58 protein-coding genes and 1 other RNA gene (2 of these 59 cut by a window edge) are annotated in these 57,671 nt (G+C 39.7%); 17 read left to right on the top strand and 42 right to left on the bottom strand.

Going from position 1 to position 57,671, the window contains the following annotated elements; translation table 11 throughout:
• A protein-coding gene (locus IHV10_RS11955) for an ABC transporter permease (protein WP_197129517.1) crosses the window boundary here: on the top strand, positions 1–10 show its 3' portion. 794 nt of this gene lie to the left of the window's left edge; only the last 10 of its 804 coding nucleotides appear in the window; its start codon lies beyond the left edge, outside the window; its stop codon occupies positions 8–10.
• Between the two features lie 70 nt (positions 11–80).
• On the opposite strand, the gene IHV10_RS11950 is transcribed toward IHV10_RS11955, so the two are convergent.
• The 4 genes from IHV10_RS11950 to IHV10_RS11935 form a co-directional block, all read right to left on the bottom strand.
• On the bottom strand, positions 81–680 hold the full coding sequence (locus IHV10_RS11950) for a superoxide dismutase family protein (RefSeq protein ID WP_231619512.1): 600 nt from the start codon (positions 678–680) through the stop codon (positions 81–83).
• Between the two features lie 66 nt (positions 681–746).
• The gene (locus IHV10_RS11945; RefSeq protein ID WP_197129998.1) at positions 747–1,433 is read right to left on the bottom strand and encodes a peptidase E; all 687 of its coding nucleotides are present in this window, start codon (positions 1,431–1,433) and stop codon (positions 747–749) included.
• A gap of 122 nt (positions 1,434–1,555) precedes the next feature.
• A complete protein-coding gene (locus IHV10_RS11940) occupies positions 1,556–2,869 on the bottom strand; it encodes an ABC transporter permease (RefSeq protein ID WP_197129515.1) in 1,314 nt (437 codons plus the stop codon).
• Positions 2,853–3,557 carry an ABC transporter ATP-binding protein gene (locus IHV10_RS11935; RefSeq protein WP_197129512.1) on the bottom strand — a complete coding sequence of 235 codons (705 nt, stop codon included), beginning with the start codon at positions 3,555–3,557 and terminating at the stop codon, positions 2,853–2,855. Before IHV10_RS11935 ends, IHV10_RS11940 begins: the two co-directional genes overlap by 17 nt.
• A 157-nt stretch (positions 3,558–3,714) precedes the next feature.
• On the opposite strand from IHV10_RS11935, the gene IHV10_RS11930 reads away from it, so the two are divergent.
• Positions 3,715–5,352, top strand: coding sequence for a M20/M25/M40 family metallo-hydrolase (locus IHV10_RS11930; RefSeq protein ID WP_197129509.1), 1,638 nt, complete (start codon positions 3,715–3,717; stop codon positions 5,350–5,352).
• 16 nt (positions 5,353–5,368) lie between these two features.
• Here IHV10_RS11930 and IHV10_RS11925 read toward each other — a convergent pair whose 3' ends face one another.
• From IHV10_RS11925 to IHV10_RS11915, 3 genes are all read right to left on the bottom strand, one after another.
• Positions 5,369–6,133 (bottom strand): DUF4931 domain-containing protein, encoded by a 765-nt coding sequence (locus IHV10_RS11925; RefSeq protein WP_197129507.1) that lies wholly within the window; start codon positions 6,131–6,133, stop codon positions 5,369–5,371.
• A gap of 71 nt (positions 6,134–6,204) precedes the next feature.
• The gene (locus IHV10_RS11920) at positions 6,205–6,864 is read right to left on the bottom strand and encodes a hypothetical protein (RefSeq protein WP_197129505.1); all 660 of its coding nucleotides are present in this window, start codon (positions 6,862–6,864) and stop codon (positions 6,205–6,207) included.
• A gap of 4 nt (positions 6,865–6,868) precedes the next feature.
• On the bottom strand, positions 6,869–7,423 hold the full coding sequence (locus IHV10_RS11915; protein WP_197129503.1) for a sigma-70 family RNA polymerase sigma factor: 555 nt from the start codon (positions 7,421–7,423) through the stop codon (positions 6,869–6,871).
• Between the two features lie 373 nt (positions 7,424–7,796).
• Here IHV10_RS11915 and IHV10_RS11910 point away from each other — a divergent pair, with 373 nt between their 5' ends.
• A complete protein-coding gene (locus tag IHV10_RS11910; protein WP_231619511.1) occupies positions 7,797–9,116 on the top strand; it encodes a murein hydrolase activator EnvC family protein in 1,320 nt (439 codons plus the stop codon).
• Positions 9,117–9,179: 63 nt separating this feature from the next.
• Here the strand turns inward: IHV10_RS11910 and IHV10_RS11905 are convergent, their stop codons facing one another.
• The 4 genes from IHV10_RS11905 to IHV10_RS11890 form a co-directional block, all read right to left on the bottom strand.
• A complete protein-coding gene (locus IHV10_RS11905) occupies positions 9,180–9,956 on the bottom strand; it encodes a protein-glutamine gamma-glutamyltransferase (protein WP_197129502.1) in 777 nt (258 codons plus the stop codon).
• A 64-nt stretch (positions 9,957–10,020) separates the two neighbouring features.
• A complete protein-coding gene (locus IHV10_RS11900; protein ID WP_197129500.1) occupies positions 10,021–10,881 on the bottom strand; it encodes an ABC transporter permease subunit in 861 nt (286 codons plus the stop codon).
• A gap of 188 nt (positions 10,882–11,069) precedes the next feature.
• The gene (locus IHV10_RS11895) at positions 11,070–12,092 is read right to left on the bottom strand and encodes an ABC transporter permease (RefSeq protein ID WP_197129498.1); all 1,023 of its coding nucleotides are present in this window, start codon (positions 12,090–12,092) and stop codon (positions 11,070–11,072) included.
• Positions 12,089–12,946 (bottom strand): ABC transporter permease subunit, encoded by an 858-nt coding sequence (locus IHV10_RS11890; RefSeq protein WP_197129496.1) that lies wholly within the window; start codon positions 12,944–12,946, stop codon positions 12,089–12,091. Before IHV10_RS11890 ends, IHV10_RS11895 begins: the two co-directional genes overlap by 4 nt.
• A gap of 133 nt (positions 12,947–13,079) precedes the next feature.
• Between IHV10_RS11890 and IHV10_RS11885 the strand changes: the two genes are divergently transcribed.
• Positions 13,080–13,907, top strand: coding sequence for a hypothetical protein (locus IHV10_RS11885; RefSeq protein ID WP_197129493.1), 828 nt, complete (start codon positions 13,080–13,082; stop codon positions 13,905–13,907).
• A gap of 494 nt (positions 13,908–14,401) precedes the next feature.
• Positions 14,402–15,859: an NAD(P)/FAD-dependent oxidoreductase gene (locus IHV10_RS11880; RefSeq protein WP_197129489.1), complete on the top strand. Its 1,458-nt coding sequence runs from the start codon at positions 14,402–14,404 to the stop codon at positions 15,857–15,859.
• A gap of 50 nt (positions 15,860–15,909) precedes the next feature.
• Here IHV10_RS11880 and brnQ read toward each other — a convergent pair whose 3' ends face one another.
• The 6 genes from brnQ to IHV10_RS11850 form a co-directional block, all read right to left on the bottom strand.
• On the bottom strand, positions 15,910–17,223 hold the full coding sequence (brnQ, locus tag IHV10_RS11875) for a branched-chain amino acid transport system II carrier protein (protein ID WP_197129486.1): 1,314 nt from the start codon (positions 17,221–17,223) through the stop codon (positions 15,910–15,912).
• Between the two features lie 193 nt (positions 17,224–17,416).
• The gene (locus IHV10_RS11870; protein ID WP_197129483.1) at positions 17,417–17,959 is read right to left on the bottom strand and encodes a YhcN/YlaJ family sporulation lipoprotein; all 543 of its coding nucleotides are present in this window, start codon (positions 17,957–17,959) and stop codon (positions 17,417–17,419) included.
• Between the two features lie 128 nt (positions 17,960–18,087).
• On the bottom strand, positions 18,088–18,702 hold the full coding sequence (locus IHV10_RS11865; protein WP_197129480.1) for a DedA family protein: 615 nt from the start codon (positions 18,700–18,702) through the stop codon (positions 18,088–18,090).
• 111 nt (positions 18,703–18,813) lie between these two features.
• Positions 18,814–19,347 (bottom strand): GNAT family N-acetyltransferase, encoded by a 534-nt coding sequence (locus IHV10_RS11860; protein ID WP_197129477.1) that lies wholly within the window; start codon positions 19,345–19,347, stop codon positions 18,814–18,816.
• Between the two features lie 30 nt (positions 19,348–19,377).
• Positions 19,378–20,292, bottom strand: a complete 915-nt coding sequence (locus IHV10_RS11855) for a Nif3-like dinuclear metal center hexameric protein (RefSeq protein WP_197129474.1) — start codon at positions 20,290–20,292, stop codon at positions 19,378–19,380.
• 52 nt (positions 20,293–20,344) lie between these two features.
• Positions 20,345–20,764 carry a GNAT family N-acetyltransferase gene (locus tag IHV10_RS11850; RefSeq protein ID WP_197129471.1) on the bottom strand — a complete coding sequence of 140 codons (420 nt, stop codon included), beginning with the start codon at positions 20,762–20,764 and terminating at the stop codon, positions 20,345–20,347.
• Positions 20,765–20,836: 72 nt separating this feature from the next.
• Between IHV10_RS11850 and IHV10_RS11845 the strand changes: the two genes are divergently transcribed.
• Positions 20,837–21,148 (top strand): MTH1187 family thiamine-binding protein, encoded by a 312-nt coding sequence (locus tag IHV10_RS11845; protein ID WP_197129468.1) that lies wholly within the window; start codon positions 20,837–20,839, stop codon positions 21,146–21,148.
• 138 nt (positions 21,149–21,286) lie between these two features.
• Here IHV10_RS11845 and IHV10_RS11840 read toward each other — a convergent pair whose 3' ends face one another.
• Entirely contained in the window at positions 21,287–22,852 is a 1,566-nt protein-coding gene (locus IHV10_RS11840; RefSeq protein ID WP_197129465.1) for a flotillin family protein, read from the bottom strand.
• Between the two features lie 15 nt (positions 22,853–22,867).
• Positions 22,868–23,401, bottom strand: coding sequence for an NfeD family protein (locus IHV10_RS11835; RefSeq protein ID WP_197129462.1), 534 nt, complete (start codon positions 23,399–23,401; stop codon positions 22,868–22,870).
• A 231-nt stretch (positions 23,402–23,632) separates the two neighbouring features.
• Here IHV10_RS11835 and IHV10_RS11830 point away from each other — a divergent pair, with 231 nt between their 5' ends.
• On the top strand, positions 23,633–24,313 hold the full coding sequence (locus tag IHV10_RS11830; protein WP_197129459.1) for a DNA alkylation repair protein: 681 nt from the start codon (positions 23,633–23,635) through the stop codon (positions 24,311–24,313).
• Between the two features lie 12 nt (positions 24,314–24,325).
• Here IHV10_RS11830 and IHV10_RS11825 read toward each other — a convergent pair whose 3' ends face one another.
• Complete coding sequence (locus IHV10_RS11825; RefSeq protein ID WP_197129456.1) at positions 24,326–25,081, bottom strand: STAS domain-containing protein; 756 nt, start codon at positions 25,079–25,081, stop codon at positions 24,326–24,328.
• A gap of 208 nt (positions 25,082–25,289) precedes the next feature.
• Here IHV10_RS11825 and IHV10_RS11820 point away from each other — a divergent pair, with 208 nt between their 5' ends.
• The 3 genes from IHV10_RS11820 to thrB are packed head-to-tail and all read left to right on the top strand — an operon-like array spanning position 25,290 to position 28,557.
• Positions 25,290–26,582 carry a homoserine dehydrogenase gene (locus IHV10_RS11820; RefSeq protein ID WP_197129453.1) on the top strand — a complete coding sequence of 431 codons (1,293 nt, stop codon included), beginning with the start codon at positions 25,290–25,292 and terminating at the stop codon, positions 26,580–26,582.
• 1 nt (position 26,583) lies between these two features.
• Positions 26,584–27,642 (top strand): threonine synthase, encoded by a 1,059-nt coding sequence (thrC, locus tag IHV10_RS11815; RefSeq protein ID WP_197129450.1) that lies wholly within the window; start codon positions 26,584–26,586, stop codon positions 27,640–27,642.
• Complete coding sequence (thrB, locus tag IHV10_RS11810; protein WP_197129447.1) at positions 27,643–28,557, top strand: homoserine kinase; 915 nt, start codon at positions 27,643–27,645, stop codon at positions 28,555–28,557.
• Between the two features lie 56 nt (positions 28,558–28,613).
• On the opposite strand, the gene IHV10_RS11805 is transcribed toward thrB, so the two are convergent.
• The 3 genes from IHV10_RS11805 to IHV10_RS11795 form a co-directional block, all read right to left on the bottom strand.
• Entirely contained in the window at positions 28,614–29,789 is a 1,176-nt protein-coding gene (locus IHV10_RS11805; protein ID WP_197129444.1) for a glycosyl hydrolase family 18 protein, read from the bottom strand.
• A gap of 408 nt (positions 29,790–30,197) precedes the next feature.
• Positions 30,198–31,433 (bottom strand): aminopeptidase, encoded by a 1,236-nt coding sequence (locus tag IHV10_RS11800; RefSeq protein ID WP_197129441.1) that lies wholly within the window; start codon positions 31,431–31,433, stop codon positions 30,198–30,200.
• Between the two features lie 233 nt (positions 31,434–31,666).
• The gene (locus IHV10_RS11795; protein ID WP_197129438.1) at positions 31,667–32,578 is read right to left on the bottom strand and encodes a GAF domain-containing protein; all 912 of its coding nucleotides are present in this window, start codon (positions 32,576–32,578) and stop codon (positions 31,667–31,669) included.
• A 179-nt stretch (positions 32,579–32,757) separates the two neighbouring features.
• Between IHV10_RS11795 and IHV10_RS11790 the strand changes: the two genes are divergently transcribed.
• From IHV10_RS11790 to IHV10_RS11775, 4 genes are all read left to right on the top strand, one after another.
• Positions 32,758–33,219, top strand: a complete 462-nt coding sequence (locus IHV10_RS11790) for a LytTR family DNA-binding domain-containing protein (RefSeq protein ID WP_197129435.1) — start codon at positions 32,758–32,760, stop codon at positions 33,217–33,219.
• Positions 33,216–33,620, top strand: a complete 405-nt coding sequence (locus IHV10_RS11785) for a DUF3021 domain-containing protein (protein ID WP_197129432.1) — start codon at positions 33,216–33,218, stop codon at positions 33,618–33,620. The genes IHV10_RS11790 and IHV10_RS11785 overlap by 4 nt, the downstream gene beginning before the upstream one ends.
• A gap of 290 nt (positions 33,621–33,910) precedes the next feature.
• On the top strand, positions 33,911–36,298 hold the full coding sequence (locus IHV10_RS11780; RefSeq protein WP_197129415.1) for an immune inhibitor A domain-containing protein: 2,388 nt from the start codon (positions 33,911–33,913) through the stop codon (positions 36,296–36,298).
• Positions 36,299–36,379: 81 nt separating this feature from the next.
• Positions 36,380–36,769: a hypothetical protein gene (locus IHV10_RS11775; RefSeq protein WP_197129411.1), complete on the top strand. Its 390-nt coding sequence runs from the start codon at positions 36,380–36,382 to the stop codon at positions 36,767–36,769.
• Between the two features lie 192 nt (positions 36,770–36,961).
• Here the strand turns inward: IHV10_RS11775 and IHV10_RS11770 are convergent, their stop codons facing one another.
• From IHV10_RS11770 to IHV10_RS11745, 6 genes are all read right to left on the bottom strand, one after another.
• Complete coding sequence (locus tag IHV10_RS11770; protein ID WP_197129408.1) at positions 36,962–40,084, bottom strand: MMPL family transporter; 3,123 nt, start codon at positions 40,082–40,084, stop codon at positions 36,962–36,964.
• A gap of 18 nt (positions 40,085–40,102) precedes the next feature.
• A complete protein-coding gene (locus tag IHV10_RS11765; RefSeq protein WP_197129405.1) occupies positions 40,103–40,552 on the bottom strand; it encodes a MarR family winged helix-turn-helix transcriptional regulator in 450 nt (149 codons plus the stop codon).
• Positions 40,553–40,728: 176 nt separating this feature from the next.
• The gene (locus tag IHV10_RS11760) at positions 40,729–41,250 is read right to left on the bottom strand and encodes a DinB family protein (protein ID WP_197129403.1); all 522 of its coding nucleotides are present in this window, start codon (positions 41,248–41,250) and stop codon (positions 40,729–40,731) included.
• Positions 41,251–41,627: 377 nt separating this feature from the next.
• Positions 41,628–42,641 (bottom strand): LLM class flavin-dependent oxidoreductase, encoded by a 1,014-nt coding sequence (locus IHV10_RS11755; RefSeq protein WP_197129400.1) that lies wholly within the window; start codon positions 42,639–42,641, stop codon positions 41,628–41,630.
• A gap of 108 nt (positions 42,642–42,749) precedes the next feature.
• Complete coding sequence (locus tag IHV10_RS11750; RefSeq protein WP_197129396.1) at positions 42,750–43,748, bottom strand: LLM class flavin-dependent oxidoreductase; 999 nt, start codon at positions 43,746–43,748, stop codon at positions 42,750–42,752.
• 107 nt (positions 43,749–43,855) lie between these two features.
• Positions 43,856–45,079, bottom strand: a complete 1,224-nt coding sequence (locus IHV10_RS11745) for an EAL and HDOD domain-containing protein (protein ID WP_197129393.1) — start codon at positions 45,077–45,079, stop codon at positions 43,856–43,858.
• Between the two features lie 220 nt (positions 45,080–45,299).
• On the opposite strand from IHV10_RS11745, the gene IHV10_RS11740 reads away from it, so the two are divergent.
• Both IHV10_RS11740 and IHV10_RS11735 read left to right on the top strand, forming a co-directional pair.
• The gene (locus IHV10_RS11740) at positions 45,300–45,830 is read left to right on the top strand and encodes a general stress protein (RefSeq protein WP_197129390.1); all 531 of its coding nucleotides are present in this window, start codon (positions 45,300–45,302) and stop codon (positions 45,828–45,830) included.
• 17 nt (positions 45,831–45,847) lie between these two features.
• Positions 45,848–46,054 carry a CsbD family protein gene (locus IHV10_RS11735; protein WP_066397538.1) on the top strand — a complete coding sequence of 69 codons (207 nt, stop codon included), beginning with the start codon at positions 45,848–45,850 and terminating at the stop codon, positions 46,052–46,054.
• Between the two features lie 48 nt (positions 46,055–46,102).
• Here IHV10_RS11735 and IHV10_RS11730 read toward each other — a convergent pair whose 3' ends face one another.
• The 12 genes from IHV10_RS11730 to IHV10_RS11675 all read right to left on the bottom strand — a co-directional run bounded on the left by IHV10_RS11730 (position 46,103) and on the right by IHV10_RS11675 (position 56,877).
• On the bottom strand, positions 46,103–46,939 hold the full coding sequence (locus tag IHV10_RS11730) for an undecaprenyl-diphosphate phosphatase (RefSeq protein WP_144698131.1): 837 nt from the start codon (positions 46,937–46,939) through the stop codon (positions 46,103–46,105).
• 168 nt (positions 46,940–47,107) lie between these two features.
• Positions 47,108–48,169 carry a M42 family metallopeptidase gene (locus tag IHV10_RS11725; protein WP_197129994.1) on the bottom strand — a complete coding sequence of 354 codons (1,062 nt, stop codon included), beginning with the start codon at positions 48,167–48,169 and terminating at the stop codon, positions 47,108–47,110.
• A 77-nt stretch (positions 48,170–48,246) separates the two neighbouring features.
• Positions 48,247–49,227: a nuclease-related domain-containing protein gene (locus IHV10_RS11720; RefSeq protein ID WP_197129387.1), complete on the bottom strand. Its 981-nt coding sequence runs from the start codon at positions 49,225–49,227 to the stop codon at positions 48,247–48,249.
• Positions 49,228–49,766: 539 nt separating this feature from the next.
• Positions 49,767–50,104, bottom strand: a transfer-messenger RNA (tmRNA) gene (gene ssrA / locus IHV10_RS11715).
• Positions 50,105–50,252: 148 nt separating this feature from the next.
• Positions 50,253–50,720 carry an SsrA-binding protein SmpB gene (gene smpB / locus IHV10_RS11710; protein ID WP_197129384.1) on the bottom strand — a complete coding sequence of 156 codons (468 nt, stop codon included), beginning with the start codon at positions 50,718–50,720 and terminating at the stop codon, positions 50,253–50,255.
• 104 nt (positions 50,721–50,824) lie between these two features.
• Positions 50,825–53,116 carry a ribonuclease R gene (gene rnr, locus IHV10_RS11705; RefSeq protein ID WP_197129991.1) on the bottom strand — a complete coding sequence of 764 codons (2,292 nt, stop codon included), beginning with the start codon at positions 53,114–53,116 and terminating at the stop codon, positions 50,825–50,827.
• Between the two features lie 56 nt (positions 53,117–53,172).
• A complete protein-coding gene (locus IHV10_RS11700; RefSeq protein WP_197129381.1) occupies positions 53,173–53,919 on the bottom strand; it encodes an alpha/beta hydrolase in 747 nt (248 codons plus the stop codon).
• A 12-nt stretch (positions 53,920–53,931) separates the two neighbouring features.
• Positions 53,932–54,621, bottom strand: coding sequence for an alpha/beta hydrolase (locus tag IHV10_RS11695; RefSeq protein ID WP_197129378.1), 690 nt, complete (start codon positions 54,619–54,621; stop codon positions 53,932–53,934).
• Positions 54,622–54,764: 143 nt separating this feature from the next.
• Positions 54,765–55,004 (bottom strand): preprotein translocase subunit SecG, encoded by a 240-nt coding sequence (gene secG / locus IHV10_RS11690; RefSeq protein WP_066397553.1) that lies wholly within the window; start codon positions 55,002–55,004, stop codon positions 54,765–54,767.
• 89 nt (positions 55,005–55,093) lie between these two features.
• A complete protein-coding gene (locus tag IHV10_RS11685) occupies positions 55,094–55,426 on the bottom strand; it encodes a hypothetical protein (RefSeq protein ID WP_197129375.1) in 333 nt (110 codons plus the stop codon).
• A 51-nt stretch (positions 55,427–55,477) separates the two neighbouring features.
• Positions 55,478–55,732, bottom strand: coding sequence for a hypothetical protein (locus IHV10_RS11680; RefSeq protein WP_197129372.1), 255 nt, complete (start codon positions 55,730–55,732; stop codon positions 55,478–55,480).
• Positions 55,733–56,175: 443 nt separating this feature from the next.
• The gene (locus IHV10_RS11675; RefSeq protein ID WP_197129368.1) at positions 56,176–56,877 is read right to left on the bottom strand and encodes an FHA domain-containing protein; all 702 of its coding nucleotides are present in this window, start codon (positions 56,875–56,877) and stop codon (positions 56,176–56,178) included.
• A gap of 469 nt (positions 56,878–57,346) precedes the next feature.
• Between IHV10_RS11675 and IHV10_RS23115 the strand changes: the two genes are divergently transcribed.
• Positions 57,347–57,433 carry a putative holin-like toxin gene (locus tag IHV10_RS23115; protein WP_225218726.1) on the top strand — a complete coding sequence of 29 codons (87 nt, stop codon included), beginning with the start codon at positions 57,347–57,349 and terminating at the stop codon, positions 57,431–57,433.
• Between the two features lie 134 nt (positions 57,434–57,567).
• Here IHV10_RS23115 and eno read toward each other — a convergent pair whose 3' ends face one another.
• Positions 57,568–57,671: the end of a phosphopyruvate hydratase gene (eno, locus tag IHV10_RS11670; RefSeq protein ID WP_197129365.1), read on the bottom strand. Its footprint extends 1,189 nt past the window's final position; 104 of the gene's 1,293 nt are visible here — the last part of the coding sequence; its start codon lies beyond the right edge, outside the window; it ends in the stop codon at positions 57,568–57,570.

Here is a 57,671-nt window from a genome sequence, read left to right as displayed (position 1 = left end):
AGGTAGTTAAATTGAAAGCTGGCACCTTATCTTTTGTAGAAGATGAGGTGCCAGCTTTGTTTTTAAATATAGATATGTTCTTACTTTTTAATAACCCCACACAACACACGATCTCCTGAATTACCTGAAGGATCTGTTTTATAGTCATCTGCCTTGTCGTGGATAACAAGGGATGTACCACCATTGGCAAAAAGTGAGTTTTTACTGTCTTCAGAAAGCGTCACGAGGTTGGATAGAACTTCGTCTTTCACGACTCCGCTTTTATCAGCCTTCACATTTTGAATATCTCCTACGTGTGGTCCTTTCGGATTCAAAAATCCATGCTTCTTTTCGGTAGGATTAAAGTGTGCTCCTGCAGATTTGAAGTCGGGTGGTGTACACTTTGCTTTTTCATGAAAATGAATGCCGTGTTCACCCGGCTTTACCCCAGTCGCGTTCACTTCCACCTTAACACCATCTCCTGTTTGGGTTAACGTCGCTTCTCCTGCTTTATCTCCTTTTGCATTAACAAGGTTTACGATATATGAACCGCCTTTCACCTTACTAGATGCAGCTTGAGATTGCGCTTTTGACTCTTCCATATCATGATTTTTATGCTCGTTTTCTTTATCTTTGTTACCACATGATGCGAGTAAGAGTAAGAGCATCGTGTACAACAAAACTGATCCTATTTTTTTCAAAACGATTTACCTCCTGATGATTAACGAATAGTACATTTTCCGCCCAATCATCAGAACTTTAAACCACTATTTTAAAAAAAGTGTCTCAACTTCCTGCTCGCGCACGTTCTCTCCATCAAACTCTACTAGATAGGCCCTCGCGTTTTCTCTTGAACTGACAACGGTTTGCAGTTCGCCATTAATAAAGTGCAGTCCCGCTCCATCATCTGCAGCATATCCCGCTTTCAGTCCATTCGCTACGAGTTTATGATAAGCAGGTCTTCGGTTTGCTTCACCATCATAGTGCGGACAATGACTTCCTGCTATGAAGCCTAAACAATCCAGCTTAGCTAATGGCCCGAACGAATCTGTTACGCCTTCTTCAAACCAGCATAGAGATCCAGCGCTTAGTCCTGCTAATATTTTTCCTTCTTCATAAGCTTTCTTTAAAAGAACATCAAGTCCCCACTCTTTCCAAAGTGCAAGGAGATTTTTTGTATTGCCTCCACCTACATAAAAAATATCTTGCTGTTCTACAAAACTCTCCAAATGTTGGGGTGGTGAAAATAGAGAAAGATGTGTAGGTTCACAGTCTTCCGATTGAAAAGCTGTATAAAATCGTTCGATATATCCATCTGCATCGCCACTTGCTGTAGGAATAAAACAAACCCGTGGTCGATCAGCACTACTTTGCTTCAGAATATACCTATCCAATCTTTTGTTTTCAGGTTCCATGGAAAAGCCTCCGCCACCCATGGCAATAATTTGTTTCATGATGTTTTGTTTCATACTCTCCTTCACTCCTCTGTTATACCTCTTTCGATTTTGATCCAGAGTTATCCTTTCAAAGAAAAAATAAAACACCAGCCGATTTCTTAACATCGGCTGATGCTTCTTTATACATCTCTTCTTAATGCTTTTAATACATCAACTGTGGTAGCTTTGGCTGCTGGCCGCCAACCAGAAAGTAATGTTACGCTCATACAGATCGTAACAGCGATTACAGTCAAACTCCAAGGGATATAAGATAAAATAAAATCTTCAGGTGGCTTTTCGTTCATAAACTGTTCAACGATGATAGGAAGAGCGAAATTGACTCCATAGCTGATAACATACGCTAAAATAGTTCCTAAGCCCACTCCCCATAATCCGATGTATCCACTCTCTAAAAGGAAGATGCGCTTGATCGTTTTTGGTGTAGCGCCGATCGCTTTCATGATTCCAATATCTTGGGAGCGTTCCGTAACAGCCATCGTCATCGTATTAAAAATGCCAATAGAAGCAATGAGCACGGCAATACCACCAATGAAAATCAAGCCCGCTTTAAACAATGTAAAATAGATGTTCAGTTCTTTTAGTTCGCTGACAACTGAATAAGTAAGATATCCTTTATCTTTAATCTTTTCGGACACTGCTTTAACATCTTCGGCTGAAGACGTATATACTTTAACAGAACTATAAGAATCATCACTGTTCTTAAGTTCAGGATCTATTTCACTCAATAGAGGCATCACTTCACCATGTAGATCATCCGTAATCATTACCGAACTGTCTATTATCCATTCTTTATTAGGCTTCTTCTTAATACCTACAACTTTGACTTTCACCGTTTTTATCTGTGTTTCTGTTTTGATTTCCGGATTATCTATCTTCATATGATAGGTTAATGTTTTATTTAACAAATCTCCATCATAAGCTAATTTCTTCATCTTCTTTTGTGCCTCTTCTTCACTCATTCCTTCTGTAAAGTTTTCAGGCATCTCTTTTCTTAATTCTTGAGCAAAATGATACCCGATGATGATCTCATTTTTACTCTTAGGCATTCTTCCTTTGTCAAGTTGCAATCCCGCTTTTCTCTCAGAAGGGATGTTTGCGCTGCTTACGTCAGCATAGCCTGTGTATTCTCCAAGTGACAGTTCATTCGCAGGTACATATTTCTTTCGACTAACCGCTTTAACATTCTTAATATCTTGGAGTTTTTTCACGTCTTCCTCAATCAAAGGACCGTTTTCACTCTGTATTTCAATCTCATTCATCAAACGATAACTCATCACATCATCAACTGCAGTCTTATGAATTGCAAATCCTACTGAGGCGAGCATGATCAAAAAGGCACACCCCATCGTAGATGCTAGGATTGTCATCCATACACGGGTCTTGTTTCTTTTCATATTGCTTCTTACAAATCGATGTTTATCTTTGAACTTCATGAAGCTTGCTCCCTTCTCTTAAGTAACCGTCTCTGATCTCTACTTTTCTATGAGCAATAGAAGCTACTTCATGATCATGTGTAATGATTAAAAACGTAATACCATCTTTTTCATTCAATTCTTGAATAAAGTTTAATAGCTCTTTCTCATTCTCAGAATCAAGGCTTCCCGTTGGTTCATCTGCCAAGATAAGAGGCGGATTCAGGATTAGTGCACGGGCTATACTGACGCGCTGTTGCTGACCTCCCGAAAGCTCTCCTGGATAATGGCTTTGATACTGTTCTAGACCGACTCTCTTTAACATCTTTATTGTTTGTTCTCTTCTATCTTTCTCGCTAACTCCCTTGAGTACTAATGGTAGCTCTACATTTTCATAAGCTGTCATACTAGGAATCAGCTGAAAGCTTTGGAATATAAATCCTAGATGCTCTAACCGAAATTCAGCCCACTTCGATTCAGAATATCCGCTAACCTTTTTTCCATCGATAATAATCTCTCCTGTTTGCGGCCGAATAAAACCAGAAATCAAGTTTAATAGCGTCGACTTTCCTGATCCGCTTCTTCCCACGATCGCTACGATTTCACCTTCTGCTACATGTAGATCGACATGATGAAGAACAGGTACAATATTCTCTTTTTCTTTTTTTCCAATTTTAAAAGCATAGGATAAATCACTTACAGTAATCATGCTGACACCCCTTTGTCCTAAGTGTACTACTTGTTATAATACACATATACCATTTTCTTTTATTATCTGTCAATACATTCCAAGAAACTTTTTAAAGAAGGATTTAAAGGGAAAGAAGAGTATAGGTAACAAAGGCATACATCTAGGAGGTACACATATGTTAAAGTGGCAAACAAAAGAGGGATACAAGAAATTGTTGAAAGACCTCGTTTCTATTCCGAGCATTACTCATCATGATGGAGAATTATTTATGGCCGAGCATCTTCACCATACGCTTTCATCATTAGATTATTTTACGAAGCATCCTGATTACGTTCGCCATCATCCTCTTCCAGATGGTCGAAAACTGATCACTGCATTTGTACAGAATGATCCTTCGATCAAAGAAACCATTATTTTGCTCAGTCATTTTGATGTTGTTTCGGTTGAGGATTTTGGTGAATGGAAGCATCTCGCTTTCCGGCCAGAAGAACTGACTGAAAAGATCATTGAAAATAAGGACCTGCTCCATTCTTTTGTTCAGGATGATCTGAATAGTGGAGAATGGCTCTTCGGCCGCGGCATCATGGATATGAAAGCTGGCGTCGCTCTTCATATGTCCATGATCGAAAAAGCGACAACCGGCCATTTTAAAGGAAATGTACTCATGATTTCTGTTCCTGATGAAGAAGTGCACTCACAAGGCATGCTTACGGGTGTCAGTGTCTTACGTCAGCTTCAAGAAGAATATGATATAAAGTACATCACATGTTTGAACGGGGAACCGAGTTTCACAAAATATCCAGGAGACACAACTTCCTATATGTATACAGGATCAACGGGGAAGATTCTACCTGGTTTTCTTTGTTATGGTAAGGAGACTCACGTAGGTGAGCCACTTGCAGGTATGAACGGAAATGTGATGGCTGCTGAAATTACGAGGGAACTGGAATGGAACGTCGATTATGTAGAGAAGTTTCGAGAAGAGGCTACGCCTGTCCCAACGAACTTGATTCAAAAAGATTTAAAAGATCACTACTCTGTCCAGATTCCTCATGCAGCTGTAACCATGTTTAATCTCATGCTCTTTAATCGATCACTCTCGGATATTACGGATATGTTAATAAAAAGCGCACAAAACGCTGCGATTAAATTAGAAGAACGGCTTTTTGAAAGAAGCAAAAATGTCGCTGAGATCGTACCGTTCACTCCCAAAAAAGAGAGTATTAAAGTACTTACCTTCAATGAACTATATGAACACGCCGTAACTAAATATGGACAAGAAGAACTTGATCGCAGAGAAAACATGCTTCAGACGAACAACCCGAACGCGGATGAAAGAGAACTGACGATCCAATATGTATTTGAGCTAGCGAGTCTTTGCAGAGACATCTCTCCGATGATCGTTTTGTTCTACACACCGCCTTTTTATCCCGCTGTATGTTCAAGCGACCACCCGCTCATTAAAGCTACATCAGATGAGGTAGTCAATCATGCGAATAACACATTCAACAGCGAGCTTGTTAATGTCCACTATTTTAGCGGCTTATCGGACTTGAGCTATATTGGGTTTCACGGAGATTCTCGTGATCTTTCATCCTTCACAAGTAACTTTCCATTACTAGGATCTCGTTATCATATTCCGTTTGATGATATGAGAGAGCTTGATATTCCCGTTATTAACATTGGTCCTCTTGGGAAGGATGCACATCAGTGGACAGAACGGCTCGAGATTAACAAAGTAATGGATGAAACTCATCCTTTAATCATTTTTGCGATGGAAACATTATTTAATCAAGCAAAAAACCAGATCTGAGAAAGATCTGGTTTTCTTATGCTTTAAAGTAGTTATCTTTAATGCTTTGGGCAATTCCTTCTATATTATTCGCCACTTGCTGTACACCATATCCCATATAAAGTGGTGACGTTACAAAACGAGGCATGATCTTGCAATATGTCTTTTCATTATGTTTATAAAAGAAAAGGTTGTAACTTGAACAGCTTCTATGAAAATGATTCAGCAAAAAATGAGCACCCGCTTGAATACAGTCCGCGAATAAAGAAAGTTCAGCGTCTTTTTCCCAAATGACATTCAGTTCATAAAAACCAACTCTCGGTTCAGTTGATACGGTAAACCTTACTCCATCTTTTTCTAGGATAGGCAATCCTTTAAACTGGTTTTCGGAAAAATCATGAAGACAATCTACCTCGTTTAATCCTATGATCTGCATATGAGGATGGCGAATTGTTCCACCTGATAATGGACCATGGTTCTTAAAGAACATCACCGACTTGTACTTGCCGCTGTTTAACATGTGATCCCAATGTTCAAGCCCAAAACGAAGGACTTTGTATAGATGATCCTTAGAATAGTTGGAGAGCTCTCCTTCACATTCATCTGTTTCAATCAAGACAGTTTGAAAGGCACCATCGAGAACGGTATATTTATTTTTAACAAGAATGATCGAATCTTGCTTATCCAAAACTTCTTCTAACTCATCAATACGACAAAACGGACAAGGTGTTTCTTTATTTCTAATACTATTAGGCTTTTGAGCTCCTACTTCTGTAAAAAAATTAATGTGTGTTTTTTTCATTCTTTTCACCGCTTTTGCTTGTTTCCTATCTATTTTCTAGTTGTTTTAATGAAAACCTTTTTAAGTGTGGATTAATTATTAGATACAGGTATGCGTTCCCATTTCAATATACCATCATGCTTATTGATGGAACCCTTCCACTCAAAGTTTTGGTCAACGTGCATCAGTTGTCTTAACATGTCGTCTTCTGATTCTGTTGTTGTATAGATCTTTACATTAACATAGTTCCATAGCTCTCCCAAATTCTTTTGCCCTTCGTAAGGTTCATTTAGTGTGAGATGTGATACCTCTTTTAGGTACGATTCGGTAAGAAAAATTTGTTTTTCTTGTGATAGATTTTTCGGGAACGTAATAAAAACGGTAAGGTTATCTTTCTTTTGATTAGCCATCACATCTGAGATCTTGTGATGGTTTCGCATATCATGCCTAGCTTTCGTTAAGATCGCTTGATTGGCATATGGTATTTTCGCTATAGATTGAGCTTCTTTTTTCTCATGAAGCTGAAAAGGAACACTCTCAGCAAATTGAACAAAAATAAAGATGAAAGCTACACCAAGAGCAAGACTTAAACTTTGATGAAACCAGTGATACCACATGCTTTTAGGAGCAGGAGGCTTGTGGAGATCCCTTGTTCTCTGAAGGACTTTCTGTCTATGTTCCTCTTTAAACGTTATTGTTCTCATACGGCCGTTGTTCAATATTTCAGGCAGCTGCTTGAAAGGATCTTCCATGATCTCACCTACTCTTCTCCAGTTTTCGACGCAACAGTTCTCTTCCGCGCTGAAGTAATGTTCTGATTGTCGTTTCTTTTTTATTTAAGATTTGACTAATCTCGCAAACGGTTAGCTCTTTATAATAGAAAAGAAGGATTACTTCTCGATATTTAAGAGGAAGATTTAGGACATGTTCGGCTAACGCCTCATGTTCACTTTTTTGGACGATCGATAGTTCTGGTGTTAAAACTGAAGATGGTCTCGACTTTCCGAACCGGTCCATCACATGAATGTATTTCTTCCAACCGCTTCTTAAATAATCTTTACACAAGTTAACAGTGATGGCATATACCCAAGTTTTAACAGAGGAATCATTTCTAAAGTTGTCTTTATGTATATAACATTTCACAAATACTTCTTGTGCTAAGTCCTCTGCCAATTTCCGATCCTTAACATATGTATAAGCTAGCCTTATCACTTTGTCTTGGTATATATCCATTATCTGTATAATCCACTCTTCTTGGCTGAGTGAATGAGAATCAATGCCTTCGTTATTAAATCTCCGATTGATCGTCAAGAACTTCCCTCCTTTAACAACACCCTAACTATATGACGACTGACCATGATATTTTTATTCGTTTTTTAACTTTTTTTAAATTTAGCCGATTATATAATGAATGAGATTCTATTAAACTTACTTTGTTTTCAACTTTGTAATGAAACTCCATTCTATTTACCTACTCTTTTATTCGATTACCACGCTGTTTTTACCTTTTAATTTCCTAATACAGACAAATCTCTACATCTATACCGTCGAAATATGTTTCAATGTGTAATATTTTGAAATATAAATGTAATATTATTTCGCAATAACTGATGATTAATCAATGGTATAATCACTTCAGTAAAGAAATTGGCAACATTTGCACTTACAAGGAGGAGTACCCATCTTGAAACGTAAGCTAGTTATGGCTACACTGTCTCTCAGTCTAGTATTCAGTACATATACGGTATCGGCAGAAACTCTGTCTTCTATAAAAGAGAAAAAAGAAAAGAATCGCTCTGAGCAAACGGAAAAGCAGGGTGAATTAAAGAAAAATCAAAATCAGCAAGATCATACGTTAGATCAAATTCAAAAATTAGAGGGTTCTATCGACAAAACTCTTAAAGATATTGGAAACAAAAAAGAATCAATCCAAGAAACGAAAGCTTCTATTGAAAAACTAAAAAAAGAAATCGATGTTCTTAAAAAGAGAATCAAAGAACGTGATGCACTTCTAAAAGAACGCGTAACTTCCATGTACGAAAGCGGCGGTGCGGTAAATTATTTAGATGTGGTATTAGGTTCTAAAGATTTCGGCGACTTCCTTGATCGCGTGTTTGCATTAAACGTGATTGCTGAACAAGATAAAGCCATCTTAGAAGAGCACAAACAAGATAAAGAGTCTGTTGAAAAGAAAAAAGGACAGGTTGAGAGTGAACTTTTGTCTCTAAATTCAGATTTAACCGAACTTGAAGGATTGAACCAAAAATTAACGGACCAGAAAAAACAAAAGAATGCGCTTCTCGCTCAATTAGAGACGGAAGAAGACCATCTACATGATCATATTATGCAGCTGGATGAGACGAACGAACTTCTTTCCGCACAAGAAGCAGCGATTAAAGCTGAGATTGAACGTGCGAAACGTGAAGAAGCTGAACGCAAGAAAAGAGAAGCTGAAGCAAGAGCTGCGGCTGCAGCTGCGGCAGAAAAAGCTCGTGAAGAAGCAGCGGCTAGAGAGAAAAACAAATCTAACTCAGGTTCTGGCTCAGGTTCTTCACCTGCACCAACTCCACCTCCAGCACCAACACCTGCTCCAGCACCAGTGAGTCGTGACTTTATCATGCCTTCACAAGGATTCATCACTTCTGGCTTTGGTAACAGAAGCGCGGGCATGCACTACGGAATGGATATCGCTCAAGGCGGAAGTACTGTTCCAATCGTAGCAGCAGCATCTGGAACGGTTACGAGAGCTTACTATTCAAGCTCTTATGGAAACGTTGTGTATATTACGCACTATATTAACGGACAACTGTACACAACGCTATATGCACACATGAGATCTACACCTGCTGTTAGCCAAGGTCAGTCTGTCTCTCAAGGGACATTCTTAGGCTATCAAGGTAACACAGGCGCTTCTAGAGGACAGCATTTGCACTTTGAATTGCACAAAGGCCCATGGAACGGCTCAAAATCAAATGCAGTTGATCCAAGACCATACCTTCAATAATCAATAAATAAAATATAAAAAACGCAGAGATCAAAGTTCTCTGCGTCTTTTTGTCTAGGCATTTTATATGACTCCACCAAGCAATCTTCGGATTGGATGACGTGTGTATTCCGACATGAGTCGATAGTTTGGCCTTATGATCTCCGCTGTTAAAAAAGCCGAAACCGTTGCACCAGGCATTCTTTTTTGATTAAGCACATCAATAACCTCTCCAATTGTTCCCGTTCCTATGCCGTGACCGAAAAATTGTCCGTTTCCAAGGTCGATCAGGTTTTCACCTTGCCACTGAGGCGTATTAGGATGATGTTCTGGATTTTTAACATATCTCACATCACCTGGCAACGAATCCCCAGATGGCACTGCAATAATCTGTAGATCCTCATCATGTTCCGTGCTGTAGAGAAGCAACCCGTTAAACAATTGATCAAACATACCCGCTCCAATTGTTTCAAGAATCGCTTTGTACATCATGATCATGATAGCTGTTGTACATTCGAACCCGTAACGTTTTCCATTGATAAAAATATCTGAGATGGCGTCAGAAGGACGGGCATCGGATCGAAGCAAAAAACCGCCATAAGCTGTTCTTCTCCAATATTGCGGATTGCAGCGTGAATTCACGAACGTCGCAAATCCTGCTCCGCTATCACGCATAGCGTTTGCTGCTGCTACAATATTTGTACGCATGACCACTTCAAATAAAAACTGATGTGGACTTGTGTAATAAAACGATTCTCTAGATTTTTCAAGCTTTTCGCCTACCAGTTTCTGTGTTTGTGTAAGCGAATTAAAACCCGAGATTTGAGCCGTTTTTACCGGATACCCATTAACAAAAATCATTTCTCTCCCCCCTGTCTGCACAGGATATTACATAGTATGGTGAGAAGAGAAAAGTGGTGTATTTTTAAGCGCCTCTCTTGTGAACGAAATCAAAAGATGATTTCGTTTTACTCCCGAGAATTTGTTTTTCAAGCACGCGATTACGGTTCGTCCTTTTATAATGCCTCGTTTGCAGGTGATGCTGAAAGCCTTCACCTATTAGCTGAAAAGCATAGATGGCGATTCCGAACATGATGATCGGACCGAGTGCGATAGAAGGATTTACAGTAATTAGATTATAATAATCTCCTATAAGTCCTGACCATTCATTTGACATAGACACAGGCGGATCAGGTATTAACGGGTTATAATCTACATCAGTTCCCCCAAAGAAGAGTTTAAAATAGCCTAGATGCATGAATATAATTAATAATTGAACACATTGTTGACACCACACGATCACCAACTTTGGCAGCAAATGCGGGATTACATGCTTAATGAAAATCCTCCACTTGCTAGCTCCTAAGATATGAGCCCCCTCAATAAAATCTTCCTTTAGAATAAGTGCGAGAATATTTCCAATGGTTGAACCTAACAAAGGTATCACTAGGATTGTTAAGATGAAAACCTCAAGCCAAATACGCTGATTGAAAGTATAAATAAAATATTCTTCCCAGCCTGGCATCCGTAATTGTTCCCATAATACAGGTGTTAAGAGAAAAACAGCAATTATGGTTAAAGGAATAAAGTAGAATGAACTTAATAATTGGTCAAGTATCCTCCTTATTCGATCTGGTACGAAAAAAGCTAAAGGAATAGCGAGAACAAAACTAAATAAGATCCTGAGAAAGGCGATCACAAGAACACTAAGCAATGTGAACTTCGCACCTTCAAGTATTTTCATACCTGTGTCATAGCCTAATGCATCCGTTCCGAATGGAAACATCAAGGATGGTTCATAAGGAGCTGCATTGATCGGATACCCATTCTCATCATATGTAGCCTGTACTTGACGAATCTTACTATCAAAACTCAGTTCAAAGACAATGCTTGATAGGATAAGTCCAATAATGATAATAAATCCTATCCAAAATTTATAACTTTTTATGATCGGTATATCCTCCTTTAATTAAATTAAGCTCCTCTTTTCTCTATAAAATCAAAAGATGATTTTTGTTCAATTTTCATTTCTCGCTCCTTATTCAAACGAACGTCTTTCTTCTTTTTAACATGCCTTGTTTGAATGTGATCCTGAAAACCTTCACCAATCAGCTGAAAAGCATAGATAGCGATTCCGAACATGATGATCGGGCCGAGTGCGATGTAGGGATTGGCATGAATCTGGGTGTAATAATCGCCAACAAGACCTGACCACTCATTTGACATTGATTTTGGCGGATCCGCCATCATCGGATTAAAATCAATATCCGTCCCTCCAAAAAACAACTTTAAATATCCAAGATGCGTAAAAATTATCAACACTTGCACACACTGCTGACACCAAACAATTACAAGCTTTGGTAACATGTGAGGAATAACATGTTTCATAAAAACACGCCACCTGGATGCACCTAACAGTTGCGCACTTTCAATAAAGTCTTCTTTCAATATTGACGCCATCATATTTCCGATCATTGAGCCTAGAAGGGGTACTACGAGCAACGTCAAAATAATAACCTCAAGGCTTACCCTTGCAAAAAACGAATAAAGGAAAAATTCTTCTCCTTGAGCATTCAGCTGCTCCCTTAAAATTGGCCCTAGTATAAAAACAGCTATGATTGTAAGTGGAATAAAATAAAACGAACTAAGAAGCTGATCTAAACCTTTTCTGATTTTATCTGGTAGATAGAATGCAAAAGGAATAGCCACGATAAAACTGAAAAGAACACGAAATACACCGATTGCTATAACGGCAATTAAGGTGAATTTTGCACCTTGAAGCACTTTATGGCTGATGTCATATCCAAGTGGATCCGTACCAAGAGGAAACATGAGCGAAGGGTAAAAAGGAGCACCACCTATCAGGTTTTTCTGATCATCATAAAGCAACTGAACTTGACGAACTTTGCTATCATAAAACAATTCGAAACCTAAGCTAGAGATGATAAACACGATTAGAATGAAAAACCCTATCCAAAACTTCACGCTCCGAATCATACCCATTCTCCTCTCTTCGTAAAATGAACAATGACCCATTCGAAAAGAGCATACAAAAGAAAAAATGGAATGACGAGAAGTATGAGACAAGCAGCAAGCATTTCTGGTCTAAAATCGCTATACATGTAATGAGTGATTCCATGGATATTAAAGATGATCTCAACAAGAAGCAAGTTAGAGATCATAAACCATAAGACTGATTTTGAAAAATGGAAGATACCTTCACTTGTATTTCTCGTGACATGTACGACAAGTACGTATATCCGTCTCATACCTTTTGCTAAACTCATCTCAACATACTGTTTGCTAAGCTCTTCTTCAGCAAGAAGTATCATCATCTTATAAAAGTAAACAAAGGGCAGAATCATCAAGCAAACAATAGGTACAATATAGATCCTCTCTTCCGCTCCCATCGAAGCCACATTCGATACAAGTACTCCTGTCTTCTTATAAATAAGAACAATCCCCATCTGTACGAGGGCAAAAACAAGCAGATCTGGCAAGGACTCTAAAAAGGTAAGTAGATTTTTAATAGCTCCCCTTATGAACATTGGCAGCATTAACGTAACCCACGTGAGCAGTTGCGCCATACAAAAAGCAATCAACAATGCCCCAAAAAGAATGGAAAGTGAATAAATATATGGCGACCATATATCATCTAAAAATAACCTCGGCTTGCCTTGGTTGAAGTAAGTCATCTGATTCAATTGAAAGATATCTCTACAAACATCCTTGATCTTATTGAAATACATACTTACATTCTTGTTCATGATTAATTCTGGTAGTCCACTGATTAAAATAATGGAAACGATCGTTAAAATCAGTTGCATCAACAGTTTCTTAATAATCTTCATAACGCTCCCCCTTCTTCTACCTTTTAGACGTTTGAAGCCAATATTTTCATTCACTCTTTTACTTTTGGAGGATAAAAAGGACAAAACAATCCATATTAAGGAAGAGAAAATCATACGGAATTGAGGACTGACTATGTGGAATAAGATCATGACTGGAGTTCTACTAACTGCTTGTTTAAGCTTCTTCTTTCCCCTCACCTCAGAAGCAAAAGAACCCCTAACTTATTTCCCAATCGTAAAAAAGGGGGAGGTTGTAGAATGGGAGAAAGTAAACAAACTTCTTCCTAAAGGTGCTACATTTAAAGTCGTAGATCTAGAGACCGGCTTTTATTTTCAAGTACAAAGAAGGGCTGGCAATAAGCATGCCGATGTACAGCCGTTGACCCGCGATGATACAGCTGTTTTAAAGCATCTATATAACGATAAATGGAGCTGGAATCGACGAGCTATACTTATTCCCGTAAAAGGCAGGATGCTCGCAGGCAGCATGCATGGAATGCCTCATGGAGCAGGCGCATTAGAAAACGGATTTCCTGGCCATTTTTGTATACATTTTTTAGGTAGTTCAACACACCGATCACGCAATATTGATCCTTCTCATCAATTTATGATCTTAAAAGCTGGCGGACAACTTTCTAAATACGCAGCTGGAGCAAGTGCGAAACAAGCAGTTTCTATGTTTTTAGTCGGCATGAAACAGCAAGACATCAAATTAGCTATGCCTGTCCTAAACAGGAACCTGCTTGAAGACTCGACCGTTACGGAGCTGTTCAAAGGAATCACAAGTATGCAATATGAGATCAGATCTCCAAGTACTAGGTATCCTCCTGTTGTTCGAACTGAAATAAGAGCTAGAGTAAAAAAGTACGATGATAACGGATTACAAACAGATACATTTACCTTTTTAATGGAACGAAAATCAATGACAGACGGCTGGAAGATCATGAAGATCAGATTCTAAAACCTGAAGAAGCCCCTTCTTTAGGTTTTTTTTGGGCTGTTCTCGTAAACTTTGTTGCTTTTAGGAGTGTTGATTTCCGTTCCAGGCTGCTCGCTTTCGGGCAGGCGGTGAGCCACATTTGGGCGTTTCACTTTTAAGTGTCTCACCTGCCAGCCTGTCCCACAGGAGTCTCGCACCTTCCACTCCAATCAACAGTCAAAGAGGTAGACAAAAGATATTAAATCAACAATCTTTTAGAAAATAGCCTTTTGTTTTGAGAGTGGTGGGGATAAAAAGAAAATCGGTTCTCATACCTGTTTTTACATTGTTATCTTATTTCCTGATTTTCAGTCAATCCTCATATCAATCACCCTCCAGAACTAAAACACGAATAAAAATATATTTTTTTATTAAATTGTTCGTATTTTAGTTGAAATCCACTTTAATAATTGTTATATTTACCAAGGGAAAAAACAATTCTAGAAAAACTACCAAGTATTTCAAGGGGGATTATTATGAATACCCATTATGATGTAATTGTTGTTGGCGCAGGTCCTGCAGGAATTTTTACGAGCTACGAACTAACAAGACAGCTTCCAGATGCAAAGATTTTGTTAATAGATAAGGGACATGACATCTATGCACGTTCGTGCCCGATTTTAGAGAAGAAAATTCAAAAATGTCCGCCTGCAGCAGGCAGAAAAGAATTTGCCGGTTGTTTACCAGCTTGTTCGATCACAAATGGTTTTGGCGGAGCAGGAGCTTATTCGGATGGAAAGTTCAATATTACGAGCGAATTCGGAGGATGGATGACAGATTACCTATCGGAAGAACAAGTGGTTGAACTTATTAAATATGTAGATGAGATCAACTTAGAGCACGGAGCCACTGATTCAATCACAGACCCTCTTACACCAGAAGTCAAGGATATTGAAAAGCGCGGTTATGCAGCTGGTTTGAAGCTTCTAAGAGCTCAAGTTCGTCATCTTGGTACAGAACAAAACCTTGAAATACTGAAAAGCATCTATGAATACTTAAAAACACGCATTGAGATGAAATATAAAGCTGAGGTTGAAGATCTCATTACCGAACGAACTGCTGAAGGATATGTAGCAAAAGGAATCCTTCTAAAAGACGGAACATCTCTTACATCAGAGAAAGTTGTTATTGTTCCCGGTCGCGATGGTTCAACATGGCTAACGAAAATTCTTAAAAAAAGACGTATAAAAATGACAGCTAACCAAGTCGACATTGGCGTTCGTGTTGAAACTTCTAACTTAGTGATGGAAGAGATCAACAAGCATCTTTATGAAGGTAAATTTGTTTTTAATACATCTGTCGGCACAAAAGTAAGAACGTTTTGCTCCAATCCTTCTGGACATGTTGTCGTAGAGAACCATTCTGGTATCATGCTTGCGAACGGACACGCCTATAAAGATCCTAAGCTAGGCAGTGAGAACACAAACTTTGCACTCCTTGTATCACATCAATTCGCTGAACCGTTCGATCAGCCTACAGAATACGCTCATGAGGTTTCAAGACTTGCCAATCAGCTTTCTATGGGTGGCCTTGTCGTTCAGAAGTATGGTGATATCTTAAAAGGACGTCGATCTACGGATAAACGAATAAAAGAAGGCTTCCTTTCTCCAACATTAAAAGAAGCTGTACCTGGCGACCTAGGGCTTGTGCTTCCTTATAACACGATGAAAAGTTTGATTGAAATGACTGAGGCATTAGATAAAGTAACACCTGGTATCGCATCAGAACACACATTGTTTTATGGTGTAGAAGCTAAGTTCTATTCTGCACGTCCAAAGCTTGATGATAAATTCGAGTCAGAGATCAACGGCCTCTATGTTGGTGGAGATGGTGCTGGAATCACGCGTGGTCTCGCCCAAGCAAGTGCATGTGGCGTATGGATTGCTCAAAACGTTGCAGCTAAGATAAAAGAAAAAACACCAGCGTTGGTTTAAATAACATAAAAAAATGCCTTAGGATCTGATCCTAAGGCATTCGCTTTTTCTTAATTTGTAGAGAAGATGACAATTCTACCTCTTATTACGGCAATGATAAAACCTACAACTGATCCTATGATAGCAGGGAGCAGCCACCCGATTCCATCTGCATAAAGAGGGATATGCAAATAAATTTGTTCGATCGCACCCAGTTTAAGTCCAAAAGCTTTTAATCCATCTGCTATTGAGACAAGTGCAGTTGCTACGATTCCACCGATATATACTTCTTTTCTCCCAGAGAATAAATCATGTAGGAAAGAAAGCAGGATCAAAACAATCGCAATTGGATAGATCGCTGTTAAAACAGGTACAGAAACTGAGATTAACTGTGTTAATCCTAGGTTTGCAATACCAGCACTGAAAACACTCATAAGAAGTACAACTGTTTTATAGGAAACATTCGGGAACATTTTTTTTGCAAATTCTCCACAAGCAGTTACAAGACCTACTGAAGTTGTAAGACAAGCTAGTGCTACAGCTAGACCAAGGAGTACGTTTCCAAACGGTCCAAAAAGTTCTGCTACAACATTCGTAAGGATCTGACCGCCATTATCCGTTTTGCCTAGTGCCTGACTTGTAGCTCCTAAATAAGCTAAAATACCGTAAACTGCGGCCAAACAAGTAGCTGCGATCAGTCCTGCCTTAATAACCATCTTGGTTACTTGTTCTTTTTTCATCTCTGGTCGTTTCACTGCTGTGATGACTACGATACCAAACGCAAGTGCTCCTAGTGTATCCATCGTCAAATATCCATCCATAAACCCTTTAACTAAAGGATTACTTGCATAATTAGGAGATGCAGTACCTAGTTTTCCAACCGGTGTAATGATCGCCTTAACTAAAAGAGATACGATAATGAGCAATAATACTGGCGTTAAGATATTACCGATTCGGTCTACAAGTTTTGATGGATTTAACGAAAGCCAATACGTTACGGCAAAGAATACAACTGTAAACAAGAAAAGCGTCAGACCATTGTTCATACTTTCTGGTAAGAAAGGAACGACTGCCATCTCATAAGAAACAGTTCCTGTTCTAGGGATTCCAAAGAAAGGCCCTATGGCTAAATAGAGTATGATCGCGAATACAGAACCGAATAACGGATTAACTCGTTCCGTTAAGGTTTGTAGGCCACCACCCGTACGTGCTAGTGCGATTACACCCAATAAAGGTAATCCAACTCCTGTTATGAAAAAGCCAACCATGGACTGCCAGACCATTTCCCCTGCTGACTGACCCAATGCTGGCGGAAAAATTAAATTTCCTGCTCCAAAAAATAAAGCAAATAACATTAAGCCCACCGAGAGCGTCCGCTTCTGCATATTAAATTCCTCCTCCGTGGTCATCTATATGATTTCGTTTTTATTGTAATTATCGAATTTTGTCGAAATATTTTTTTATCCATATGTATTTGTAACACGATATGAGATTGGAGTCAATATTCAGATATAATGAATTTTCTAACAAATGTTTTCGTAAGGAAAGGACTGAGACATACTCAGCCCTTTTACTCATTTAACGATTGGTTGGGAACACACGCTTAATCGTATCGTTGAACTCTCTTACAAAACCTGAAACAGGATTTCCTTTGTTAATCTCGTCAGCATATCCGTTCATACGATCGATGAAGTCAGGGTTCGTTGAAACAAACACATCATTGATATCAGGATCTGTTTTTCGAACGGTATCGCCGATTTTCTTTTCTGTCTCTCTCGAAAGCTTCATGCTCTCGCCGCCTTTAAGCTTTGCAGCTACATAAGCATTGTTCTCTGTAACGATAACGGTCGCATCGTCTACTTCTTTAAGATCTGTTACTTTATTCGCTGCTTTATCTGCTACATCCATACGCGTGTTTTCGTCGTACTGATTATCCATACCCATATCCATGTTGTTATTCATGTTATCCATATTTCGGTCAGCACGATTGTCGTAGTTCACTTCAGTCATATTGTTACGCGCTTCTTTTCCCATGTCCTTGTCATTGTTGTTCATTCCACAAGCACCTAGAAACGATGATAGCATCACGGCCATTGAAGTAACGAGAATAGTCTTTTTCATTAAATGACACTCCTTTAAAAATTTTTGACTGTCATCTAATAAAATTTGTTTGTTGAAGAGAAAATATACATAGCAATGATTTTTGTTAAGAGACATAAAAAAAAGCCTTCCAGCATTGGAAGACATAATTATTTAAACCAACCATTTGAATAGGAACCTTTGTTTTTCGGTTTAAAGATGAACCAAGCAACAACACTAAGGATTACGATTGTAAATGCGAACAGACCTACTTTATGGATTACCTCCATGACTAGAGCCCATCGACCTGCCAATTGATAGCCGATCACGATAAAGAAGGAACACCAGAACAAAGCACCACTATAAGCGTAAAGTGCGAATTGTCTCCAATTTAAAGAATACATTCCAGCAAAATAAGCGGTCAGGTGTCTTATTCCCGGCATAAAGTAGCCAAAAAACAATGCTGATTTTCCATACTTTAAAAAGAAATTTTGTGTTTTTTCTATCTTTTCTTCAGATACCCCAAATTTTGGGCCTAACTTTTTTAACAGAGGTTTACCACAGATGTTTCCAAAATAATAGCTACCCGTAATACCTGCTATCGCTCCAAAAAAAGCACTCAATACAGCAGGTAAAAAAGGAAGATCTCCTGCAAAAATGAAGTATCCTACAGTGGCCAAAAGGATCTCATCCGGGATAGGTAAGCCGATAATACCTAATGCCAATAGTAGAAAAATACCAAAATAGCTATATTGATGTATGATATTTATTAAGTCAAATTCCATGACGTCACCAACTTCTTTTTTTACACCTTCTACCATTGTAACGATAAATTGGGTAATTTGGAAAGAGGAAAATACATTTCAGTAAAACGCAGTGTTATTTTTTCTATGTATTTAAGTCGTTTGTTCGGTACTAGTAGTTAGTATATACGTTATGTCATCCCATGCAAAGCATTCTTCAAACAAGTGCTGCTTTCCTATTGTTATTTGTTCTTCATCTATCTTTTTCCCACCTGTTGAAATATATGCTTGTTTGGATGGATTTTCTTTCAATACCCACACGATCATACTTTTTTTCCCTATTGATGTTAGTTCTTTACAGAACGCTTTAAGCATTCTTGTTCCATGTCCTTTTTGTTGCACTGTTTTTTCTAAGTAAAAAGCATATATCTCACTCTCATATTGATGTTGTGACCTGATCGAACCTCCAGAAATAAAGCCACATAAATGATGATTCTCATCTTCTAAAACAAGAACAATGTGCGATTTCTGGACCAACCATTCACTCCATCTTTGTTCTCTTTCCGTAACTGACATCTGTGATAGATAATCGTCATCTACTAGACCTTTATACGATTGCTGCCAGCTTTTCACGTGTACTTTCGCAATTTCTGCTGCATCTGTTATTTTCGCTCGCCGAATGTTCATGTCTTTTTCCCACCTCTTTTTTTGTTGTGATCATACCCACCATTTAGTTTGAGGTAATAGCGTTACACGCAATTGAAACTGCTCTTCAAACCAAGATTTCAACTGTGTAGCATGAACTAAATATTCGGAAGCAGCATGCGATACGCCGATTAAGCTCATTGTACTTTGAGCAATATAGCTTTTCATCTGTTCATACTTCTTTTTACCGTACTCATTATCGATGTGGCAATGCACCTCACCTGTCAAATAGGCTTCTGCGCCCATCTTTTCCGCCTCGATCATTGCTTCTACTTTATCACCGCATCCTGCAACAATCGCAATCTTCGTTATGTTTTTATGTATAGGACCATGCACATCAGCATAAGGAATTCCGAACAATTCGGTTGAATGATGAATCAAGTCCTCTGTAGAAGTAGGAGCTATTTCACAAAGAATACCACAAGCTCCATTATCATCCTTCAATAGTTCTCCAATCACTTTTGCGTTTAATGCTTCTCCCCACGCATCACTCGTACTGATTACCCTTGAATAATCGAGTGGTACATGAAGCGTAAATACCGATAAACGTCTTTTCTTCATCTGCTGGATAAAATGAGGATGTATCGGCATAAAACCTCTTCCCCATTTCCCTTTTGGATCTCCGCATTCCATCACAATGGGATGATGCATAAATAACAGATCTCCTGGATGACTTTCAGCAATGAATCTTTCTAAAATTTCTTCTGTAGGGAAAACAGCCAAAAATACTCGATTTACCTTTTCGTCTCCTCTAAGCATGAGTCCGTTGAACAGTTTGGTAAATTCAGGTTGGAACTCATTGCGCCAATCAAAATCGATCGGATCGTAAACCATCGGAATAAACCTACTGAACGCTGGATCAGTTCCAATATTTCTATATGTAAAAAGTTCATCGATCGCCTCATCTATTCTTTTTAGTTCCACCATCTCGTTTCTTCCTTTCTTTTATAGGGATGCTTGTTGAAGGCGGCCCAAACTTTTAGTAACAATTTCTATAATAAACAATCTCTGGATCTCCTTCATCTAAGTTATCGATAAATCCGCTTTTCTTAAAATTGTTCTTGATAAATACCTTTTTCATAGATTCATTTGATTCATTTGTGGATGAGAATAGCTTATTTGTAGGTGAGATCCTACTCATGTGTGTTAACAAACTACTCGCCAATCCTTTTCTTTGATGAGCCGGATCAACCATGATAAGCGATATAAAACAGCAGTCAAAGAAGTGAGTATGATAGATTAAAAAAGCAGCGATTTCATCCTCCTGATAGAGGATGAGACATCTTTCCTCTTTTATCGCATGTTCGAGCTCTTCTTTCCTATGATCACTTCCGATCATTTTTTTATCTAATTCTATTATTTTTTGAAGATGGTGTTCCTTCGCATGCTGAATTTCCATAGTTATCGTCCTTTTGTTTGTCATTATGTTTGGTTTTGCTACAATAAAGTAAAAAGTTGAGGTGTTTTATTTATGGCAATTGTAGATATTACGATCATTCCAATCGGTACTGAAACTCCTAGTGTTAGTGAATATGTAGCTGAAATACAAAAAGTTCTTCAGCAAAACGAAGATAAGGTAAATTACCAGCTTACACCTATGAGTACATTGATTGAAGGCGAGCTTCCAGATCTCTTTCATGTAATTCAGCAGCTTCATGAAGTTCCTTTCTCAAATGGCATTCAGCGAGTAGCCACAAATATTCGCATCGATGACCGCCGCGATAAAAAGTCTACGATGGCAGGAAAGCTTGAGGCTGTCGAGGCTCAGATGAATAAGGAGTAATCGTTGAATCTGGCTGTCACGTGGAATCTCAGCGAACGAGCATAAATTTCGCTCAACGTCTCCTTAGCAAACATATTTACAAAAAGCTTACTCTTACAGGGGCTATTTCGCCCCATCCAGAGTAAGCTTTTTCTTTATTTATTCGCCCTTTGATGCTTTTACTTCTGCTTTTTCCTTTGTTGCCACTGCATTCGGCTCTTTTTTAGCAAATTCGATGCGAAGATCGTCGATGCTATTGCGAACATTCCCTTTGCCAGAGAAGTTTTCTAGCAGTTCTTTAACATCAATGCCAGAAGATGCTTTTAAAGATTCTTGAAGTGATGACATTAAATTCGTCGCGTAACCCGTAATACGGTTCGCTCCACCGTTCTCACCGCCGCCTGTATCCACGACCGTAATTTTATCGATGTTAGAAAGTGGTGCTGCCACTTGCTTAGCGTATTCTGGAAGCATCTTGATCATCATATCCATCATCGCTGCCTGACCATATAACTCAAACGCTTCTGCGATCTTCTGTTTCGCTTCTGCTTCAGCAAGACCTTTCAGACGGATAACATCTGCTTCGGACTCCCCTTTTGCACGTTCCGCTTCTGCTCTTGAAAGTCCGTCTAGGCGTACTTTCTCAGCTTCGGCTTTTGCCATGGCTTCAACACGATACTTATGAGCATCTGCCTCAGCGACCTGTTTGCGTTTGTCAGCTTCTGCGTTTTGTTCAACTGCATAACGGTCTGCATCAGCTTTCTTCTTAACTTCTGAGTCGTATTGCTTTTCACGACGAAGAATCTCTTTTTCTTCAAGCTCGATCTGCTTTTGACGCTCGATGATCTTAATCTGCATCTGTTGTTCTGTTACTTGCTGTTTTGCGATCGCTTCTTCTAGGTGGTAAGCCTGGTCAGCACGGGCTTTAGCCACATCTTGTTCACGACGGAACTCAGCCACTTTCAGCTGATTCATCTTTTCAGCTTCCGCTACTTCTGTCGCGCGGCCTAACTCAGACTGCTTTGCTTCTTTATCTGCTTCAGCACGTTTGATACGCGTTTCTTTTTCAGCTTCTGCCATCGCCATGTCAGCGTCGCGCTTAATCTGTGCGATACGAGGCTTACCAAGAGAATCTAGGTATCCATTCTTATCACGAAGATCTTTGATCGTAAACGATACGATGATCAATCCCATTTTAGCTAGATCTTGAGAAGCTACACGTTGAACTTCCTGCGAGAATTTTTCACGATTCTTATAGATCTCTTCAACCGTCATCGATCCTAAGATAGAACGTAAATGACCTTCAAGGACTTCACGTGCTTCATTTTCACGATCTTCCTTCAACTTTCCTAAGAACTGCTCAGCAGCAGTCGCGATTTCACCGATTGAGCTTCCTACTTTAATGATCGCTGTTCCGTCAGCCATAACGGGAACACCTTGCTCTGTATATACTTCTGGTGTTTGTACATCTAACTTACTCGTTAACAAACTAAGTGGCTTTGCTTGTTGGAAAACAGGAAGTACGAACGTACCGCCTCCACGAACGATTTTGATACGATTGCCTGCTTCATCGATATTCACGTTCTTGCTTCCTAAGAAGCTTCCCGTTACGATCAATGCTTCATCTGGGCTCGCCGTTCTATACTTTGTAATAAAAACACTAATAAGAGCAACGACTAAGAATACGGCAACCCCGATAACGATAAACAACGGTGAAAAACTCATAATAACCCCTCCAGTTTAATGAATATATGTTTGTTCCACTTGCTCATAACGCATGACGGATACGACACCTTTTTGGATATCAATGATCAACACTTTTTCACCTTGAGAGATCGGTTTGTTATCCATGCTTATTGCGGATTTAGAGATCCTCCCGCTTATACCTTCGATTAGAATTTCGCCAAATCCATCTGTCGGAACCGAAGTTAATACGGTGCCCACTCTTCCCTTAAGATCTTCATCTCGATAAGCTAATGATTCTTCTGATGAACGGATCGGCATCAAGACGAAAACGTTTAAAAGAGTCACGAGTAACAGCGAAAGTAATCCACTGAAAACCATAATGAACCAGCTGTTAATTTCCGTCATGATCTCTAATAAATAGCCCGAAGCCGTCCCGATTGTAAAAAAGGATAAGATGAGCGATGGGTGCAAAAAGTCCATTGCTGCATCGAGCATGTCACCAAAAAGAATGTATACAAAAGTGATGCACCCAAAAATGATAAAGCTTCCCAAATAGATCGTAGACAACGGATATCCGAATAGTTCCACGGTCATCTCTCCTGTCTTCATATACTTTTTATTGCAAAGCTATAAATGACCACGCCCTTTTGTCGAATTTGATATAACCTTAACAAAGTGAAACAAAAAAGATTGTAAAATTTTGTCGACAATAATTAATTTCCAATATTGGTTTTATATAGATATTTACGAGAGTTACAGAAAAAAGTTTCAGTTAGTTAACAATATTTTGTATAATTTTGTTAAAAGGAGTGAAATCCCATGTATGAAGAAAAATTGTGGCAGTATTTAAACAGACAAGGGAATAAAGAAGATGCAGAACCCATGAAAAAATATATGCGTGATCAGTTCGAATTTTTCGGAATTCGTTCTCCCATTTTGAAACAAAGTATGAAGGAATTTTTAAAGGAGTATGGATTGCCTTCAAAAGAAAAACTACCATCATTGATTAAAAAAGCTTGGTCTCGGCCAGAACGCGAAATGCAGTATGCCACGTTTACAATAATAGAAAAATTAAAGAAGCAGATGACAAAAGAGGATATAGAATGGATCGAATATACCATCGTGAATAAAAGCTGGTGGGATACGGTTGATCATATCGCTAAACATATCGCAGGCTATTATTTGATGAAGTTTCCAGAAGAGATTGAACACGTTACGGAACGTTGGATCGCATCAAAAAACATCTGGCTTATGCGATCGGCCATTCTATTTCAACTCGGGTACAAAGACAAGACCGATAAAGAGCTCCTAGCACAAATTATTAAGGATACAAAGTACGATCAAGATTTCTTTATCCGGAAAGGCATTGGATGGGCGTTGAGAGAATATGCCTACACTGACGCCGATTGGGTATGGGAGTTCGTTCATACAGAGGAGTTAAGTCCACTTTCCTATAAAGAGGCGATTAAAAATATTAAAAAGACAAAGCAGCCGCACTAAACGGCTGCTTCTTTATTTTTGAAGTTCTGAAACAACATAACGAATAGCATTTCGAAATGATACAAATGAACGTTGATTCGTATGTACACCAAGAGAAACCATATTTTTAACCATTTCTTTTGGAAAACCGCAGTACAATACATCTGCTCCCATCAACTTAATCGCATCTGTAAGCTTTTGAATCTCATGCCCCAGCTCAGGATCTGTGATGGTTGTTACACCTGAAAAGTCTAAGATGACATAATCCGCTTCATTGTTTAAGCATTCTTTTAATAGTTTCGTAGTCAACGTCTCAAGTCTTTCGAGTGTTAGCTCTCCAATCAGCGGCACTAACAGCGTATGGTCTGCGATTGTTTGAAGAATAGGCGTCGCTAGTTCATTAAGAAGTTCTTTTGTTTTTTCCTTTTCTTGTTCACGCTCTGTTATATCTTTCCACGTTAACAGATAGCCCCTTTTCTCATTCTGCAAGATTAGTTCTTTCACGATCAATCTTGCAACAAACTTATTAAAGAGAACAATCTGCATATCGATCGGAAACTCACCTTTTTTCAACAACTCTTCTTGAAAAGAGCTTTTATGAAAACTTCTAATAGGTAAGCCAAGAATGTCTTCGGAAGATTCTATTTTAAGGTAAGTCTTCATCATTTCTATTAAATTCTTGCTGCTATGATTCATCCAAGAAATGTGCAAGTCTTGATCTATATAAAAGATATTCTCTTCTAAACAATTCAGTGTGTCCTTAACCGTTTCTTCTAACTCATAAGCCATAAGAAGCGCTCCCCTTTTTTACAGTCCTGTTCCTATCATATCGGAGATTATCCTATTACTCTATAAAAAAAGACTAAATAGACCTCGTTAATGTAAGCGCTATCTAAATCTTTACAAAAAATCCTGTTGTATGATGTTCCAACACCATGTAAAATGTCCATATCAAACATACATGTGTACTTTCCATAAAAACAAAGGGGCGGATAAAATGGTTACTCACGTTTCAGTAGGACTTTTAGGTTTAGGAACTGTCGGCAGCGGTGTTGTTAGAATGATTGAAGGAAATCGAGAAGAATTGCAGCACCGAGTTGGATGCCCTGTTTTTATTGAGAAGATACTCGTTCAGAATGTAGATAAAGAACGCCTAGTCTCCATTAACAATGAATGGTTAACACAGCATCCTGAGGACGTCATCCAAAATCCAAATATTCAGGTTGTAATAGAAGTGATGGGTGGCATTGAACTAGCGCGAGAATACATCACACTTGCTCTTCAAAACAAAAAGCATGTGATTACGGCAAACAAAGATCTGATGGCCTTATACGGTGCAGAGCTTTTACAAGTAGCTCATGAGAATGAATGCGATCTATTCTATGAAGCAAGTGTTGCAGGAGGCATCCCTATTATTCGTTCACTCGTCGATGGGTTAGCTTCAGACAAAATTACAAAGATGATGGGAATCGTCAACGGAACAACGAACTACATTCTTACAAAAATGGATAAACAACAGCGCAACTATGAAGAAGTATTAAAAGAAGCTCAAGATCTTGGATATGCAGAAGCAGATCCTACATCTGATGTTGAAGGTATCGATGCCGCGAGAAAAATGGCGATTCTCTCAACACTCGGATTCTCCATGCACATCCACTTGGATGATGTAACTGTTTCAGGTATTTCAAAAGTTACACAAGAAGATCTTGAATATGCACGCCAGTTCGGTTATACGCTGAAACTGATCGGAAACGCAAAAAAGGATAACGGAAAAGTGGAGATCAGTGTTGAGCCCACTCTTCTGCCTGACTCACATCCGCTAGCAAGTGTTCAAAATGAATATAACGCGGTCTATGTTTACGGTGAATCTGTAGGAGAAACCATGTTCTTCGGACCAGGTGCCGGGCAGCTTCCAACTGCTACGTCAGTGGTTTCTGATTTAGTTGCCGTGGTGAAAAACATGCGACTTGGTGTTAATGGTAAAAGCGTTGTTGCACCGCAGTTTGATAAACAGTTAAAACAGCCGAGCGAGATCGACGGAAAATTCTTTTACCGGTTGTACGTGAAAGATGAGGCAGGTGCCTTCTCTTCGATCACTTCTCTGTTTGCACTGCATGACATCTCACTTGAAAAATTAATTCAGAGCCCTGTTGATCACAAAGGAGTAGCAGAAGTTGTGATCGTTACACACGGAACGAACAAGCAACAAGATAGTCACGTATACAACCTGCTTCGTGACTCTGAAATGGTACAAGAAATCAAAAGTCACTATCGTGTGGAGGGAGCTTAACATGCATTGGAAAGGACTTTTACATCAATATAAAGAATATTTGCCGGTCAATGAGTCTACTCCCCTTCTATCTTTAAACGAAGGGCATACTCCACTCATTCCCCTGACACATCTATCTAAGGAATGGGGTATCACCCTTTATGCGAAGTACGAAGGAGCGAATCCGACAGGCTCTTTTAAAGACAGAGGCATGGTGATGGCTGTGGCAAAAGCGAAAGAAGAAGGCAGCAGAGCGATCATCTGTGCATCTACAGGAAATACATCTGCTGCAGCTGCGGCTTATGGCGCAAGAGCTGGCCTCAGATGTATCGTTGTCATTCCTGACGGTAAGATCGCTCAAGGAAAATTGGCTCAAGCAAAAATGTATGGAGCAGAGATCTTTGCTATAGAAGGAAATTTTGACGAAGCTCTTCAGATGGTACAAAAAATGAGTGATGAAGAAGATTTCACTCTTGTTAACTCTGTAAATCCATATCGTCTGGAAGGACAGAAAACAGCAGCTTTCGAATTGGTTGATGCGCTAGACGGAGCTCCTGACATCCTAGCAATACCCGTTGGAAACGCTGGTAACATCAGTGCTTATTGGAAAGGATTCAAAGAGTATGATGCAGTGAGATCCTCTGGACTCCCCCGTATTCATGGATTTCAAGCAGCCGGTGCAGCTCCTATCGTAAACGGCTCTGTGGTAAAGAATCCTGAAACGATTGCAACTGCCATCCGAATCGGGAATCCTGCGAGCTGGAAGTTAGCTTCATCTGCATTAGAAGAATCAGGTGGGGTCATTGATGCTGTTACAGATGAAGAAATCTTAGAAGCTTATCAGATGCTTGCATCCAAAGAAGGTGTTTTCGCTGAACCTGCTTCTTGCAGTACGATTGCTGGATTGTATAAACAACACAAACAAGGTTTGCTTCCAAAAGGCGCTTCGGTTGTGGCCATCCTAACCGGCAATGGTCTTAAAGACCCTGACATCGCGCTAAAAACAGTGCAACAAGAACCAATCCTAATTCCGAATGATTTTGATCTACTACGTCAACAGCTAAAAGGATGTGTTGTATAAATGAAAGCAGAACCTTTTTCTATTCATGTTCCAGCAAGTACAGCCAATCTTGGTCCCGGCTTTGATTCTGTCGGGCTTGCGCTAAATAGATACTTAACGGTTCACGTTCAGCCGTTCGCTCCGAGAAAAACAACATTTCACGGCGAAGAACTTCAAGCATTCAATAAAGATGAGAATAACTTAATCATGCATGCTGCACATTTCACAGCAGATTCTTTTAGAAAAAAACTGCCTCCGTGTCAGCTAGATGTGGTTAGTACGTTTCCAACATCAAAAGGAATGGGAAGTTCTGCATCAGCGATCGTGGCAGGCATCGAACTCGCAAACATCCTTTTAAACCTTGAACTTTCTAAAGAATCAAAATCACTACTTGCAAGTTCACTAGAAGAACATCCTGATAATGTGATACCCGCCATCTTTGGAGGACTTACGATCAGCTTTTACAATGGACAAGTGGTAGAAACGGTCCATGTACCAGATGTTGCAGTTGAGATGATCGTTGCCATTCCAGATGGAGTTCTTCATACGAAACAGTCTAGAGGCTCTCTGCCAAACCTTCTTCCCTTCAACAAGGCGGTTGAAGGAAGTGCGATCAGCAATGTTCTTGTTGCAGCATTGATGAAGAACGACTGGAAGAAAGCAGCCGATATGATGAACCGCGATTTGTTTCATGAACCGTTTCGTTCGAAATGGGTTCCCCTGTATGCTGAACTTAAGGAAAAAGCAATCGAGCTCGGTGCTTATGGTGCAGCTATAAGTGGATCGGGACCATCCATCGTCTGTTTTACGCCTCATCAAAAAGCAGCAGGTATCACAGAACAACTGTCAGCACTGTTTCCTCAGTACCACTTTGAAACAGTTTTTCCAGATCGCAGAGGTGTAGTCGTCGAAAAATGTTTGTCCGCTGCTCTATAACTCAAACTTAAACAGGAAAAAGGATTAAGCACTGAAAATGCTTAATCCTTTTTGTCTTATTTATGAGCAATCTCAAATTGATCTCTTAGTAGCGTCCAGTTTTCAGGGAATGGTTCTCCTAATACCCAATAACCAAGCCCTCTTAATTTATATTTCTTCACGAGTTGATTCTTTGCTTCAGCACTTTGTTCGTTCTCAAACCAAACAACGTGCTCTTTGCCGCTATCATCTTTGTAATTAAAAAACGGTGCTTGAGACTCGTTATCGTATTTTACAGTCGCATCTTCTTTTAATGCCAAATCATGTGCTTCAGCAGGCGCGACGCGTTTAGCAAATTTATTTCCTTTTTTATATGGAAGTGTCCAATCATATCCGTATAGCGGTGCGCCCATCACAATTTTTTCTGAAGGAATGACCGATGTTGCATACTTCACTACTTTCTCTACTTGCTTTACAGGCGCAACAGCCATTGGAGGTCCACCAGACCAGCCCCACTCATAGGTCATAAGAACAACAAAGTCAGCTAGCTCTCCATGACGTTTATAGTCATGTGCTCCATGCCACGGTCCTTTTTGTTCATCACTTGTCTTTGGAGCTAATGCAGTTGATACTTTAAATCCTTCTTTTTGAACTTGTGGGATGATCGTTTCTAGAAAACCGTTATATAGCTCTCGATCTTTTTCTTTAATATGTTCAAAATCAATATTCAGTGCTTTATACCCTTTTTGCTTCATCGTGCTGATAACACTCCCAATCAGCGTTTTTGAAGCGGTTTTATCTGTGAAGATGTTATGTGCGATCTCAGGTGAAAAGTTTCCGTCTATAAAGTTTGTTAACACCATCATCGGCATGGCTTTAGATTTCTTCACTTCTTGAAGCGCCGCATAATCCTTAATCGGCTTAAGTGATCCATCTTTATTTACTTGATAACTAAAAAACGCTACGTAAGTTAGATCGTTTACCGATTCTTGTACATCTTTTATTGATTGTTTCGCTTCGATCGGCTCTAAGAATCCTAAAGTCTCAATCTTCGTTTTACCATGATCCGTTTCAGCTTTTGAGATATCGACTTGTTTTTTCTGTGGCGAATTAATCTGTTCTAACCTTGGGCTATTTCGCGTTTCGTTACTCATGTTCTTTGGAGCCGCTTCGCTTTCCTTCATATTATTAGAGTTGCCGCAGCCGCTAAGTACAATCGTAAACGCCGCAAAAAGCGCGACTATCTTCTTCATAAACAAACCTCCTTCATTTTCGTTATTTTTCCATGAAGAGGTTTGTCCTATTCTCTTTTTTAAAAATAGATAGCTCGTACCTTCAACTCCTGTTAGTTTCTTAGCTTCCATTAGGTACAAAAAAAAGGAAAATAACTAATGTATAAAAGAGAGCGGATTTATTCAAGACTGATGCTAATAATTGTTTTCTTTTTACTTCTTATGCAAGTTGATTGGAGTGCAAGGTTGCCGACTCCTACGGGACGAGCGGTCAGGTGGAGACTCCTAACGGCGCAAAGCGGCAGGAGGCTCACCGATCGCCCCGTGGAAAGCGTGCAACCTGGAACGGAAATCAACACCCTTCAAGTCTTCCGGATATTGGAAAGCAACAATAAAAAAAGACCCCAACAGCGTGGAGTCTTTTAATCTTTATATCGCCCAGTTTCCATTCTTAAATAACGGAATACGTTTACCATCCTCATATTCAGCTTCAATTTCAAGATCTGCAGAACCGATCATAAAATCAGTGTGGCCGCGGCTGAAGTTGATCTCTTTTTCTTCCATCTGTTCTGGTGAAAGATTTCCTGCATCCTTCACTGACATCGTGATTGATGTTCCGATCGCTAGATGGCATGAAGCATTTTCATCATACAATGTGTTATTAAATGTGATACCTGAGTTTGAGATCGGTGAATCGTGAGGAACTAATGCAACCTCACCTAAGTACCTCATTCCATCATCGATGCTAAGTAGCTGTTTCAATGTGTCATACCCTTCCTCAGCCGTGAAATCAATCACCTTACCATCTTTAAACGTTAAGCTGAAGTTATCAATGATGTTCCCCATCGCGGAAAGTGGTTTTGAGCTTGATACTTTACCGTTTACACCATATTTTCTCGGTGTCGTGAACACTTCTTCCGTTGGCAAGTTCGGGATATAATACGTTCCGAACGTTGAATGGTGACCTCCACCAATCCACGTGTGATCTGGATGAAGATCGATGCTTAAATCCGTACCTTCTGATTTATAATGAAGCGTTTTGAACTGCTGTTCGTTTAAGTAGTTTACTTTCTCTGTCAACGTTTTCACATGATCGTCCCATGCTGCTACAGGATTATCCTGATCGACTCGAACGGTTTTGAAGATCGCTTCCCATAATGCATCTACCGCTTCTTCATCATTTTTGTCTGGGAATACGCTCTTAGCCCAGCCAACTGTAGGTGCACCAGCAATCGCCCAGTGCATATCTCCTCTTAATTGACCTGCTGAGAAAGCTTGAAGTTTCTCACCGCGATTTTTTTGAACGAACATCATTCGCTCAGAAGGAACGCCTTTATAAGCATTTGGATCATTCCCCGTGATCATCAAAAAACAATCATGATTTTCCACAAGGCTGTTATATTTATCAATTTCCCATGAAGGTAGATCATTTTGAAGAACCTCTTCTGCTGCAAGAGTGAGATGAATGCGGCTTGTTTGTGTATCTGTCCAATCCACCATCACTCGTTTACAACCATTCTCGTATGCATGCTTCGTTACCTTACGCGTAAATTCTGCCGTCTCAATTGGCGAACTAATGAGCAACCTTTGTCCCTCTTTTAAACCTAATCCAACCTTTATCACTAATTCAGCGTATTGATCCAATTTTTCTTCAAATGACTTCATACTTTCCCCTCCGATTGGTGAATACATAAAAACGACTGATAAGTTTATATTATTTTAATTATATAAAAAAATGAATATTATGACTACTGTTTTCTTTAATGACTTCTAAGTGGACTGTAGTGTGAGAAACTTCTTAGCTACCCCCTACTTAGGGTAAGCTCACCTCACCTCCGGAAAAGTAAGGATCTGAAACGGACAATAAAGATAAAGAAACATTTACTTAAAAGAAAAGATCACATAACAGACTGTGATCTTAAATGATTACTTTTAGTTTTATTTAGGCTAAATCCGATCTGCGAGAGTGCACTCTCTAAATTGTTCGTGATCATAATTCCTTTAAAATCTACATCAACATGTAAAGTTGTCATTGCGAGATCAGGTCTGAATCCCGTTAGAATCGGAGTAACACCTATTAACCTCAACAACTTTACAATATTTAACAGATATTCACTAACCGAATTATTGATTCTGCTCACTCCTGAAAGATCAACGATCATATACTCAAGTTCTAAGCTCATGCTGCTTTCTAGTGTGCTTTGAATGATGATTTCTGCTCGATATTCATTGATATGACCAATGATTGGAAGGATTGCAACACCTTTTGTTAAAGGAACGATCGGCACTGAAAGTTCTTTTATCTCTTTATTTGCCTTGTCCAGTTCTAACACGTACGTCAATAAGGATGACATCGTCTGGAAAAGCTCGATGTGCTGATCTGTAAACTCAAAGGTTTCAGTATCTAAACCACAGATGGTTCCGTAATTTTCACCATCTTCATAATAGATCGGTATTGCTATAAAGCTTCCACCACCTAGATCTGCCGTCACATTCAGATGCTTCGTCCGTTCATTTTCCGTAATATCTTCGATTAAAAGAATATCATTGCCTTTATCTACACTCACTTTACAAAACGTTTCTTGAAAGGGCATTGATGTACCTTCTTGAATCAATACTGTGTTTTTATTAATCGCTTTTTTTATTTCATTTACTTCTTTGTCGTTCTTAGCAATAAACAACGTATTAATGTTGATAAGTTTACTCATAAAATGAAGAATATTCTCTGTTGCTTCTTCAAAGTTTTTAACCGATTTATTTTTAAGTGTTGCATTTAGATGAATAGACAAAGTAAATGACCAACCTTTCATTTCCAAAAATCTCTTTGAGTTTATACTTTGATGGTCCACCCATTTATTTACCCTTCGCTAAATGAAATAAACATTTATGTAAAAAAAATATATCTTTCAACCGTCATTCTAGTCTTCTTATACCAAATTATGGTACTTGCGATTTGGATTATGCGATACTTTTTTTGAGGTGATGTTATTTGGAAATTAAGATTGATATTGATCCAAAGTATGAACAAACTGCCATTACGATTCAAACAAATGAAATGACTTCTGAGTTAGAGAGGATTCTCCTTTGCCTTAAGAACACCAAAACAAGCCACATAAAAATTTTTGGGACGAAAGAAGATCAAACGTTTATTTTACAACCATCAGAAATTGATTATTTTTATTCTGAAGACAGAAGAACTTATGCAAGAACGAAACAATCACACTATGAAGTAAGCATGAATCTCACTATGATCCAAAGTCATTTGAGGAATCACTATTTTGCACGCTTCTCTAAATCAGTAGTAGGAAACGTAAATCAGATTAAACGTTTTGAGTTATCGTTTAACGGAAATTTGTGTGTGTACTTTCATTCTGGACACCGAGAATATGTAAGTAAAAAATATGTTAAAGCACTAAAAGAAAAACTATTAAACGGAGGTACTAATGAATGATTGTGAATAATTGTTTTTTAAACAAGCTTTTAATCGGATTGAGTTTTGGTGCGGTGATATTTTTTGTTGCTTTAACTAGTTACATGCTATTCGAAATTGAGATAACTATAAAAGAACTTTGGCTGAATTTCACAGGTTCACTACTGGTCGGAATCTACTTTTCAACTGCATCGGTGATTTTTGATATTGAAAAATGGAGTACCCTTAAACAAACTAGTATTCACTTTATAACTTCAGTCGCATTCTTCTTCCCCATTGTCATACTTGCAAAATGGGTGCCTGTTGAGCCTTCTCCACTCATAATATGCTTCCTGTGCTTTCTTATCATCTACAGCTTCATCTATTTAATCTTTTATTTTCATTTCAAAAGAATGGAACGGCAGTTAAACGATTTACTCTAAACGTTTATAAAAGCTAAAAAAAAAACAGCTCTTTAAACGAGAGTTGTTTTTTATGTCTAAAGAACTATATGAAAACTCCTAAAATAAAACATTCTTCACCATTTTTTCAAATTAAAAGTGTTTGAAAATAGTTCTTTAAATAGTAAATACTCCCTATTCTATATAAAAAAACACGGGAGTTATCTCCTATTCTAGTAGTTGCGTTATCATGGTAACATTTTGAATACACGGAATTATCCGACAATATATGTCGGTTTTCGGTAACTACTACGATTTTAGGGGGAATCTTGGTGAAAAAAGGGAAATGGGTATCTGCTGCACTTGCTACTATGTTAAGCTGCTCTGCTTTTTCAGGTGTTAGTGCTGCACCAGCGAATGTATCATCCGATTTACAAGCAACACATCAACACGAAGATCACAAAGGACATAAGCATGGAGGCGGTCCTTTTGATTTAGGCGTCGCTAACGATGAAAAATTGATCGAAATGCTGAAGAAACAAGGTGAAATCAGTAAAAATGCATCTGAAGCAGATGCACAGAAAAAATTACAGCAATTTTTACACAAAAAACAAGAGAACGCTTCTAAATTCTCTGAAGGTGCTTTAGAAGATGAACATAGTGAAAAACGTAAAGAAATTAGAAGTAAGCATAAAAAAGATGGCCTTAAAAAAGATGGTAGAAAAGAAGATAAGATCAAAAATGTAAAAGAAGAAAAGTGGAAAGGACAAAAGCGTGTAGATAACGTTCTTGTTCTTATGATAGAGTTTCCAGACTACCCTGCTACGAACATTAAAGCAGACGAAACAGATATGTTTTATGAAGAATATCCTAAGAAACACTATGAAGACTTAGTCTTTGGAAATAAAGGATATAAAGGGCCGAATGGGGAAAAATTAATCTCCATGAAGCAATATTATGAACAACAATCTGGTGGAAGTTACTCTGTAACAGGTAGTGTTGGAGGTTGGTATAAAGCGAAACATCCAGCTGCTTATTATGGAGGTAACGTACCTACTCCAGACGGTAACGACAAAGACGCTCGTTCTCTAGTAAAAGAAGCATTAGAAGCGGCGGCAAAAGATCCGAACATTAACCTAGGAGACTATGACCAAGAAGATCGCTACGACCTAGATGGAGATGGCAATACGCGTGAAGCTGATGGTTTAGTAGACCACCTTATGATTGTTCACTCAAGCGTTGGTGAAGAAGCTGGCGGAGGTGCACTTGCAGGTGATGCAATCTGGAGCCACCGTTGGAACCTTGGTTCACCTTTCCCAATCGCAGGCTCAGAGTCTGAAGTTGATTATTGGAACGGTATGATGGGAGCTTACGATTATACGGTTCAACCTGCTGATGGAGCTGCTGGTGTATTCTCTCATGAATATGGTCATGACCTTGAGCTTCCAGATGAGTATGATACACAGTACACTGGCCAAGGTGAGCCTGTTGCTTACTGGTCGATCATGTCTAGCGGAAGCTGGGCTGGTAAAGTTCCAGGTACGGAGCCAACTGGTTTCAGTGCTTGGTCTAAAGAGTTCTTACAAGCGTATATCGGTGGTAACTGGTTAAGTGGAGAAACGTTCGTTTACGAAGAGATCGATCGTAAAGGTATTGAAGTACTTCTCGATCAGGCAAACACGAAAGGTACGAACAATGATGCCGTTCGCGTTGACCTTCCACAAAAAGAAACCGTGGTTAACAAGCCGTATAGCGGGGAAAATCAATATTTCAGTGGCAGCGGAGATGACCTGGATAACTCATTAGTTACCTCTCTTGATCTTACAAAAGCTTCAACAGCTTCACTAAACTTTAAAACTTGGTATGACATTGAAACAGATTGGGATTATGCTTCTATTCAAGTGAAAGAAGAAGGAGCAACGGATTGGGTAACTGTTAAAGGAAACCTGACAACAGATACGAATCCAAATGAACAAAACCCTGGCCACGGTATTACAGGAAGCACGAATGGTGAATGGGTAAACGGAGCGTTCAATCTATCAGCTTATGCTGGCAAGAAGATCGACCTGAAGTTCAACTATTGGACAGATGTAGCTGCAACAATGCCTGGATTCTTTGTAGATGACATTTCTGTAAACGTTGATGGAACTGAAGTATTGTTTGATAATGCTGAAGGAACGTCTACATTTAAGCAAGAAGGCTTCACGAAGAACCAAGGAAAATTCTTTTCTGATCATTACTACTTATTAGAATGGAGAAATCACCAAGGTGTTGATAAAGGGCTTGGGCACATCGCTCGCGGTAAAAGCTTGATGTCTTATGATGGCGGACTTGTTGTTTGGTACGTGGATAACAGCTATTCTGACAACTGGACAGGCATCCACCCTGGAGATGGTTTCTTAGGCGTAGTTGATGCCAACCAAGAAACGCTTAAATGGAGCGATGGTAAAGTAGCTTCAACTCGCTACTTGATCCATGATGCTGCGTTCAACACAGATAAAGGTAAACCGATGTTCTTAGATTACAAAGCAATCAATGGAACATCGCTTACAGATAACGCGATCCATCCAAACTCCGTATTCAATGATAAAGATGACTACTCTAACCCTGGACTTCTAGACGCAGGACGTAACGTTCCACAATACGGACTAAAGTTCTCAGTTGAAGGAAAGAGTAAAGATAATTCTGTAGCGAAGATTAAGATCTCTCGCAAGAAATAAACATTATTCAGAAACCCAACTGTGTACATGCAGTTGGGTTTTATTTTCCTAGGGTAAACTGTTAATAAGGAGGGTATAAAGATGAAAAAGTTCGTACGCGTATTCTTAACGGTTTTTACACTGATCTTGCTTATGAGTTGCAGTTCACAAGAAAACGATAATCTTCCTGGGAAAAACACAAAGGAATCAGAAGAAAAAAAGGCAGAAACTGATCCAAAAGATTCCTCTGATTCTAAATCTGCAGAACAAAACGAGGTGACTGCCATGATCGCGAATGACGAAAGAATCATTCAGATGCTCAAAGATAAGGGAGAGATTCCTGAGAATGCCACAACAGAAGAAATCAACAACGCTCTCCAAAAATATCTGCAACAAAAGAAGCCTGGCAATCTAGAGGATGAAAAAGCTAAAAAGAAATACATCGAGGAATTGAAGCAAAGTATTCAAAAAGAAAGTAAGACTTCTGAATAATTGTCTGATTTGGCGGGCAGGTGAGACACTTATACGGAAACGTACGAATGTGGTTCACCGCCTGCCCCGCGGAAAGCGAGCATCTGTAACGGAAATCAAATACTTTCAAAGCAACCACATTAGATAGAAAACAAAAAAAGATGGTTTAAAGTGTCTAGTCTTAGAGCACTTTAAAACCATCTTTTTTATTGCTTAACTTCGTTTATATGGCCACCAGTTTGCTTCACCAAAGTTCTTAACTAAAACTGGGATGAGTAACGGCAACACGACAAATGCATATAGAAGCAACCCTACTAAGATGATGGACGCGATCTGCAATAATGAAAGCATTCCAGAAGGCATCATCGCAGCAAACGTTCCACCTAATATGATAACGGCGGAAATGATAACCGTCCCCATCTTTTTCATAGCGAGAAGCATCGCATCTGCAACCGTAAGATCTTTATATTCATTAAATCGATCCATTAAGAAGATGCTATAATCAACCCCGAGCGCCACAAGGATTACGAATCCAAAGAACGGAACAGCCCAGCTGATACCTGTATATCCTAAAAGATTCACATAGATGAATTCATTGATCCCCATTGACGTGTAATACGTTAAAATGAGTGAACCGATCAAGTAGACAGGCATTATTAAAGAACGGAACAAGAATACGAGAATGATCGAGATTCCTACTAGCATGAGCAGAACGGTTCTTGAGAAATCATTGCTAGAAACAGTCTGCAAGTCAGCGTTTGAACTCGTGATTCCCCCAACTGCCACTTTTGCGTTTTCTAGCTCCGTTCCTTTTGTCACTCGATTGATCGCTTCTTTTATCTCGCCTACTTCATCAATTGACTCGTTAGAATAAGGGTTGATTCCAAACACTACATCCATCGTCATCGTTTTGCGATCTTCTGATAGATAAGCATCAAGTGCCTGTTCAAAATCCTCGCTTTCAAGGACCTCTTCTGGCATATAAAAAGCACTCTTATCCTTTGTTTCGGCTAGGTTGTTCAAATAATCCTGCGCAGAACCAAGACCATCTGACACTTGATTCAATCCGTCAGCACTCTGATCTAAACCAGTCGTTAACTGACTAAACTGACCACCAAGTTCTTCAAATCCTTTTAGAAGTTCTTGTTGGCCGCTATTGATACCGCTTAAGCCGTTTGTTAACTTAGGCACATTATCAACGATCTGACCTTGACCGTTAGCTAACTGCCCGAGACCGGACTGAAGTTGATCTGTACCATCGATCACTTGCTGAAGTCCACCAATAATGCTTTGCTGGTAACCATTAACCTCTTTAAATTTCCCATTAGCTTGTTGAACACCTGATGAAACTTGACTCAATCCACCGTTTAATTGGTCTAGTTGACCTTTGATAACAGGCAATTGGTTTTGAGTTGCTTTCACTGTGTTCTTTATTTTCTGATACTCTGCATCGTTTTCTGGAATTTCATAACGATCTTCCAAAGCTTGAAAATCTTGTTCTGTAATCGAGGCTAAAGCAGTATTCAAGCTTCCTAAACCTTGCCCTAGTTTTACGTAGTTTGATTGGATCGTTGATAGATTTGATCCCGCTTGTTCATAACCCTGCTGAATCTTTTGATAACCAGCCAACAGCTCTTGTTGTTTAGATTTTATCTGTTGTAATCCCTTTTTTGCGTCAGCTGCTCCTATCGTTCCTTTTCGAATTCCATCTTCTATCTTCACCAGATTCTTTTGAATCTCGTTTAAACCCGATTGAGTAGCACTCGTGCCGTCGATAAGCTGCTGAATGCCGTCAGTCGCACCAGTCAGCTGCGGCTCAGATTTTGATAACTCTCCGCTCGCTTCCATAAGTCCGCTGCTGATTTTATTGATCCCTTCTTTTCCATCACCAAGGCCATCGCCTAAGCTCTCTGCCTGCTTGTAGACGAAGAATTCTTCAACCGGTTCGCCTGTCGGCCTGGAAACAGACCTTACCGCATCAACATGATTAACCTTTTCTAGTTCCTGACTGATCTTTTCAGCAAGCTCCATGTATGAAGTCGAGTCCATACTTTCATCATTTTTAATAACGATGTTTGTTGGCATCGATTCTCCCGCTCCAAAGCTTTCTTCAATTACATTAAATGCTTGAATCGATGAAACATCCCCGGAAATTTCTTCTAATGAGTTAAACGATAGCTTTCCATCGTATGTTACAAGAAAAGGTACGCAAATGACCGCAACGAGTATGAGTGACAATAACGGACGCTTTAACGAAAAGTTCCCTGCAACTGCCCAGAGCTTGCTTTCGCCATGCTCCGCTTTTTTCTTAGATGGCCAAAAGATTTTCTGCCCCAAGACCATCATGAAGAAAGGAACAATAGTGAATAGAGCGACTAAAAGTATACCTACACCAACCGCGACGGCTGCTGCTGATTGATAGAGAATGAACTGTGAAAAACCGATCGCAGCAAATCCAATCATGACCGCCAATCCACTAAAGAAAACAGTACGTCCAGCCTGACGATACGTTGCGATGATCGCTTCTGTTTTACTTTCTGTGAGTGTTAATTCCTCTTTATATCGACTTAGCAAAAGAATGCAATAATCTGTCCCAATTCCAAACAGTACAGCGACTAAAAAGATCTGCGTATAATTGGAAATTGGAAAGTCGAACGAATCGACTAACATCGCCACGATTGATTGTGAAGCAAGATACGTCACACCAACGGTTAGCAATGGAATAAGTGGTGCAACAACCGATCTGAATACTAAAAGCAACACGCCTAGAATGAAAACAACCGTAATTCCCTCTGTTTTCTTAAGACCTTCTTCAGAACTCTTTACAAGATCTTCGTTGATCATCCAGTTACTTGTGTAATAGTGATCAACTTTGTTGTCTTCGATCGTTTTATATAGAGCCTCATTCACTTCACTTGGCTCCCGGTCATTCCAAGCTACTTTTATGGACGTTAAGATGGAGTTTCCATCTTTTGAGACTAACTGCTTCTCCAGACTTTTTTCATTAAAGTGAGTCAGAATCTCTGTGATTCCTAGTTCTTCTTTGTTCTTTTCAAGTTGACGAATCGCACGCTCAACTTCTTTTTGATCTGTGGCACTAAGTCCCTTTTCATCTGTAAAGACAAGGGCTACGGTAGACTCATCTCCACCGCCTTCTTGTTCCTGAACTTCGCTCATAAGGTCTGAAGCCAATGATGACGAATAGCCATCCGGTACATCGACTTGTCCTTTTTCTCGTACCAGCTCTGCCATATTAGGTGCAGATAACATAAGAACGGCAACGACAGCGATCCATGCTACAAGCACAAGCCATTTTTGTTTTAAAATAAACCGCACGATTTCTCCCCCTGCCTATTATTTTTCCTGAAGTGTTGTTAAGATGTTATTGATCTTTTCGTACGTTTCAATAAACTGCTTGATTTCCTGCTCCTCAAACTGAGTAATGATGGATTCTACCAAGTTGTAGATTCGCTCTTCTGTTTTTTTGTAAAGCTCGAGTCCCGTTTCCGTTAATGTGAGATAAACGACGCGGCGATCATTTTGATCTCTGGTTCTCTCGATCAAATCTTGATCCCACAATTTTGTGATCACAGCTGTAATGGCACTTTTTTTCACATCAAAAACTTTAGCTAGCTCGGTTGACGTGCAGTTCTCAGTCTTGTAAATGTACTTCAATGTATAAAATTGATCATTAGAAAGTTCACTCTGCAGCTGTTCTTTTACGAGGGACTCCCCTTTTTTATGAACGGCAAATGTGAGATCGATATAACGATCAACAAGTTCTTTAATGGATAGTTGTGACATGGTAACCTCCTGGTGGTTCATTTTTTTAACTGTTCAATCATTGAACTATCTATTTCCAAACTTAGATTACATGGTGGACAAGCAGCTTGTCAATCACTCTGCTGTAACTTTTACAGAGATCTATTTAAACGTAACAAAAAAGACATATCTCTTTAGATATGCCTTCTTTATCTTTCTTATGAAGTTTGCTTGTTTTCTTGTAGTGAATAAAGATAAAAAATATAATCGATCGATGCTCCTTTATAGCCGAGCTGATTGACGATTGCCGATAGATGACCGCGATGATACGTGCCGTGATTCACGATGTGCTGATTAAGATCTGCATAGGTTGAATGTAGTGTTCCGAAATGTGGATGATGAACGGTAATATCAGCGGATAAATCTCCTATTCCTTTGATGAAATTCTCGTAGTCTTCAGATATGGATTGAAACTTCATGTGCATGTTTTGTAGATCTGCCAAGTTTAATTCTTCGTGTAGCTGTTTTAAGGAGTTAAAAATATCTTCGAAAGTTTCCCCTTTTAGTACCTGTAGCCATACATAATCAACTTGATACATGTGTACGAGAACATCGGCAATCGTAGGAAAAACACTTTCTACCTCTTTTCTATACATTTCGGTTGGAAGTTCTTTAAGTTTCTCAAATACCTTCTCATTAGCCCAAGAGTTGAATTGTTGAAGCTGTAGCGAATTACCCATCTTTAATACCTCCAAGTTTGTTATTCCAGGTACTAATTTCGATATTGAGATGGAAAACTCCTTTGAATATGCAAACAAATGTTCTTTTTCGTTAGACAAGAATTCGTGTGGCTTTTGGAAGAGACTGTTCGCTTTCTGCGGGGCAGGATGTATGCCACATTGTATACCCTCCGAGGCATTTGATGGGTTCAATCCAGAAGTTTTATAATTTTATCCACAAGATCTGCCCTTCAATCCAAAAGTTTTGCGGTTTTATCCACGAGTTTTGCTGCTTAATCCAAAAGTTATCTGCGAGTCTACAAACTTCGACAAGTTTTGAAACTCAAATACCCAAAAAAAGCGCACTCCCCTAAGGAGTACGCTGATCATCACATACCTTATTTTACGATCTCTGATAACAACTCAAAAGAACGCAATCTTGCAGCATGATCGTAGATCTGACCATTTACAATAATTTCATCTGCCTGTGTTTCGTCCAAGAACGCTTGCAGCTTAGCTTTAACCGTTTCAGGACTACCGATAAAGGATGTGCGTAATTGTTGGTCGAGTGCCGCTTTTTCATACGGACTCCAGATCCCATCCATGCTCTCAACAGGGGGCTTCAGCTTCGTTGGATTTCCACGCACTAAGTTGACGAACTGCTGCTGAAGAGAAGTAGCGATTCGTGCTGCTTCCTCGTCTGTATCTGCGATTACTACGTTTGCTCCAACCATCGCATACGGTTTCTCAAGTACTTCTGATGGTGTGAATGTATTACGGTATAACTCTAGAGCAGGAATCGTGTTGTCTGGGGAGAAATGACTCGCAAATGCAAACGGCAGTCCTTCTCTACCTGCCAATCGTGCACTAAATCCGCTTGAACCTAAAAGCCAGATTGGAATATCTTGCCCTTCTCCAGGAACTGCTCTAACTTTCATCGGCGATTCTGCTCGTTCTGGATCGAGATACGTTCGCAGTTCATCTAACTGATACGGAAAATCATCACCCATGTTGCCTAGATCACGGCGAAGCGCTTGTGCGGTTACCTGATCAGTTCCCGGAGCTCGGCCTAGTCCGAGGTCGATTCTTCCGGGATAAAGTGCATCAAGTGTGCCGAATTGTTCAGCAATCACGAGTGGGGCATGGTTAGGAAGCATGATCCCGCCAGAACCGACACGAATTTTTGAAGTACCACCCGCCACATGTCCGATCACGACCGAAGTAGCAGAGCTCGCGATTCCAGGCATGTTATGATGTTCAGCTAGCCAATAACGGTTGTATCCCCATTTCTCAGCATGCTGAGCGAGATCTAACGTATTTTGAAACGATTCCGTTACCGTTCCGCCTTCAACGACCGGTGCAAGGTCAAGAACTGACCATTTCACATCACTTAAACTTTTTTTATTGGACATCGTAACGTCCTCCTTATTTAAAGCAACAAAAAATTAGCTACTATATTTTAATAATTCGCTACTAGTATAACAAGTTTGCTTTCTTAAATAAAAAATCCTGCTTATCCTTTATGTGGATAGCACGTGCTTAGCGAGCAACTCATATGACTTTTTGCGGTCTTCATAAGAGTGAGTAATCGTCACAATCATTATTTCATCTGTATGATAGATTTCTTGAAGTCTCTGTAGTTCTTTCTTTACCTCTTGTGGTGTGCCTATCATTATTTTTCTTTTTGCCTCAAGTATTAATTGTTTCTGTTCTTCTATTGAGAAATAGCTCTGAGCTTCTTCTAGTGTCGGAACGCCACATCCCTCGCCAGCAGCATTCTGTTTTCTCCATAGAATTCCTGGTAATGCGAGTTCCTCAGCACGTTCCGTTGTTTCTGCGCAGATCACAGAAACCGCAACAATGGTTTTTGCTGTTTTCAATAATGATTTTGGCTGAAACGACTTTTGGTAGGATGCTACAATTTCGTGCCCTGGCTTATCACTCATGAAATGACCGAACGCATAAGCTGTTCCAAGTTCTGCAGCTAAATCAGCACTTTTTTGGCTTGTTCCAAGAATCCATGGAACGGGCGATATCTCAGGGACTGGCGCGGCCTGAATCTTAGAGAACATATCGTAGTTTGGAAAATCGTTATGCAGAAAATGCAGCAGTTGTTTAGTGTAGTCAGGAACTTTTCGAACATTCTCCAGATAATTGTCCGAAAGAGCGATCGACGCTTCTGCTGACCCCCCAGGTGCACGGCCGATACCTAGATCGATTCTATCTGGAAAAAGGGTAGCAAGCATGTTATAGGTTTCCGCAACTCTGTAAGGTTTATAATGCGGTAAAAGCACAGCTCCTGCGCCGAGTCGTATCTTTTCTGTGTTTGCCCCTATGTAGCTCAACATCACTTCTGGCGCTGAACAAGATAAGCCGCTAAAGTTATGATGTTCCGCGATCCAATAACGAATATATCCGAGCTTTTCTCCCTCTTTTGCCAGATCCATTGAAGCTTGAAGAGCATCTTGCGCACTTTTACCAGAGGAGATTGGTGATTGATCGAGTATGCTTAATTTCATCAGGTGCATCCTCCCTTGTATCCTTGTATTTTACTCCAATCTGACTCTCTTTACTTTTTTTGAGGATTATATAATAAAAAAAGAACCCCACTTGAGGTTCGATAAAGCTAAACTTTTATTTCAGTATCCGCCTTTACAAACTGATCAGCAGATAATGTACTTGCTCGGTAATGCGTAAAGAGTTCCGCTTCTGTCAAATTTAACGTGCGGCAAATCGACTGAATTTCCAGCCATGAACCTCTCTCCAAACCTTGTACGATTTTTAATGCAAGGTTATAGGAATCCCTATTCCCTAAAAGAGCTTCAGCCAGCTCGTTCGTTATCGGAAGGTCTGCGATCACATCTTTCATGTTCTTACTTAGCAGAGTGTCGATAAGAGAAAACATACCAAACATGTAGAGATGGTTTTTAGATACACCTACAGATTTTGCGATGCGTTCAAAAAAGAAGGCCCGAGTAAGACTCATCTTTACAATTTCTAATCCATTATCGACTCTGTTCAAACTCGACATCATCAAAATCATAACGAGCTTTTTGATCTCATATAGACCGACTAGAACGACAGCCTGTTTAATCGTTGTAATCTTACTTTTAAAAAAGTAGGTACCAGAATTCATCACTTTCAAAAGCTTATAAGAAAGCGAGAGGTCACGTTGGATCAAGCTGCTGATCTCATCAATGTCTGGATCGGAACCATTCAACTTTTCTAATAACAAAAGATAGTTAGTTGGAATAGGAGCGATATCCTTTCCTTGTAATATAACGGGTCTGCTAAAGAAGTAGCCTTGAAAATACTCAAATCCTAGCACTTTGGCTTCTTCAAACTGCTCCCGTGTTTCGATCTTTTCAGCTAGAAATGTAATCTGCTCGCGGTACGTTTCGATCATAATCTTCATCTCTTCGACGTCCATGATTAAATAATCTACTTTAATAATATCGATATAAGGCAGAACTCTATCTAAGTTGCGGTTTACTGAAACATCATCCAGCGCAATAATATATCCTTTATTCTTCAACTCTTTACAGACTTCAAGTACTTCGTCCGTTAGACGAACATCTTCTAAGATCTCAACAACGATATATTGAGGAGAAATATAAGTAGGAATTCGATTTAACAACAGATTTTCCGTAAAGTTTATAAAACATTTCTTGCGTTCTCCAACTTCTTTGATCCCGATTCCAGCAAAGCTGTTCACCATCACATCTATCGTAGCACTGTCATGATCCAAGCCATCATATCTATTGTTCTCACTGTTTCTATATAAAAGTTCATAAGCCACAACGTTCTCATCTTTATCTAAGATCGGTTGTCTGCCGATAAAAATATCCATTTCAATCCCCATTCACAATCAATAATCTTTTTTTCCTTTATATAGACATCAAACCATAAATTGTAAACAAGTACAATACGTGTCTTACTGTTAAATGTTTCCAAATGATGTGTTTTATATTCTATGTATACTTTTGTCGAACCTGCAAGTTCATGTTTCATCTTGATGACCAGTGGGAACACAAACAACGTATTAATCTTCTACAAAAAGGAGGAAATCGATGGATACTCATGGTAAAGTAGTTGGTGTTTTCCGTTCAGAAGATGATGCGATCGATGCAATTAAACAACTGAGAGAAGAAGGTTATAATGACAACGAGATTTCAGTGATCGCAAAAGACAAAAAAGAAGTAAAACATATTCATGAAGAAACCGGATCAAAAGCTCCTGAAGGTGCTGCGACAGGGATGGCTACTGGTGGCATTCTTGGTGGACTTGGCGGGCTATTACTAGGTGCAGGTGCACTGGCTATTCCAGGGATCGGCCCGATTGTAGCGGCAGGACCCATTGCTGCGGCACTCGGTGGAGCAGCGGTAGGCGCTGGCGCCGGAGGAATTGTTGGAGCTCTTGTAGGATTAGGAATTCCTGAAAATGAAGCGAAAGAATACGAACAATCTGTTGAAGCTGGGGACATTCTCGTTCTCGTTGATACGAATGAAGTAAGTCGACATAGACAGGTTAATGATACATTCCGTACGTACCGTTCAACAAATGCACATCGTTATGAAGATTCATATTCCAACAAATATTAAAAGGAGGATGATTCAATATGAAAAACGATACAATGGAAGGCAAATGGAAACAGTTGAAAGGTGAAGCTAAGAAACAATGGGGCAACCTGACAGATGATGATTACGATCAAGCACAAGGTGACCGTGAAAAAATGATCGGAAAGATTCAAGAAAGGCACGGAAGAAAAAGAGAAGAAGCAGAACGTGAATACGACGATTGGTATAGCAGAATGGAACAATATTAAAAAATAGTGAAACCCCACTTGTTTGAACCAAGTGGGGTTTCTTTTTCATTACATGATAACAAAAAAGATAACAGCTACAAGCACAAGACGATAGATCGCAAATGGCGTTAGCTTAACTTTTTCGATAATGTTTAAGAAGAAGCGGATCGATAACATAGCGAATACAAACGCACTGATAAATCCAACAATAAAGAACGGCATAGCATCCATACTAAAATACTCTAAGTTCTTTAATAGGGAAATACCACTCGCACCTGCCATGATCGGAACGGCCATGATAAATGTAAAATCAGCTGCAGCACGGTGACTAAGCCCTAGAAGGACACCACCTGAAATCGTAGCACCAGAGCGTGAAAATCCTGGCCACAGGGACAAACACTGAATCAATCCAATAGAGAAAGCTTGTTTGTACGTAATCTTATCTACTGTGTCAATAACAGGATTTTGATTTTTAGCAGCAAATCGATCAGCAAAAATCATGAGAAACGCACCAATCGCGAGTCCAATGAGTACAGTGTTCGTCGTGAAAAGGTACTCATCAATATAATCTTCAAACAACAAGCCAAGAACACCTGCAGGTAAGAGACCCACGATGACTTGCGTTAATTTTAAACGGCTCCCCGTAATTTCATTTGTTGCTTTGTTTCTGCTAAGTCCAAGCATATCGATGAATCGTTGTCTGAAAACAACGACTACCGCTAAAATCGAACCAAGCTGAATCACAACTTTAAATGTATTCGCTGGGTATTTACCTAAAAAGTCTTGTGATTTTAACCACATGTCATCCACAAGAATCATATGTCCCGTAGATGAAACAGGAGCAAACTCCGTCAAACCTTCAACTAACCCTAGAATAAGGGCTTTTAACAACAATAGGATGTCCATAAAAATTACTGATCTCCTTTAACAACTTATACTCTCATCTCTATATAATAGACGTTTTTTGATGATTAGCAAAGAATGATGTAAAACTTTTTATAACACTGTAACATATTGCGATAAAGTGAGAAACCCCGTCGGAATAAAATCCAACGAGGTTTTTTTGAGTAGTGTTTAGTAATCCAAAAGCGAATGAAGTTTTTCTTTATCCATAACCTTTACTAGCTCTACTAAAAGCTTTGTGCTATTTTCTAAGTCACTTTTACTGATCATGGATGTATGGCTGTGAATGTAGCGAGCCGCAACTCCAACTACAAGACTTGGAATACCCTTTTTGAAGAGATGGAACTTTCCAGCATCAGTTCCCCCGCCGAGCATCACATCTACTTGGTAAGGTATGTTATGTTTCTCTGCAACCTCGATAATTAAATCACGAAAACCGGTGTGCGGAATCATCGACGAATCGAGGAAGGTAATAAGCGGTCCTTTTCCGAGCTTCGCCTTGTTCGCATTCCCACCAGGACCATCTTCTGCAACGCCCACATCAAGAGCGATCGCGACATCTGGCTCCATAATGGCTGGTGCAGTTATTGCTCCTCTAAGCCCCACTTCTTCTTGAACGGTCGCACCACAATAGACGGTGTTTGGATGCTTGACGTTTTGAAGTTGTTCTAAAACCTGAAGCGCTGTATAACAGCCTGCTCGATTGTCGAGTGCTTTAGCAAGAATGGTGTCACCGTCAGGCATCAGTTCAAAGGGGCATATCGGAAGAATCGGATCACCTACTCTAATTCCCCACTCCTTCACCTGGTCTTTATCCTTCGCACCAATATCAATAAACATCTCTTTCATCGGATAAACCCGGTTTCGTTCGTCTGCCGTTAAGATATGAGGTGCCTTTGATCCAACGACGCCTGTGAACGTTTTACTTTTCGTCTGAACATGGACACGCTGCGCGAGGAGAACTTGTGACCACCAGCCTCCTAATGGAACGAAGCGCAGATAACCTTGCTCTGTGACCTCACTGACCATGAAACCGACTTCGTCCATGTGTCCTGCAAGAAGTATTTTAGGACCGTCATTCGTAGATCCGTGTTTTTCACCGAATACACTACCGATATGGTCGTTCATTAATGTGGCACCTGTTTTGCTGATCTCGCGCTTCATGATCTCTCGAATCGCTTTTTCAAAACCAGGAGCACCATTTGTTTCGGTTAACTCTTTTAATAAGTCCATCATTTTTCACCTTCCTATTTTATAGGATGGGAAAAATATACGGTTTGAATACGTTCTTTTTCAGAAGGAGAATGAAATTATTCAAAATTGAAGGTTAGTTCATATTTTCTGCCTTTATTCGTTCCGATTGTTTTAGAACATAGTGAGTTTAAAAGGTGTTTCGTTATATGAGGTGAGTTGATATGGAGGAAATCATTCATTTGGCGGTTATTTATCGTATTTCCAATTAGCAAGTAATAATCATGTAGGGCTTGTATATGAGCGTCTTTAGAAGTGGTCATACATCTAGAACAAGCCCATGTACCAAACGTTCTGTGCATACTATATAATTTACAATTCGTACACTGAATTCCTTTTATTAAATCACTTTCTGAGATTTGGAAATGCTGAAGAATATTGAATTTTAGTGGATGGTGTTGTAATTGAAGTTGTAAGGAAAGATTATGATGAGATTCCTTAGTAAGGAGATGATTGGTGTGTCTGACCTCAAGTTCTTTTATTTTTTCAGGCAAAACATAGAAAGGTAATACGAATTGGGAGAGAGTGTGAGATTTTTCTTTTTCAGTGGATTTGATTACTGATTTATCATTTCCGATAATTACAAGCGGTTCGATTGGAATGGAAGGATATTTATAAAAGGCAAGCCACTTTTGAAGTTGCTCTACATGTCTATTTACTTGAATTATTGGACTGCTGAACGCTCTTTCATCCTTATTATCATTGATCCTGATCAACTGATTAAATGTTGAGTCAAAAATAAGAGTTCCAGTTATGTTTTTTACTTCGATGATAATCATGAAATTTGAGGATAACAGGAGGCAATCAATCTGGAAGTAATGTGCCCCATCATATAGACGAAGGTCATGAAAGATATGGTACTTCTGTTCGGGTAAAAAACTTAGCGGAAAATCTAATGAACGCTCACCTCGATATCCAGCGATATTTTTTGCATATGTTTCAGAAGCAATTTGTCTTTTTGGATGATCAAGATCAAGTCGTCTAAATAGTGCCTCAAACTTAAATAACTTAATCGGCTTTGTTCGTTTTTTGATGATCAAGGTCTAACTCCTTTCTTGATTATCTTAAGTATAATTCTTGAGTTTACATGCAAACTCCTTTGAGGAAATAAGATATCGGCAACTTTTTTGTTATATCGGCGAGAATGAGTATTTTATCTGCAAATTTCGAATTATATCGGCAAGAATTAAAATATATCGGCGAAAATCAAATTATATCGACATTTACCCAAATTTAGCATACAAAAAAGGACTCACCCTAATGGGCAAGTCCTGTTATCCACCTATGTATGGTGGAGACGGTGGGACATGTTATTCCATGCTTTCGTCATGGCACTGACTATATCTTGAACCTGAAGAATCAGGTCCTTCGGCGTATTATACGAAATATAATTTTACTTGAGATTCAAAGCAAATTTCGTATCCTAGTACTACCAGAATGGCAGCCTATAAGTCGATACACGGCTGTTGGATTGCTCCACATACCGCTCGGCATTGCCTTGCAACGATAAACGTTGGTTAGGTTTCACCGATAAAGCCGAATTATCACTTATGTGTTACCACATAAGGCGACTAATTATTAATCGAACCCACGTCCAAAGATATTGGCACTTAAGCTTCTACGAGTGTAGTCGGTTTATTCGCGTTTCGCGGATCCGTCTGCCAGCCGACAGGCGCCTGGACCGCTAGCCTGATTATTCTCTTCCATCGTCCTCAGGCGGAGGACAACCGGCGTAGCCCACTAAGAGTGAGTCCCTTACCCTACCACATGGGCGATGGAGGGAGGAACAGCTAAAGTGCTATTACGCAGCTAAAGCTAAGTTGTTGTTTTGTTTGCCAGTTATTGGCTGTGGCGTTTTAACGAGGCCGACCCCCTCGACTCGCAACTTAAGCTCAAACTACCCCTGTCGAATCCGTAACGTCCCCATTATAAAATGGTAAGCAGAAACTTAATTCTGCCGAACCTCGGAAAGAGATAAAAGCTCAATCGCTTCTATTCACTTGTGTACTCAGTATAACATTTTTGCTTCATCGTCTCAATTGTAACATCCTGTAAAAGGAACCAATTAATCTTTTTGTCGATCTCGGAATGCACGTTCAATTTCTCGCTTCGCATCCTTCTTCTTCAGATCGTCACGCTTATCGTAATGCTTCTTCCCTTTTGCAAGTCCGATCAAAAGCTTCGCAAAACCATTCTTCAGATACATTTTCAAAGGAACAATCGAATATCCTTGTTCTTTAGTAGCACCTAACAGCTTATTGATCTCTTTGCGGTGTAAAAGCAACTTACGCGTACGAAGTGGATCATGGTTGTACCGATTTCCTTGCTCGTATGTGCTAATGTGCATGTTGTGTAGAAACAACTCGCCGTTTTGCACACGTGCGAAAGAATCTTTTAGATTAGCCCTGCCTGCGCGAATGGATTTAATCTCCGTGCCCTGAAGGACAATTCCTGCTTCAAATGTTTCTTCGACGTGGTAATCGTGCCGCGCTTTCTTATTCTGTGCGACTACTTTCCCTTCTCCTTTTGGCATGTAAAACTCAATCCTCCCCACAGCAAGTGAAGTTTAATTATAGCAATATGGTCAAATAACGTCAAGGTTCACCACTATAGATGAACCTTGACTGAACATGCTTATTATTTCTTCTTTTTCTTGCCTTTTTTCTTAGCTACTGGTTTATAGAAAGGCTTTTTCTTCCCCTTCTTTGAATCTTGAGGGCCGCTTGAACGCTCAGATTCACTCGTGCGGTTCTTGCTTCTTCTTCCTCTTCCGCGTTTTGGTGTATCCCCAATATCGATCACTTTCTGGCGATCTTTAAAGCGTTTACGAGGTGTTCCTTTCATTCCGACGATTTCAAAATCAATCGCGCGTTCATCTACATTTACGTTCGCAACTCGGATAGAAATCTCATCACCGATTCGGAACACGTTACCTGTTCGCTCACCGATCATCGCCATAAACTTCTCATCAAATCGGTAGTAGTCGTCTGTTAAGTAGCTAACATGTACGAGTCCTTCAATCGTGTTCGGAAGTTCAACGAACAATCCAAAGTTCGTCACAGAGCTGATCACGCCATCAAACTCTTCCCCGATCTTATCAAGCATGAACTGTGATTTTTTCAGCTCATCTGTTTCGCGTTCCGCATCAACGGCACGGCGTTCCATCGCGGATGAATGTTTAGCGATCCCTGGAAGTTCCGCTTTCCAATGACTGACTGTTTTTGGTCCTGTGTCTTTTTTAAACAGGTACGTACGGATGAGGCGGTGTACGATCAAGTCTGGGTAACGACGAATCGGTGACGTGAAATGTGTATAGAACTCTGTCGCTAATCCGTAGTGACCCAGTGACATATGATCATATTTCGCTTGCTTCATGGAACGAAGCATGATCTTTGAGATCACCATTTCTTCCGGTTCGCCTTTTACGGTTTCTAGTAACTGTTGAAGGCTTCGCGGGTGAATATCGCTCGCGGTGCCTTTTAACGCATAACCAAACATACCGATGAACTCTAAGAAACGCTCTAATTTGCCTTCATCAGGATCTTCATGGATTCGGTACATGAACGGAAGCTCGAGCTCGTGAAAATGCTGAGCTACAGTTTCATTCGCACAAAGCATGAATTCTTCGATCAGTTTTTCTGCGACTGATCTCTCGCGAAGAACAACATCTTGTGGATCGCTGTTTTCGTCTACGAGTACTTTTGCTTCAGAGAAATCAAAGTCAATCGCACCGCGTGCAAAACGTTTTTTACGAAGAACTTCAGCAAGCTCTCCCATCAGCTTAAAGAAAGGAATGAGTGACTCGTATTTCTTGTTAACTGTTTCGTCTTCATCCTGCAAAATTTTACGAACATCTGTATACGTCATTCGTTCTGTTGTTTTGATCACACTCGGGAAGATTTCATGTTTAATGACCTCACCATCGTGGTTAATCTCCATCTCACATGAGATCGTTAAGCGATCTACTTTCGGGTTCAATGAACAGATACCGTTCGATAGACGATGTGGGATCATCGGGATAACACGATCGACTAAGTACACACTTGTACCGCGCTCTTGCGCTTCTTTATCGATCGGAGAATCTTCGGTTACATAGTGCGTAACATCTGCGATATGTACGCCAAGCTTATAATGACCGTTAGGCAGCTTGATCACATGAACCGCATCATCCAAATCTTTCGCGTCTGCTCCATCAATCGTGACGATCGTTTCATTTCGAAGATCGCGACGTCCTTCAATATCTTTTGGATCGATCTCATCTGGTGTGTTATGAGCTTGCTCGAGTGCTTCAACTGGAAACTCTCTTGGCAGTCCATGTTTGAAGATAACAGAGATGATATCTACCCCTGGATCGTTCTTATGTCCGATGATGTGGATGATCTCTCCTTCGGCACTGTTTTTGCCTTCAGGATATTTTGTGATCTTCACAAGCACCTTATGTCCTTCTACAGCTCCGTTAACGCCGTCTGCCGGGATAAAGATGTCATTTGGGATCCGTTTATCATCAGCCACAACAAAACCGAATTTACGGCTCTCTTGGAACGTTCCGACAACCTCTGTAACCCCTCGCTCTAAAATACGAATAATCGTACCTTCAGGACGTGATCCTGAAGAGGTTTGGTTGAGGCGTACGAGCACCGTGTCTCCACTCATCGCACCATTCATATCAGATTGTGAGATATACACATCTTTTTGTTCAGAGTCTTCAGGAATAAGAAACGCAAAACCTTTTGCGTGACCTTGAACGCGGCCTTTAATTAGGCTCATTTTTTCAGGCAATCCATATCGGTTCGTACGTGTTCGAACGACAGAACCTTCATCTTCTAGTTCGTTAAGTGTTAAAACCAGTTTCTTGAAAGCTTCAGCGTCAGGAAGTTGAAGAGCTTCTTCAATCTCTGTTACTGACATCGGTTTTTCCGATTCTTTCATGATCTGGAGTATTTGCAGTTTATCCAAAAACTGACCTCCTTTTTAAGGAAAAGGTTCTATTCTGACCAATCAAGGTCTTCTAAGAAAGCATAAACATCTTCATGCAGCTGTTCTTTTTCCTTGTCTAATGTAATAACGTGTGATGAGTTTTCATACCACTTTAAATCTTTCGTTTCACTTTCTACTTCATCATAGATAATATTTGCAGAATCCGTGTTTATCATTTCATCATTTCTAGCCTGCACAACAAAGGTAGGTGCATATACGAGATCTACCGAATTTCTTACACTTTGAATAAGGTCTTGTAGAGCTTTTAACGTGTTCATTGGTGTTTTTTTGAATTCTTCCATCTCTTCTTGAATCTGTTCTGGTGTTTTCTGTTCACGCTTTTTATATTCTTCAGCGTACGCACAAACCCCTTTATACATCACTTCTTCACTCTTGATGGACATCGGTGCGCACATCGGAATAACGGCTTTTACAGGGTGGTCCGTAGCAAGTTTTAAAGAGAATACTCCACCTAACGAAAGACCGCAAACAGCAATCTCGTCGTAGCCTTTTTCTTTTAGATGATTATAGCCGCCAATCACATCTTCCCACCAGTCTTTGGGCCCTGTGTGTACTAATTCTTCAGGAGGAACGGCGTGTCCTTTATACTGAGGAGCGTGACATGTGTAGCCCTTCTTCTGCAGAAATCTCCCCATCATTCGTACATCGGCTGAACTGCCTGTGAACCCATGTAACATTAAGACTGCCCGCTTTCCACCTTCAAAGAAAAACGGTTTTGGTGCTGCGATTTTCATGTTGTACCTCTCCTATTCATTCATTAAAAATTGATATACTTCTTGAATTAATTCTTCTTTCTCTACATCATGACAAATCATGTGCTTGGATTGTTTAAAATAACAAAGACGCTTGTTAGAGGCTGCTATCGCTCCATACAGATATTCAGCACTTCTTTTAGGAACAAGGCCGTCACATTCCCCTTGAACGATTAAAGTAGGTGCTGAGACTTGTGAGAATTCAGGTTTGATCATTCTTACAAGCTTTTGAAACTCTCTCGTTGCTCTAAAAGGTGTATCAAGGAACTTTTTTCTATACCTCTTATATAATTCATGATCTCTTAGTTGACCGTTCAGACCAGAGACCATCATATTGGCAATATCTTTAATCATCTGTGCAGGATTGAGATAGTATGCACTTGCGTTCAACAGAATCAATTTGTCGCAACCATATTTGGAAGCTAGATAACCCGCGATCATGCCGCCCATCGAAAAGCCGACAATATAGATCTGTTCAACCTTTTCGCGTAGTTCTAAATAAGCACTTTCCGCTTCTTGAAGCCATTCGGTATGTGTTCTACCTCTTAATGAGAGTTCCGTTCCGTGTCCAGGATAAGTGGGCACAGATAATAACCAGTCTGTATGCTTTTCAAGATATTCAGTAATTGGCTCGATCTCATATGGTCCGCCTGTGAACCCGTGTAAACAAAGACACCCGATCATGCTACCACCTTTTTTGTCTATAGGTTACCCTTTTATCCTCGTAACAAATCATATCACAACCACTCTCATAAAGGTTATGCGGCGTTTCTATAGACTAAAAAAACAACAAGCGGCATTCACCGCTTGTTGTTTTTGACTGTTCTTTAGTTCATCGGAATAAAGTATGCTACTGATATTGTTAGAATGAAGAACAACACTGCAAGAATGATCGTTAACTTACTTAGCAATGCGTCGATTCCACGTGCTTTTTGTTTACCAAAAAGCTGTTCAGCTCCACCTGTAATCGCACCTGATAATCCTGCCGAACGACCTGATTGAAGAACAACGACAACGATTAATGCGACTGATACTAAAATAAGAAGGATTTTTGCTGCTGTTAGCATGTATGTTACACCTCCACCGTTCCACGTTACATTACCCTAAATGTACCATAACTTGAAGGGACGAGGCAAAGTTTTTTTCAGAACCTTCATTAATTTGTTCCTGAATAGTTGATATCAAATTCTTTATGAAAAATATAGAGACGAACCGCTCTTATAACATTCAGTCTTTTGTTTAACATCCCAACTACTTGAACGGTAGCTCCTGGCTGCACGGCTTCGTCTGGCGCGATATCTAGCGTCTTGTCTCCATCGAGCAGCTCTGTCTTAGCGTCCAGTTTTACTTTCATCATCGTTTTTTTATGAGAGATGGTAAATACTTGGCCATTGGTTTCTTTCACTTTTCCAATAAAGCTGATCGGATTCAATTTTTCCAGTTTGTTCTCTGCACCATCCGAAGATTCTTGTTTAAGTGGTTGCATCATAAACATCCCCTCTTCGCATTAATGGGGACATCCCCCATTTTCATTTTACTGTTACTTGTTATGTTTTATGTCTGTTTCTAGTGGTGTGTCTTTTTTTGACGAGTAGTAGTTATCATTGAAAATGGATTTTTTGATCACAACATCTTTATAGGTCTCAGATTTCAAACGAGCTCTTTCTCCATTCGTTATCTGCAGTTCATAGGTTCGTATATACAAAATCGTAAATAGTAGAATGATAAATGCTCTGATTAATCGAAACCGAAATGATCTTCCTCTTCGATCCCGTCTAGTTTCCTCTACCCTCATTACTTCCTCACCACACCTATTTAAAAGAAACATCTTTTTTAAAAAGGAGTTTTTTCTTTTTATTTAATTTACTCTCTTTTTGTCTACTCTAAAATGGATTTATCATGACTCTTTCCTCATACGAAAATGATAAGTTTCTGATAATTAGATTGTGTTTTTTTAGGCTGTTTTCTAAAAGATTGTTGCTTTTAAATCTTTTTAGTTACTTCTTTGACTGTTGATTGTAGTGGAAGGTGAGAGACTCCTACGGGACAGGCGGGCAGGTGAGACACTTAAAAGTGAAACGTACGAATGTGGCTCACCGCCTGCCCCGTGGAAAGCGAGCATCCTGGAACGGAAATCAACACTTCCAAAAGCAACAAAGTACGAAAACAGCCTTTTACTATAATAAAAAAGCCTATTAGAACGATTGGGTTCTAACAGACTCTTAGGAGTGTTTCTATTTAATTAATCTGCAACATGTATCCATAACGTGGGACAGTAACGATAGCATCTCCGTACGGACCAAGCTTCTTTCTGAGTCGGTAGACAAGTGCATTGATCTCATCATTTCCAACGTCAGGGATATCGTTGGAACCGGCAACCATTCGCTCCGGCCATATTTGAATCTTTATTTCGTCACTGCTGACTGCCTGATTCTTTTTTCGATACAAAAATACAAGAAGGTCGGTGTGCTTTCCTGACAGAAATAAAGGCTCACCATCAATCGAAATCTGGCGGCGTTCAGGAATGATATGCAACCCACTCGTGATCTGTGATTCTGCTGGTTGAATAGGTGAAGTAAACTCCATCGTAAGATCTGATTGATCTTCTTGAGTGTTCAGATAGGTTAAAAGAATAACTCCCTTTGCCAAGCTGATCACATCTCCAGATTGCAGCTGTTTTGGCATATGTGGCTCGAGCAGCTGATTATTGAGCGCCGTTCCGTGCTTTGAATCAAGATCTCGAATAAAAGATACCCCATCTTGCATGTAAATCTCAGCATGCTTTCGAGATACATAAGGGCTGATAAATGACACATCTGTTTCGTTCGTTTGAGAAGAGCGTCCAAAGACTAATGCTTCTCCTTCAGGTTTTAATGGCATGAGGCTCCCCGTGTCATAAGGATCCCCAGCTTCTATGCGTATGTATAAACTATCATTCATCAAAAATTCCCCCGTACATCAAGCAAGTACTTGTTATATGCATTTTAAATGATTTTCGTTAAAAATAGAAGGATTATGAGGTGTTGTGAGAAATTCGGCAAGAGCAGTGGTAAGTATTTGGTGATTTAAGAAACTTGGAACGCTCGTGAATGATTGCAGTGATATAGAGATTCTGAGAAGGTTTGTGAGGTTTTAGAATCGCTCACAACGTCTTGGAATCGCTCATAAATCTTTCGAATCGCTCACAAAATCTTAGAATCGCTCACAAAATCTTAGAATCGCTCACAAAATCTTAGAATCGCTCATAAAACTCTCGAATCGATCACAACTCCATAAATCACTTTATGTAATTAATTCTGAAATCGTTTAAGCCAGAAAGACAAGCCTTATTACCTATCTTTCTCTTTTGGGGTATAGGACAACCCTGCTTTTACGAATCTTAAGGGTAACACGATTGGAGGGATCAAAGATGACTGTTTTTGAAACGATGTCGCTCATGATCAGTTTCTCAATGCTCATTGTTACTATCCTTCATTCTAACAATCGCTCTCGATAAGCAGCAGAGTATGCTTTACCCGTTTAAAAATGAAGACAGCCCCCGAATCAGCACTTCTAGTGCTTGATCCGGGGGCTTGTCTTTTTCACAAAGACAAAATGGCGAGTTTGTCTTTGTTTGGGGTCAGACCCCAATTATTTTTTAAGGTTGTAGAATGCGTTCATTCCTGGGTATACAGCAAGGTTGCCTAGCTCGTCTTCGATGCGAAGAAGTTGGTTGTACTTCGCAACACGGTCTG

It is taken from the genome of Fictibacillus sp. 5RED26, assembly GCF_015903895.1.
In the GTDB taxonomy this organism is placed as follows: domain Bacteria; phylum Bacillota; class Bacilli; order Bacillales; family Fictibacillaceae; genus Fictibacillus; species Fictibacillus phosphorivorans.
This window is presented reverse-complemented; position numbering and strand designations above follow the sequence as displayed.

What these genes read in the sequence shown, in the direction of transcription:
- IHV10_RS11795 (WP_197129438.1), bottom strand. Translation starts at nt 32,578, where the DNA reads ATGAAAGGTTGGTCATTTACTTTGTCTATTCATCTAAATGCAACACTT.
- IHV10_RS11860 (WP_197129477.1), bottom strand. Translation starts at nt 19,347, where the DNA reads ATGAACATTCGGCGAGCGAAAATAACAGATGCAGCAGAAATTGCGAAA.
- IHV10_RS11900 (WP_197129500.1), bottom strand. Translation starts at nt 10,881, where the DNA reads ATGTTTCCATTCGGAACGGATGCATTAGGCTATGACACAGGTATGAAA.
- brnQ (WP_197129486.1), bottom strand. Translation starts at nt 17,223, where the DNA reads ATGCAGAAGCGGACGCTCTCGGTGGGCTTAATGTTATTTGCTTTATTT.
- smpB (WP_197129384.1), bottom strand. Translation starts at nt 50,720, where the DNA reads ATGCCAAAAGGAGAAGGGAAAGTAGTCGCACAGAATAAGAAAGCGCGG.
- IHV10_RS11820 (WP_197129453.1), top strand. Translation starts at nt 25,290, where the DNA reads ATGGTTACTCACGTTTCAGTAGGACTTTTAGGTTTAGGAACTGTCGGC.
- IHV10_RS11745 (WP_197129393.1), bottom strand. Translation starts at nt 45,079, where the DNA reads ATGGATATTTTTATCGGCAGACAACCGATCTTAGATAAAGATGAGAAC.
- IHV10_RS11740 (WP_197129390.1), top strand. Translation starts at nt 45,300, where the DNA reads ATGGATACTCATGGTAAAGTAGTTGGTGTTTTCCGTTCAGAAGATGAT.
- IHV10_RS11870 (WP_197129483.1), bottom strand. Translation starts at nt 17,959, where the DNA reads ATGAAAAAGACTATTCTCGTTACTTCAATGGCCGTGATGCTATCATCG.
- IHV10_RS11920 (WP_197129505.1), bottom strand. Translation starts at nt 6,864, where the DNA reads ATGGAAGATCCTTTCAAGCAGCTGCCTGAAATATTGAACAACGGCCGT.
- IHV10_RS11765 (WP_197129405.1), bottom strand. Translation starts at nt 40,552, where the DNA reads ATGTCACAACTATCCATTAAAGAACTTGTTGATCGTTATATCGATCTC.
- IHV10_RS11800 (WP_197129441.1), bottom strand. Translation starts at nt 31,433, where the DNA reads ATGAAGTCATTTGAAGAAAAATTGGATCAATACGCTGAATTAGTGATA.
- IHV10_RS11935 (WP_197129512.1), bottom strand. Translation starts at nt 3,557, where the DNA reads ATGATTACTGTAAGTGATTTATCCTATGCTTTTAAAATTGGAAAAAAA.
- IHV10_RS11805 (WP_197129444.1), bottom strand. Translation starts at nt 29,789, where the DNA reads ATGAAGAAGATAGTCGCGCTTTTTGCGGCGTTTACGATTGTACTTAGC.
- IHV10_RS11830 (WP_197129459.1), top strand. Translation starts at nt 23,633, where the DNA reads ATGTATGAAGAAAAATTGTGGCAGTATTTAAACAGACAAGGGAATAAA.
- IHV10_RS11775 (WP_197129411.1), top strand. Translation starts at nt 36,380, where the DNA reads ATGAAAAAGTTCGTACGCGTATTCTTAACGGTTTTTACACTGATCTTG.
- IHV10_RS11905 (WP_197129502.1), bottom strand. Translation starts at nt 9,956, where the DNA reads ATGATTTTTGTTAATGGGTATCCGGTAAAAACGGCTCAAATCTCGGGT.
- IHV10_RS11880 (WP_197129489.1), top strand. Translation starts at nt 14,402, where the DNA reads ATGAATACCCATTATGATGTAATTGTTGTTGGCGCAGGTCCTGCAGGA.
- IHV10_RS11885 (WP_197129493.1), top strand. Translation starts at nt 13,080, where the DNA reads ATGTGGAATAAGATCATGACTGGAGTTCTACTAACTGCTTGTTTAAGC.
- IHV10_RS11730 (WP_144698131.1), bottom strand. Translation starts at nt 46,939, where the DNA reads ATGGACATCCTATTGTTGTTAAAAGCCCTTATTCTAGGGTTAGTTGAA.
- thrB (WP_197129447.1), top strand. Translation starts at nt 27,643, where the DNA reads ATGAAAGCAGAACCTTTTTCTATTCATGTTCCAGCAAGTACAGCCAAT.
- IHV10_RS11925 (WP_197129507.1), bottom strand. Translation starts at nt 6,133, where the DNA reads ATGAAAAAAACACACATTAATTTTTTTACAGAAGTAGGAGCTCAAAAG.
- thrC (WP_197129450.1), top strand. Translation starts at nt 26,584, where the DNA reads ATGCATTGGAAAGGACTTTTACATCAATATAAAGAATATTTGCCGGTC.
- IHV10_RS11825 (WP_197129456.1), bottom strand. Translation starts at nt 25,081, where the DNA reads ATGGCTTATGAGTTAGAAGAAACGGTTAAGGACACACTGAATTGTTTA.
- IHV10_RS11845 (WP_197129468.1), top strand. Translation starts at nt 20,837, where the DNA reads ATGGCAATTGTAGATATTACGATCATTCCAATCGGTACTGAAACTCCT.
- IHV10_RS11755 (WP_197129400.1), bottom strand. Translation starts at nt 42,641, where the DNA reads ATGTCCAATAAAAAAAGTTTAAGTGATGTGAAATGGTCAGTTCTTGAC.
- IHV10_RS11945 (WP_197129998.1), bottom strand. Translation starts at nt 1,433, where the DNA reads ATGAAACAAATTATTGCCATGGGTGGCGGAGGCTTTTCCATGGAACCT.
- IHV10_RS11685 (WP_197129375.1), bottom strand. Translation starts at nt 55,426, where the DNA reads ATGATGCAACCACTTAAACAAGAATCTTCGGATGGTGCAGAGAACAAA.
- IHV10_RS11840 (WP_197129465.1), bottom strand. Translation starts at nt 22,852, where the DNA reads ATGAGTTTTTCACCGTTGTTTATCGTTATCGGGGTTGCCGTATTCTTA.
- IHV10_RS11895 (WP_197129498.1), bottom strand. Translation starts at nt 12,092, where the DNA reads ATGATTCGGAGCGTGAAGTTTTGGATAGGGTTTTTCATTCTAATCGTG.
- IHV10_RS11855 (WP_197129474.1), bottom strand. Translation starts at nt 20,292, where the DNA reads ATGGTGGAACTAAAAAGAATAGATGAGGCGATCGATGAACTTTTTACA.
- rnr (WP_197129991.1), bottom strand. Translation starts at nt 53,116, where the DNA reads ATGAAAGAATCGGAAAAACCGATGTCAGTAACAGAGATTGAAGAAGCT.
- IHV10_RS11680 (WP_197129372.1), bottom strand. Translation starts at nt 55,732, where the DNA reads ATGAGGGTAGAGGAAACTAGACGGGATCGAAGAGGAAGATCATTTCGG.
- IHV10_RS11750 (WP_197129396.1), bottom strand. Translation starts at nt 43,748, where the DNA reads ATGAAATTAAGCATACTCGATCAATCACCAATCTCCTCTGGTAAAAGT.
- IHV10_RS11890 (WP_197129496.1), bottom strand. Translation starts at nt 12,946, where the DNA reads ATGAAGATTATTAAGAAACTGTTGATGCAACTGATTTTAACGATCGTT.
- IHV10_RS11850 (WP_197129471.1), bottom strand. Translation starts at nt 20,764, where the DNA reads ATGGAAATTCAGCATGCGAAGGAACACCATCTTCAAAAAATAATAGAA.
- IHV10_RS11700 (WP_197129381.1), bottom strand. Translation starts at nt 53,919, where the DNA reads ATGAAAATCGCAGCACCAAAACCGTTTTTCTTTGAAGGTGGAAAGCGG.
- IHV10_RS23115 (WP_225218726.1), top strand. Translation starts at nt 57,347, where the DNA reads ATGACTGTTTTTGAAACGATGTCGCTCATGATCAGTTTCTCAATGCTC.
- IHV10_RS11760 (WP_197129403.1), bottom strand. Translation starts at nt 41,250, where the DNA reads ATGGGTAATTCGCTACAGCTTCAACAATTCAACTCTTGGGCTAATGAG.
- IHV10_RS11725 (WP_197129994.1), bottom strand. Translation starts at nt 48,169, where the DNA reads ATGGACTTATTAAAAGAGTTAACCGAAACAAATGGTGCTCCTGGTTTT.
- IHV10_RS11695 (WP_197129378.1), bottom strand. Translation starts at nt 54,621, where the DNA reads ATGATCGGGTGTCTTTGTTTACACGGGTTCACAGGCGGACCATATGAG.
- IHV10_RS11940 (WP_197129515.1), bottom strand. Translation starts at nt 2,869, where the DNA reads ATGAAGTTCAAAGATAAACATCGATTTGTAAGAAGCAATATGAAAAGA.
- IHV10_RS11785 (WP_197129432.1), top strand. Translation starts at nt 33,216, where the DNA reads ATGATTGTGAATAATTGTTTTTTAAACAAGCTTTTAATCGGATTGAGT.
- secG (WP_066397553.1), bottom strand. Translation starts at nt 55,004, where the DNA reads ATGCTAACAGCAGCAAAAATCCTTCTTATTTTAGTATCAGTCGCATTA.
- IHV10_RS11735 (WP_066397538.1), top strand. Translation starts at nt 45,848, where the DNA reads ATGAAAAACGATACAATGGAAGGCAAATGGAAACAGTTGAAAGGTGAA.
- IHV10_RS11865 (WP_197129480.1), bottom strand. Translation starts at nt 18,702, where the DNA reads ATGGAATTTGACTTAATAAATATCATACATCAATATAGCTATTTTGGT.
- IHV10_RS11930 (WP_197129509.1), top strand. Translation starts at nt 3,715, where the DNA reads ATGTTAAAGTGGCAAACAAAAGAGGGATACAAGAAATTGTTGAAAGAC.
- IHV10_RS11675 (WP_197129368.1), bottom strand. Translation starts at nt 56,877, where the DNA reads ATGAATGATAGTTTATACATACGCATAGAAGCTGGGGATCCTTATGAC.